The sequence below is a fragment of the Pseudomonas sp. PGPPP4 genome (assembly GCF_002256045.1).
Lineage (GTDB): Bacteria > Pseudomonadota > Gammaproteobacteria > Pseudomonadales > Pseudomonadaceae > Chryseomonas > Chryseomonas oryzihabitans.
On record NZ_NKID01000008.1, the window covers coordinates 113,457 to 168,818 of the forward strand.

The 55,362-nt window shown below is 65.0% G+C and carries 55 protein-coding genes, 1 tRNA gene and 1 pseudogene (1 of these 57 cut by a window edge); 48 read left to right on the forward strand and 9 right to left on the reverse strand.

Annotated features, from left to right (window positions below; translation table 11 throughout):
- The 4 genes from CFE50_RS15415 to CFE50_RS15430 form a co-directional block, all read left to right on the forward strand.
- A protein-coding gene (locus CFE50_RS15415; RefSeq protein WP_286734744.1) for a bifunctional transaldolase/phosoglucose isomerase crosses the window boundary here: on the forward strand, window positions 1–370 show its 3' end. Its footprint begins 2,450 nt before the window's first position; only the last 370 of its 2,820 coding nucleotides appear in the window; its start codon lies off the left edge, out of view; its stop codon occupies window positions 368–370.
- Between the two features lie 18 nt (window positions 371–388).
- Window positions 389–1,366, forward strand: a complete 978-nt coding sequence (gene gnd, locus CFE50_RS15420; protein ID WP_007160419.1) for a phosphogluconate dehydrogenase (NAD(+)-dependent, decarboxylating) — start codon at window positions 389–391, stop codon at window positions 1,364–1,366.
- 83 nt (window positions 1,367–1,449) lie between these two features.
- Window positions 1,450–3,006 carry a glucose-6-phosphate dehydrogenase gene (gene zwf / locus CFE50_RS15425; RefSeq protein ID WP_286734748.1) on the forward strand — a complete coding sequence of 519 codons (1,557 nt, stop codon included), beginning with the start codon at window positions 1,450–1,452 and terminating at the stop codon, window positions 3,004–3,006.
- Complete coding sequence (locus CFE50_RS15430) at window positions 2,988–3,806, forward strand: Cof-type HAD-IIB family hydrolase (protein WP_042132966.1); 819 nt, start codon at window positions 2,988–2,990, stop codon at window positions 3,804–3,806. The genes zwf and CFE50_RS15430 overlap by 19 nt, the downstream gene beginning before the upstream one ends.
- Window positions 3,807–4,157: 351 nt before the next feature.
- Here the strand turns inward: CFE50_RS15430 and CFE50_RS15435 are convergent, their stop codons facing one another.
- Window positions 4,158–5,060, reverse strand: coding sequence for a LysR family transcriptional regulator (locus CFE50_RS15435; protein WP_144948903.1), 903 nt, complete (start codon window positions 5,058–5,060; stop codon window positions 4,158–4,160).
- Window positions 5,061–5,222: 162 nt separating this feature from the next.
- On the opposite strand from CFE50_RS15435, the gene CFE50_RS15440 reads away from it, so the two are divergent.
- The gene (locus tag CFE50_RS15440; RefSeq protein WP_077172414.1) at window positions 5,223–5,951 is read left to right on the forward strand and encodes an SDR family oxidoreductase; all 729 of its coding nucleotides are present in this window, start codon (window positions 5,223–5,225) and stop codon (window positions 5,949–5,951) included.
- Here CFE50_RS15440 and CFE50_RS15445 read toward each other — a convergent pair.
- Together CFE50_RS15445 and CFE50_RS15450 are read right to left on the reverse strand one after the other, a co-directional pair.
- Entirely contained in the window at window positions 5,948–6,868 is a 921-nt protein-coding gene (locus CFE50_RS15445) for a LysR family transcriptional regulator (protein ID WP_027598001.1), read from the reverse strand. The two genes, CFE50_RS15440 and CFE50_RS15445, sit on opposite strands and share 4 nt — an antisense overlap.
- A 62-nt stretch (window positions 6,869–6,930) precedes the next feature.
- Window positions 6,931–7,929 (reverse strand): acyltransferase family protein, encoded by a 999-nt coding sequence (locus CFE50_RS15450; protein WP_044340917.1) that lies wholly within the window; start codon window positions 7,927–7,929, stop codon window positions 6,931–6,933.
- A 480-nt stretch (window positions 7,930–8,409) separates the two neighbouring features.
- Between CFE50_RS15450 and aptA the strand changes: the two genes are divergently transcribed.
- From aptA to CFE50_RS15465, 3 genes are all read left to right on the forward strand, one after another.
- The gene (aptA, locus tag CFE50_RS15455) at window positions 8,410–9,756 is read left to right on the forward strand and encodes an omega-aminotransferase AptA (RefSeq protein ID WP_144948908.1); all 1,347 of its coding nucleotides are present in this window, start codon (window positions 8,410–8,412) and stop codon (window positions 9,754–9,756) included.
- A gap of 58 nt (window positions 9,757–9,814) precedes the next feature.
- The gene (locus CFE50_RS15460) at window positions 9,815–11,308 is read left to right on the forward strand and encodes a CoA-acylating methylmalonate-semialdehyde dehydrogenase (protein ID WP_286734753.1); all 1,494 of its coding nucleotides are present in this window, start codon (window positions 9,815–9,817) and stop codon (window positions 11,306–11,308) included.
- 91 nt (window positions 11,309–11,399) lie between these two features.
- Window positions 11,400–12,137, forward strand: coding sequence for a hypothetical protein (locus CFE50_RS15465; RefSeq protein WP_108581171.1), 738 nt, complete (start codon window positions 11,400–11,402; stop codon window positions 12,135–12,137).
- A 90-nt stretch (window positions 12,138–12,227) separates the two neighbouring features.
- Here the strand turns inward: CFE50_RS15465 and CFE50_RS15470 are convergent, their stop codons facing one another.
- The 3 genes from CFE50_RS15470 to CFE50_RS15480 form a co-directional block, all read right to left on the reverse strand.
- Complete coding sequence (locus tag CFE50_RS15470) at window positions 12,228–12,770, reverse strand: invasion associated locus B family protein (protein WP_007160408.1); 543 nt, start codon at window positions 12,768–12,770, stop codon at window positions 12,228–12,230.
- Between the two features lie 75 nt (window positions 12,771–12,845).
- Window positions 12,846–13,184 (reverse strand): zinc ribbon domain-containing protein YjdM, encoded by a 339-nt coding sequence (locus CFE50_RS15475; RefSeq protein ID WP_286734756.1) that lies wholly within the window; start codon window positions 13,182–13,184, stop codon window positions 12,846–12,848.
- Window positions 13,185–13,262: 78 nt separating this feature from the next.
- On the reverse strand, window positions 13,263–14,276 hold the full coding sequence (locus CFE50_RS15480; protein ID WP_286734759.1) for a sensor histidine kinase: 1,014 nt from the start codon (window positions 14,274–14,276) through the stop codon (window positions 13,263–13,265).
- 265 nt (window positions 14,277–14,541) lie between these two features.
- On the opposite strand from CFE50_RS15480, the gene CFE50_RS15485 reads away from it, so the two are divergent.
- On the forward strand, window positions 14,542–14,916 hold the full coding sequence (locus CFE50_RS15485; RefSeq protein ID WP_286734762.1) for a response regulator: 375 nt from the start codon (window positions 14,542–14,544) through the stop codon (window positions 14,914–14,916).
- Window positions 14,917–15,000: 84 nt separating this feature from the next.
- Here CFE50_RS15485 and CFE50_RS15490 read toward each other — a convergent pair.
- Both CFE50_RS15490 and CFE50_RS15495 read right to left on the reverse strand, forming a co-directional pair.
- Window positions 15,001–15,076 (reverse strand) — tRNA-Asn (locus tag CFE50_RS15490).
- Between the two features lie 82 nt (window positions 15,077–15,158).
- Window positions 15,159–16,361, reverse strand: coding sequence for an amino acid aminotransferase (locus CFE50_RS15495; protein ID WP_286734764.1), 1,203 nt, complete (start codon window positions 16,359–16,361; stop codon window positions 15,159–15,161).
- 247 nt (window positions 16,362–16,608) lie between these two features.
- Here CFE50_RS15495 and uvrB point away from each other — a divergent pair, with 247 nt between their 5' ends.
- The 33 genes and pseudogenes from uvrB (at window position 16,609) to flhB (ending at window position 48,210) form a co-directional block, all read left to right on the forward strand.
- A complete protein-coding gene (gene uvrB, locus CFE50_RS15500) occupies window positions 16,609–18,618 on the forward strand; it encodes an excinuclease ABC subunit UvrB (RefSeq protein ID WP_027597992.1) in 2,010 nt (669 codons plus the stop codon).
- A 78-nt stretch (window positions 18,619–18,696) separates the two neighbouring features.
- Complete coding sequence (gene gltX / locus CFE50_RS15505; RefSeq protein WP_058791659.1) at window positions 18,697–20,178, forward strand: glutamate--tRNA ligase; 1,482 nt, start codon at window positions 18,697–18,699, stop codon at window positions 20,176–20,178.
- Between the two features lie 60 nt (window positions 20,179–20,238).
- Window positions 20,239–20,850 (forward strand): YitT family protein, encoded by a 612-nt coding sequence (locus tag CFE50_RS15510; protein WP_007160401.1) that lies wholly within the window; start codon window positions 20,239–20,241, stop codon window positions 20,848–20,850.
- 113 nt (window positions 20,851–20,963) lie between these two features.
- Entirely contained in the window at window positions 20,964–22,076 is a 1,113-nt protein-coding gene (gene hisC, locus CFE50_RS15515) for a histidinol-phosphate transaminase (protein ID WP_077172420.1), read from the forward strand.
- A pseudogene (locus CFE50_RS15520) lies at window positions 22,069–22,992 on the forward strand (prephenate dehydrogenase/arogenate dehydrogenase family protein); the annotation flags it as partial. The gene hisC and the pseudogene CFE50_RS15520, both read left to right, overlap by 8 nt.
- Window positions 22,993–23,012: 20 nt before the next feature.
- Window positions 23,013–23,699 carry a (d)CMP kinase gene (cmk, locus tag CFE50_RS15525; protein WP_007160398.1) on the forward strand — a complete coding sequence of 229 codons (687 nt, stop codon included), beginning with the start codon at window positions 23,013–23,015 and terminating at the stop codon, window positions 23,697–23,699.
- Between the two features lie 140 nt (window positions 23,700–23,839).
- Window positions 23,840–25,519 (forward strand): 30S ribosomal protein S1, encoded by a 1,680-nt coding sequence (rpsA, locus tag CFE50_RS15530; RefSeq protein WP_007160397.1) that lies wholly within the window; start codon window positions 23,840–23,842, stop codon window positions 25,517–25,519.
- A 186-nt stretch (window positions 25,520–25,705) separates the two neighbouring features.
- Window positions 25,706–25,993 carry an integration host factor subunit beta gene (ihfB, locus tag CFE50_RS15535; protein WP_007160396.1) on the forward strand — a complete coding sequence of 96 codons (288 nt, stop codon included), beginning with the start codon at window positions 25,706–25,708 and terminating at the stop codon, window positions 25,991–25,993.
- A 244-nt stretch (window positions 25,994–26,237) separates the two neighbouring features.
- On the forward strand, window positions 26,238–26,459 hold the full coding sequence (locus tag CFE50_RS15540; protein ID WP_007160395.1) for a hypothetical protein: 222 nt from the start codon (window positions 26,238–26,240) through the stop codon (window positions 26,457–26,459).
- 140 nt (window positions 26,460–26,599) lie between these two features.
- Window positions 26,600–27,574 (forward strand): NAD-dependent epimerase/dehydratase family protein, encoded by a 975-nt coding sequence (locus CFE50_RS15545; protein WP_108581166.1) that lies wholly within the window; start codon window positions 26,600–26,602, stop codon window positions 27,572–27,574.
- Window positions 27,574–28,620 carry an MraY family glycosyltransferase gene (locus CFE50_RS15550; RefSeq protein WP_286734919.1) on the forward strand — a complete coding sequence of 349 codons (1,047 nt, stop codon included), beginning with the start codon at window positions 27,574–27,576 and terminating at the stop codon, window positions 28,618–28,620. The genes CFE50_RS15545 and CFE50_RS15550 overlap by 1 nt, the downstream gene beginning before the upstream one ends.
- A gap of 10 nt (window positions 28,621–28,630) precedes the next feature.
- Window positions 28,631–30,613, forward strand: coding sequence for a polysaccharide biosynthesis protein (locus tag CFE50_RS15555; RefSeq protein WP_286734773.1), 1,983 nt, complete (start codon window positions 28,631–28,633; stop codon window positions 30,611–30,613).
- Between the two features lie 221 nt (window positions 30,614–30,834).
- Complete coding sequence (rfbB, locus tag CFE50_RS15560; protein ID WP_027597984.1) at window positions 30,835–31,899, forward strand: dTDP-glucose 4,6-dehydratase; 1,065 nt, start codon at window positions 30,835–30,837, stop codon at window positions 31,897–31,899.
- A gap of 72 nt (window positions 31,900–31,971) precedes the next feature.
- Window positions 31,972–32,853: a glucose-1-phosphate thymidylyltransferase RfbA gene (gene rfbA / locus CFE50_RS15565; protein ID WP_007160390.1), complete on the forward strand. Its 882-nt coding sequence runs from the start codon at window positions 31,972–31,974 to the stop codon at window positions 32,851–32,853.
- Window positions 32,853–33,389, forward strand: a complete 537-nt coding sequence (gene rfbC / locus CFE50_RS15570) for a dTDP-4-dehydrorhamnose 3,5-epimerase (protein ID WP_007160389.1) — start codon at window positions 32,853–32,855, stop codon at window positions 33,387–33,389. Before rfbA ends, rfbC begins: the two co-directional genes overlap by 1 nt.
- A complete protein-coding gene (gene rfbD / locus CFE50_RS15575) occupies window positions 33,386–34,300 on the forward strand; it encodes a dTDP-4-dehydrorhamnose reductase (RefSeq protein ID WP_042132995.1) in 915 nt (304 codons plus the stop codon). Before rfbC ends, rfbD begins: the two co-directional genes overlap by 4 nt.
- Window positions 34,301–34,359: 59 nt before the next feature.
- Window positions 34,360–34,662, forward strand: a complete 303-nt coding sequence (locus CFE50_RS15580) for a ComEA family DNA-binding protein (RefSeq protein ID WP_286734776.1) — start codon at window positions 34,360–34,362, stop codon at window positions 34,660–34,662.
- 144 nt (window positions 34,663–34,806) lie between these two features.
- Window positions 34,807–35,148: a flagellar hook-basal body complex protein FliE gene (fliE, locus tag CFE50_RS15585; RefSeq protein WP_007160386.1), complete on the forward strand. Its 342-nt coding sequence runs from the start codon at window positions 34,807–34,809 to the stop codon at window positions 35,146–35,148.
- 14 nt (window positions 35,149–35,162) lie between these two features.
- Window positions 35,163–36,971, forward strand: a complete 1,809-nt coding sequence (gene fliF / locus CFE50_RS15590; RefSeq protein ID WP_027601686.1) for a flagellar basal-body MS-ring/collar protein FliF — start codon at window positions 35,163–35,165, stop codon at window positions 36,969–36,971.
- Window positions 36,958–37,968, forward strand: a complete 1,011-nt coding sequence (fliG, locus tag CFE50_RS15595) for a flagellar motor switch protein FliG (protein ID WP_144959477.1) — start codon at window positions 36,958–36,960, stop codon at window positions 37,966–37,968. Before fliF ends, fliG begins: the two co-directional genes overlap by 14 nt.
- 67 nt (window positions 37,969–38,035) lie before the next feature.
- Window positions 38,036–38,815 carry a flagellar assembly protein FliH gene (fliH, locus tag CFE50_RS15600; RefSeq protein WP_027597980.1) on the forward strand — a complete coding sequence of 260 codons (780 nt, stop codon included), beginning with the start codon at window positions 38,036–38,038 and terminating at the stop codon, window positions 38,813–38,815.
- On the forward strand, window positions 38,805–40,151 hold the full coding sequence (fliI, locus tag CFE50_RS15605) for a flagellar protein export ATPase FliI (protein ID WP_027601688.1): 1,347 nt from the start codon (window positions 38,805–38,807) through the stop codon (window positions 40,149–40,151). The genes fliH and fliI overlap by 11 nt, the downstream gene beginning before the upstream one ends.
- Window positions 40,152–40,157: 6 nt before the next feature.
- The gene (gene fliJ / locus CFE50_RS15610; RefSeq protein WP_144959474.1) at window positions 40,158–40,601 is read left to right on the forward strand and encodes a flagellar export protein FliJ; all 444 of its coding nucleotides are present in this window, start codon (window positions 40,158–40,160) and stop codon (window positions 40,599–40,601) included.
- Window positions 40,602–40,647: 46 nt separating this feature from the next.
- Window positions 40,648–41,004 (forward strand): Hpt domain-containing protein, encoded by a 357-nt coding sequence (locus tag CFE50_RS15615; protein WP_007160380.1) that lies wholly within the window; start codon window positions 40,648–40,650, stop codon window positions 41,002–41,004.
- Window positions 41,005–41,081: 77 nt separating this feature from the next.
- Window positions 41,082–42,485 (forward strand): flagellar hook-length control protein FliK, encoded by a 1,404-nt coding sequence (locus CFE50_RS15620; protein WP_286734777.1) that lies wholly within the window; start codon window positions 41,082–41,084, stop codon window positions 42,483–42,485.
- Between the two features lie 119 nt (window positions 42,486–42,604).
- On the forward strand, window positions 42,605–43,126 hold the full coding sequence (gene fliL, locus CFE50_RS15625) for a flagellar basal body-associated protein FliL (protein ID WP_027597975.1): 522 nt from the start codon (window positions 42,605–42,607) through the stop codon (window positions 43,124–43,126).
- Between the two features lie 8 nt (window positions 43,127–43,134).
- Window positions 43,135–44,106: a flagellar motor switch protein FliM gene (gene fliM / locus CFE50_RS15630; protein ID WP_007160377.1), complete on the forward strand. Its 972-nt coding sequence runs from the start codon at window positions 43,135–43,137 to the stop codon at window positions 44,104–44,106.
- Window positions 44,107–44,162: 56 nt separating this feature from the next.
- On the forward strand, window positions 44,163–44,618 hold the full coding sequence (gene fliN, locus CFE50_RS15635; RefSeq protein WP_007160376.1) for a flagellar motor switch protein FliN: 456 nt from the start codon (window positions 44,163–44,165) through the stop codon (window positions 44,616–44,618).
- 3 nt (window positions 44,619–44,621) lie between these two features.
- Complete coding sequence (gene fliO, locus CFE50_RS15640) at window positions 44,622–45,035, forward strand: flagellar biosynthetic protein FliO (RefSeq protein WP_241809553.1); 414 nt, start codon at window positions 44,622–44,624, stop codon at window positions 45,033–45,035.
- A complete protein-coding gene (gene fliP, locus CFE50_RS15645) occupies window positions 45,032–45,829 on the forward strand; it encodes a flagellar type III secretion system pore protein FliP (protein ID WP_007160374.1) in 798 nt (265 codons plus the stop codon). Before fliO ends, fliP begins: the two co-directional genes overlap by 4 nt.
- A 28-nt stretch (window positions 45,830–45,857) precedes the next feature.
- Window positions 45,858–46,127 (forward strand): flagellar biosynthesis protein FliQ, encoded by a 270-nt coding sequence (gene fliQ, locus CFE50_RS15650; protein WP_027597972.1) that lies wholly within the window; start codon window positions 45,858–45,860, stop codon window positions 46,125–46,127.
- Between the two features lie 3 nt (window positions 46,128–46,130).
- Window positions 46,131–46,907 (forward strand): flagellar biosynthetic protein FliR, encoded by a 777-nt coding sequence (fliR, locus tag CFE50_RS15655; protein ID WP_241809555.1) that lies wholly within the window; start codon window positions 46,131–46,133, stop codon window positions 46,905–46,907.
- Between the two features lie 154 nt (window positions 46,908–47,061).
- Window positions 47,062–48,210, forward strand: coding sequence for a flagellar biosynthesis protein FlhB (gene flhB, locus CFE50_RS15660; protein WP_007160371.1), 1,149 nt, complete (start codon window positions 47,062–47,064; stop codon window positions 48,208–48,210).
- On the opposite strand, the gene sodC is transcribed toward flhB, so the two are convergent.
- Window positions 48,203–48,730: a superoxide dismutase [Cu-Zn] SodC gene (gene sodC, locus CFE50_RS15665; RefSeq protein ID WP_241809557.1), complete on the reverse strand. Its 528-nt coding sequence runs from the start codon at window positions 48,728–48,730 to the stop codon at window positions 48,203–48,205. The genes flhB and sodC overlap by 8 nt on opposite strands.
- A 225-nt stretch (window positions 48,731–48,955) precedes the next feature.
- Between sodC and flhA the strand changes: the two genes are divergently transcribed.
- The 6 genes from flhA to CFE50_RS15695 all read left to right on the forward strand — a co-directional run bounded on the left by flhA (window position 48,956) and on the right by CFE50_RS15695 (window position 55,348).
- Window positions 48,956–51,082, forward strand: coding sequence for a flagellar biosynthesis protein FlhA (gene flhA / locus CFE50_RS15670; RefSeq protein ID WP_027601690.1), 2,127 nt, complete (start codon window positions 48,956–48,958; stop codon window positions 51,080–51,082).
- Between the two features lie 10 nt (window positions 51,083–51,092).
- Window positions 51,093–52,418, forward strand: coding sequence for a flagellar biosynthesis GTPase FlhF (flhF, locus tag CFE50_RS15675; RefSeq protein ID WP_241809558.1), 1,326 nt, complete (start codon window positions 51,093–51,095; stop codon window positions 52,416–52,418).
- Between the two features lie 92 nt (window positions 52,419–52,510).
- Window positions 52,511–53,341 (forward strand): flagellar synthesis regulator FleN, encoded by an 831-nt coding sequence (gene fleN / locus CFE50_RS15680; RefSeq protein WP_017642087.1) that lies wholly within the window; start codon window positions 52,511–52,513, stop codon window positions 53,339–53,341.
- The gene (fliA, locus tag CFE50_RS15685; RefSeq protein ID WP_027597968.1) at window positions 53,338–54,078 is read left to right on the forward strand and encodes an RNA polymerase sigma factor FliA; all 741 of its coding nucleotides are present in this window, start codon (window positions 53,338–53,340) and stop codon (window positions 54,076–54,078) included. The genes fleN and fliA overlap by 4 nt, the downstream gene beginning before the upstream one ends.
- An 87-nt stretch (window positions 54,079–54,165) precedes the next feature.
- Window positions 54,166–54,540 carry a chemotaxis response regulator CheY gene (locus CFE50_RS15690; protein ID WP_169853335.1) on the forward strand — a complete coding sequence of 125 codons (375 nt, stop codon included), beginning with the start codon at window positions 54,166–54,168 and terminating at the stop codon, window positions 54,538–54,540.
- 19 nt (window positions 54,541–54,559) lie between these two features.
- Complete coding sequence (locus tag CFE50_RS15695; RefSeq protein WP_007160364.1) at window positions 54,560–55,348, forward strand: protein phosphatase CheZ; 789 nt, start codon at window positions 54,560–54,562, stop codon at window positions 55,346–55,348.
- The last annotated feature ends 14 nt before the right edge of the window (window positions 55,349–55,362 follow it).

Consider the following 55,362-nt stretch of genomic DNA (forward strand, 5'->3'; position numbering starts at 1 on the left):
GCTGGCCTATCTCGAGCGCAATGCCGTGCATGAGGAGGCCTTGAGCGCCATGCGTGATAGCATTCGCGACAGCAAGCGCGTAGCGACCGTCGGCGGCTTCGGCCCCCGCTTTCTGCACTCCACCGGACAGGCCTACAAGGGCGGTCCGAACTCGGGTGTGTTCATCCAGATTACCGCCGATGCCCAGAACGACCTGGAGATTCCAGGGCGGAGTCTGAGCTTTGGTGTCGTCGAGGCCGCCCAGGCCAAGGGTGACCTCGAGGTGCTGGCCGAACGGGGACGGCGCTACCTGCGCGTGCATATCAAGGGCGGCGACATCGACGCCGGCCTGCAACAAATCGTCGAACTGGTCGAGGCGGCGGTCGCCTGACCTCAAGGAGTCATCAGCATGCAATTGGGAATCATCGGACTGGGCCGCATGGGCGGCAACATCGCACGGCGTTTGATGAAGCATGGGCATGAAGTCGCGGTCTATGACCGCAGTGCCGAAACCGTGGCCGGCCTCGGCAAGGAAGGCGCCGTCACCGCCGACAGCCTGGACGGTGTCATCGCCGCCCTAGCTCAGCCGCGGGCCATCTGGGTCATGCTGCCGGCCGGCGAGCCGACCGAGCAGACCATCGCCGAGCTGGCCGACCGCCTGGCTCCCGGCGACGTCATCATCGATGGTGGCAACACCTACTACAAGGACGACATCCGTCGCGCCAAGACCCTGGCCGAGAAGGGCATCGACTACGTCGACGTCGGCACCTCCGGTGGCGTCTGGGGCCTGGAGCGCGGCTACTGCATGATGATCGGCGGCAAGTCCGAAGCCGTCGAGCGCCTGGAGCCCATCTTCGAAGCCCTGGCCCCCGGTTATGGCAGCATCGAGCGTACCCGTGGCCGCAACGCCCCGGACGAGCGTGCCGAGCGCGGCTTCATCTTTACCGGTCCGGCCGGTTCCGGTCACTTCGTCAAGATGGTGCACAACGGCATCGAGTACGGCCTGATGCAGGCCTATGCCGAGGGCTTCGACATCCTCAAGATGAAGAACAGCGACAAGCTGCCGGAAGACGAGCGTTTCGACCTGGACCTGGCCGACATCGCCGAGGTCTGGCGACGTGGCAGCGTGGTGTCCTCCTGGCTGCTGGACCTGACCGCCCAGGCCCTGGCCGGCGACGTCGCCCTGGAGAAATTCTCCGGCTCCGTGGCCGACAGCGGCGAAGGTCGCTGGACCATCGAGGCGGCCATCGAGGAAGCGGTACCGGTCAACGTCCTGTCCGCCGCCCTCTATGCGCGTTTCCGCTCCCGCCAGCAAGCCACCTACGCCGACAAGCTGCTGTCTGCCATGAGATTCGGCTTCGGCGGCCACGTCGAAATCCCGCAATAAAACCCCGGCCGTTCCCCTGCGGAGCGGCCACGGGCCGCGTCCCGGGGGACGGCATCAGCCGCCCTCGCGGATAAGGCCCTGTCATGACCGATTCTCCTGCCGTCACCCCCAGCACCGCCGCCCAGGAGCGCCGCTCCTGCACCAAGGCGCCCACCGCACCGCCGGCCACGCTCTTTCTGTTCGGCGCCAATGGCGACCTGGTCAAGCGACTGCTGATCCCTTCGCTGTACAACCTCCTGCGTGACGGTCTGCTCGACGACCGCACCCAGATCATCGGCGTCGATCACAACCCCAACACCGACGAAGGTTTCGCCGACCGGCTGGAAGCCTTCATCCGCGACCAGGCCGAAGCCAAGGGCAAGTCCCGGGACGAGGCGCTGGATGCCGATCTCTGGGGCCAGCTGCGCGGGCGCATCCGCTATCTGCAAGGCGACTTCTTCGAAGACGCCACCTACCAGGCGGTGGCCGAGCGCATCGCCCAGGCCGACACCTACAATGCCGTCTTCTACCTGGCCACCGCCGCGCGCTTCTTCGGCGACGTCGCCGAGCGCCTGGGCAAGGCCGGGCTGCTGGAAGAGCGTGAAGACGCCTACCGCCGGCTGGTGGTGGAAAAGCCCTTTGGCGCCGACCTGGCCAGTGCCCAGGCGCTCAACCAGCGCCTGCTGGCGAACATGGAGGAAAAGCAGATCTATAGAATCGACCACTACCTGGGCAAGGAGACGGTGCAGAACATCCTGGTCAGCCGTTTCTCCAACGCCCTGTTCGAGTCGTTCTGGAACAACCACTACATCGACCATGTGCAGATCACCGCGGCCGAGACCGTGGGCGTGGAGTCGCGGGGCGATTTCTACGAAAAGACCGGCACCCTCAGGGACATGGTGCCCAACCACCTGTTCCAGCTGCTGGCCATGGTCGCCATGGAGCCGCCGGCCTCCTTCAACGCCACCTCGGTGCGCGACGAGAAGGCCAAGGTGGTCGGCGCCATCCGTCCCCAGACCACCGAGGAGGCCCTGGCCAACTCGGTACGTGGCCAGTACGCCGCCGGGACGATGAACGACAAGCCCGTCAAAGGCTATCGCGAGGAAGAGCGGGTCGATCCCGAGAGCCAGACCGAGACCTATGTGGCGCTCAAGCTGTTCGTCGACAACTGGCGCTGGGCCGGGGTGCCTTTCTACCTGCGCACCGGCAAGCGCCTGACCGCGCGTGATACCGAGATCGCCATCTGCTTCAAGCATGCGCCCTATGCCCAGTTCCGCGACACCAAGATCGACCGGATGCGGCCCAACTACCTGATCATCCAGATCCAGCCCGACGAAGGCATGTGGTTCGACTTCCATGCCAAGCGCCCGGGACCCCTGGTGGAACTGGAGAACATCCGCATGGGCTTCGCCTATAGCGATTTCTTCGAGATGCAGCCCTCCACCGGCTACGAAACCCTGATCTACGACTCCCTGATCGGCGACCAGACCCTGTTCCAGCGCGCCGACAACATCGAGAACGGCTGGCGCGCCGTGCAACCCTTCCTCGACGCCTGGCAACAGGGCGGCGCAGTGGAAAGCTACGCCGCGGGCAGTGCCGGTCCCGCCGGTGCCGATGAACTCCTGCAGAAGGACGGCCGCTCATGGCATCCGCTGACCTGATCCCCATCGACCTGCTGGTGTCGGATATCGACGGCACCCTGGTGCGTGACGACAAGAGCCTGAGCGAGGCGGTGATCGCCGCGGTAAAGCGCCTGCAGGCGGCCGGCAAGGCCATCACCCTGGTCAGCAGCCGCCCGCCACGGGCGCTACTGCCGCTGGTGCGGCAACTGGGCATTGACCAGGCGGTGGCCGGTTTCAACGGCGGCAATCTGGTGGAAGCGGACGGCATCCTGATCCGCGCCCACCGCCTCGCCGAGCAGGTGACGCGTCAGGTGCTGGAGCGCCTGGATCGCGAGGCCTTCGAAGTCTGGTTGTTCGCCGACGACCTCTGGCTGACCCGCGACGGGGAGGGGCCCTACGTCCCCCGCGAGACCCGGGCACTGGGCTATGGACCGACCGTGGTGGACTCCTTCGAACCCTACCTGGATCGCGTCGACAAGATCGTCGCTGCCGGCAGCGATCACGCCGGCCTGGAAGCCCTGGAGGGCGAACTGGGTGAGCGATTGGGCGAGGGCGCCACGGTGCTGCGCTCCCAGCTCTATTACCTGGACATCACCCATCCCAAGGCCAACAAGGGCGACGCCCTGATCGAACTGGCCCAGGCCGCGGGCGTACCCGTGGCGCGCACCGCGGCCATTGGCGATGGCAGCAACGACGTGCCCATGTTCCGCCAAGCGGGCCTGGCCATCGCCATGGGCCAGGCCGGGGCGGCGGTGCGCGAAGCAGCCGACCGGGTGACGGCCAGCAACCAGGAAGATGGCCTGGCCCAGGCCATCGATCAGTGGATCCTGGGGGCCTGATGGCTGGTTGGTGAGGTTGGGCTTCGCTGTGCTCAACCCAACCTGCTTGTCCTGTAGGTTGGGTTGAGACAGCTCCACCGTCGAAGCCCAACAGGTCTGAATTAGCTTCAGGTGGAAAAGGCTACGCCGTTTTCCACACTACGGCCTGATGGGTGAGGTTGGGCTTCGCTTTGCTCAACCCAACCTAAAGGGTACGTAGGTCGGGTTGCGGCGGCTCCATCGCCGAGGCCCGACAGGTCTGAATTAGCTTCAGGTGGAAAAGGCTGCGACGTTTTCCACGCTACGCGGTATCAGGCGGGCGCCCCCTCTCCCTCCGGGAGAGGGCCGGGGTGAGGGCAGCCAAACCCCGCGCTACCCCGCCTTCTGCTCCCTGAACCCCCGCACATGCTCCACCAGTGCCCGCAGCTTGGGCGCCAGGTTGTGGCGGTTCGGATAGTAGAGGTAGAAGCCGGGAAAGGGCGGCAAATAGTCGTCCAGCACCCGCTCCAGTTCGCCACGCGCTAGATAGGGCCGGAAGGTGTCCTCCATGCCAAAGGTGATGCCGCCGCCGGCCAGGGCGGTGCGCACCATCAGCAGCATGTCGTTGGTGGTGATCCGCGGCGAAACGGCCACGTCGAAGGCTCTGCCGTCCTCGCTGAATTCCCACCGCCAGGGCGCCACCTCCGGAGCCGGACGCCAGCCGATGCAGCGGTGGTCCGCCAGGTCGCGCGGGTGTTGGGGGCGGCCATGGCGGGCGAAGTAGGTCGGGGTCGCCACGGCCACCTCGCGCTGCGCCCCGGTCACCGGGATGGCGATCATGTCCTGCTCGATCACCTCGCCCAGCCGCACGCCGGCATCGAAACCCCGCGCGACGATATCGAATTCCTCGTCGGTGACAGTGATGTCCAGGGTCACCTCCGGATAGGCCTCGACGAAGCTGGCCAGCAACGGCCCGTCGAGAAAGCGCTCGGCGATGGATGTGACCGCGACCCGCAACAATCCGCGCGGAGGGCCGGCGTGACTGGCGTCTTCCAGGGCACCCAGCAGCCCGGCCAGGGGCCCGGCGACCTGTCGCTGCAGGCGTTCGCCCGCTTCGGTAAGACGCACGCTGCGGGTGGTGCGCTGGACCAGTGAACTGCCCAATTCGTCTTCCAGACGGCGAATGGCCTGGCTGACCGCCGAGCGACTAACGCCCAGGCGATCGGCCGCCACACGAAAATTCTCGGCCGTGGCCACCACGGTGAAGACCTTGAGCAGATTCAGATCGGTAGGCATTGGTAAGTCCAGCTAACCATGGCAGTCAGGGAAGGGGGAGTTATCACGACAATGACCCCTCGCTAAGGTGGTGGCAAGCCTGTAAGGGCGCCGTGCCGACAGGGCAGGCAGCCGACGAGCAGATCGTCCGGGCAAACCATCCCATTTCGAGAGGAACACTCCATGGCTATCGACAAGGTCGTACTCATCACCGGCGCTTCCAGTGGCATAGGTGCGGGCATCGCGCGCGAACTGGGCGCGGCCGGCTGCAAGCTCCTGCTCGGTGCCCGCCGCAGTGAGCGGCTGGAAGCCCTGGCGGCCGAGATCAACGCTGCGGGCGGCGAGGCCGCCTGCCGCCGACTGGACGTCACCGACAGCGCCGACGTGGCCGCCTTCGCCCAGGCGGCGCGCGAACGCTGGGGCCGGGTGGACGTCATCGTCAACAACGCCGGCATCATGCCGCTGTCGCCCCTGGCCTCGCTCAAGACCGCAGAGTGGATGCAGATGGTCGACGTCAACATCAAGGGCGTGCTCAACGGCATCGCCGCGGTGCTGCCGGAATTCACCGCCCGCGGCGCCGGACACATCATCAACCTGGGCTCCATCGGCGCCCTGTCGGTGGTGCCCACGGCGGCGGTCTATTGCGCCACCAAGCATGCGGTGCGGGCGATCTCCGAAGGCCTGCGCCAGGAACGTGAAGATCTGCGGGTCACCTGCATCCATCCGGGCGTGGTGGAAAGCGAGCTGGCCTCCACCATCACCGATCCCGCCGCCCGGGCGATGATGGACAGCTACCGCGCCATCGCCCTGCAACCCGATGCCATCGGCCGCGCGGTGCGCTACGCCATCGAGCAGCCGGACGACGTGGACGTCAACGAGATCGTCGTCCGTCCGACCCGCAGCGCCAACTAGACCGTTTCGGCCAGGGCTTCGAGAAAGCGCTCCAGCACCAGATTCGGTCGCCGACCCTTGCGGGTGACGGCGGCCAGGGTGGTGTCGAAATGGAAGCGTTCGGGATTGAGGGCGCGCAGTTGTCCTTGCACCACCCAGGGCTGGGCCACGTGGTCGGGCAGGTAGCCGATGTAGCAGCCGGTGAGGATAAGGAAGGCCACGCCTTCGCGATCCGAGGCCCGCGCCGTGCAATTCAGCGCGGCATGGCGCTCGTGGCCGTCCTGGTTGAGCAGATGATTGGGGCCGACCGCGTCCTGGGCGGCCAGGACGCTCTCGTCCAGCGCCGCATCGGCCACCGCGAACAGTGGATGGGCCCGGCTGCAATAGAGCAGGGCGCGCTCTTCGTAGAGCGGCAGATAGTCCAGCCCGGCCAGGGCGTTGATCAGCGGCAGCACGCCTAGGTGCAGATGGCCGTCGAGCACGCCGGTCTCGATCTCGCCGGGCAGGGTCATGCCGATGTTGACCACCACCCCCGGCGCGGCGCGCTTGAGCGCGGCCAGGGCATGGGTGATGCGCATGCGCGGCTGGGTCACCAGGTTGTTGATGATGCCCAGGTTCAGCTCGCCGCGCAGGTGCTGGTGCAGCTGGTTGACCTCGCTGCGAAAGCCTTCCAGGGCGGCGAACAGCGACTGGCTCGCCTTGAGCACCTCGCGGCCTTCGTCGGTCAGGGAGAAACCGGCGCGCCCGCGCTGGCAGAGGCGCATGCCCAGGCGTTTTTCCAGATCGTTCATGTGCAGGCTGATGGCCGAGCGGGTAATGCCCAGCCGGCCTTCGGCGGCGGTGAAGCTGCCGCATTCCACCACGGTCTTGAACAGTCGCAGCAGGCGGATCTCGAAATCGCCGACCTGGGCGAGCAGGGCCTTGCGCGTCGTCTTCATGGCTGCCACCGCAAATGCGGGACAGCATAAGGCGCCGTCGGGAGCGGCGCCAGCGACCGGCTTCAGGCGCCGATCAGCACCCGGCTGCGCTGCTGGGTGACCTGCTTGACCACCCAGACCGCGGCGATGCAGCAGAGCAGGGTGATCAGCGTCAGGCACAGGCGGGTCCCCAGGTACTGGGCGAAATTCTGCTCACCCAGCAGGCGCCCCAACACCCGGTAGGCGCCAGCCAGGTAGCCGTGCAGGAAGTAGATGGCGAAGCTGTAGGCGCCGAGCAGGGCCATGCCCTTGGCCAGGCGGCTGTCGGCACGTTCCGGCGTCTTGACCCGCTGGCTGAAGACGGCGAACAGCAGCAGGCACAGCGCCAGTTTCTGCAGGCCGTAGAAGGCGCTGTCGAGCACCGCTGCGCCACTCAGCAGTACCAGGGCCGCCAGCAGCCAGTAGCGCGCCTGGGGTCGTTGCAGGCGCTCGCGCTGTTCGCAGGCCAGCATGCCGCAGAGGTAGATCGGCAGGAAATGCAGCGCCGCCAGCAGCGGATCGGCATCGTTGGCCGGACGGTCGGACACCAGGAAATACAGCAGGCCGATCATGGTCGCGGCCGGCAGCAGGCCGCGCTTGACGATCCACTCCAGGACCGGCGCGAGCAGGAAGATCAGCGTCAGCGCGGGAATGAACCACAACGGACCGAGGTGGGCGCCGGTGGCCAGCAGCAGGGCGGTCTGGGCGAAGGGTGGCCAGTCATGGAAGGCGTTCATGTCGATCCATTCGTGTTCCTGCTTGAGTCCGGAGACATAGAGCAGCACGGCGGGGATCGAGATCAGCAGGTAGGGCAGGATGACGTTCTGCAGCTTCTTGCTCAGGTAGACCTGGTAGCTGTATTTGCCGAGGTTGTAGCGAAAGAAGAAGCCGGACAGGGTGACGAAGATGCAGGTGGTTTCCAGCGACAGCAGATTCAGGGCGATCTGCTGGTGTTCGGTGGTCTGGTAGCTGCCCACGGTCATGTGGTGGAAAACGATGAGAACGGCCGCCAGGCCGCGGATCCAGTTGAGCTGAATCAGCATGGGAGAGGTTTCCTTGGGGAATAGGTAAACCACGCGCTCTGCCTCGGGAGAGGGGCACGGGTTAGCGAAAGCGGAAGATTGAATGCGCGGTAGAGACGGCGGACAGGCTACCGCGCCCGGCAGGACTACGCGCCGGGAAAAGAGGTGAGGCAAGGGGGCCTCTGCGCCACGGGACTACGGTGGCAGGCGGCCAGCTTAAATTGTTTCAGGCAAGTCACTGATTACTAATCAATTTTCTTGGTTTCAAGATGTTTCGGCGGTGCAGAGTTGGCACGGATGATCGCCTCTGGAAAGGGGGTTTCATCCATTCCAGTATCCGATCAATGAGAGACGTTTTCCCCTGCAAGAAAGTCTCGATTGGTTGAGCACTCTCGCCAATAGGGTGAGTTTCAAGATATCCAAGCGTGAGAAAAAAACCCTTTAACTCACGCAAAACCGGGCGCACTCTGCAGACTCGACTTCACCGCCCGAGACCCCGTCATGAACCAGCCGCTGACCGTTTCCCCTCCTGTCGCCGCCCAGCTCAATCTGCGCGCCCACTGGATGCCCTTCACCGCCAATCGCGCCTTCCAGAAGGATCCGCGCATCGTGGTGGCCGCCGAGGGCAGCTGGCTGACGGACGATCAGGGCCGACGCATCTATGACAGTCTCTCCGGCCTCTGGACCTGCGGCGCCGGTCACTCGCGCAAGGAGATCCAGGAGGCCGTGGCACGGCAGCTGGGCACCCTCGACTATTCGCCGGGCTTCCAGTACGGCCATCCGCTGTCCTTCCAACTGGCCGAGAAGATGGCCGAACTGACTCCGGCCGGTCTCGATCATGTCTTCTTCACCGGTTCGGGCTCCGAGAGCGCTGATACCTCGGTCAAGCTGGCCCGCGCCTACTGGCGCATCAAGGGCCAGCCGGCCAAGACCAAGCTGATCGGCCGGGCCCGCGGTTATCACGGCGTCAACATCGCCGGCACCAGCCTGGGTGGCATCGGCGGCAACCGGAAGCTGTACGGCTCCTTCATGGACGTCGACCACCTGCCGCACACCCTGCAACCGGGCCTGGCGTTTACCAGGGGCATGGCCGAGACCGGCGGCGTGGAGCTGGCCAACGAACTGCTCAAGCTGATCGAGCTGCACGACGCCTCCAACATCGCCGCCGTCATCGTCGAGCCCATGTCCGGTTCGGCCGGGGTGATCGTGCCGCCGGTGGGCTATCTGCAGCGCCTGCGCGAGATCTGCACCCAGCACGACATCCTGCTGATCTTCGACGAGGTCATCACCGCCTTTGGCCGCATGGGCCGCCACACCGGCGCCGAGTTCTTCGGCGTGACGCCGGACCTCATGAACGTGGCCAAGCAGGTCACCAACGGCGCCGTGCCCCTGGGCGCGGTGATCGCCAGCAGTGCCATCTACGACACCTTCATGAACCAGGCCACGCCCGAACACATGGTGGAATTCCCCCATGGCTACACCTACTCGGCCCATCCGGTGGCCTGCGCCGCCGGCCTGGCCGCGCTGGAGCTCTTGGAGCGGGAGAACCTGGTGCAACAGGCCGCCGAGCTGGCGCCCAAGTTCGAAGCCTCCCTACATGGCCTCAAGGGCGCCAAGCACGTGGTGGACATCCGCAACTGCGGCCTGGCTGGCGCCCTGCAACTCGCCCCGCGCGATGGCGATGCGGTGATCCGCCCGTTCGAGGCCGGCATCGCCCTGTGGAAGGCCGGTTTCTATGTCCGCTTCGGCGGCGACACCCTGCAATTTGGGCCCACCTTCAACGCCAAAATCGAAGACCTGGATCGCGTCTTCGCCGCCGTCGGCGACGTCCTCAATCGCCTCGACTGATCCCCTTTCCGGCGCTCCCGCCGCGGAGCGCCCGCCTCTTGTACAAGGAGTCCCCTTCATGAGCCTCAAGCATCTCATCGGCGGCCAACTGGTCGACGGCGGCAGCCGCCGCGCACCGGTCTACAACCCCTCCACCGGCGCGGTGATCCGCGAAGTGCCCCTGGCCGATGCCGCCACCCTGCAACAGGCCATCGATGCCGCCCAGGCCGCCTTTCCGGCCTGGCGCAACACCCCGCCGGCCAAGCGTGCCCAGGTGCTGTTCCGCTTCAAGCAACTGCTGGAAAGCAACGAAGAGCGCCTGGTGCAGCTGATCAGCGAAGAGCACGGCAAGACCCTGGAAGACGCCGCCGGCGAATTGCGCCGTGGCATCGAGAACGTCGAATACGCCACCGCCGCACCCGAATTGCTCAAGGGCGAATACAACCGCAATGCCGGTCCGAGCATCGACACCTGGTCCGACTTCCAGCCCCTGGGCGTGGTGGCCGGCATCACCCCCTTCAACTTCCCGGCCATGGTGCCGCTGTGGATGTATCCGCTGGCCATCGCCTGCGGCAACACCTTCATCCTGAAGCCCAGCGAGCGCGATCCCAGCTCCACCCTGGCCATTGCCCAGCTGTTCGAGGAAGCCGGTCTGCCCAAGGGCGTGCTCAACGTGATGCATGGCGACAAGGAAGCCGTGGACGGCCTGATCGACGCCCCCGAGGTCAAGGCGCTGAGCTTTGTCGGCTCCACCCCCATCGCCGAATACATCTATGCCCGCGGCACCGCCAAGGGCAAGCGCGTCCAGGCGCTGGGCGGCGCCAAGAACCATGCGGTGGTCATGCCGGACGCCGACCTCGGCAACACCGTCAATGCGCTGATGGGCGCCGCCTACGGCTCCTGCGGCGAACGCTGCATGGCCATCTCGGTGGCGGTCTGTGTCGGTGACCAGGTCGCCGATGCCCTGATCGCCCGGCTGGTGCCGGAGATCGAAAAGCTCAAGGTCGGCCCGGGCACCCAGTGCGGCCTGGACATGGGGCCGCTGGTCACCGGCGCGCACCTGGACAAGGTCACCGGCTATGTCGTCGACGGCGTCGCCGCGGGCGCCAAGCTGGTAGTGGACGGCCGCAGCCTCAAGGTCGCCGACCATGAAGACGGCTTCTTCCTCGGCGGCTGCCTGTTCGATCAGGTCACCCCGGAGATGCGCATCTACAAGGAAGAGATCTTTGGCCCGGTGCTCTGCGTGGTGCGGGTCAAGAGCCTTGCAGAGGGTATCGCCCTGATCAACGCCCACGAATACGGCAACGGCACCTGCATCTTCACCCGCGACGGCGAAGCGGCACGGCTGTTCGCCGATCAGATCGAAGTGGGCATGGTCGGCATCAACGTACCCCTGCCGGTACCGGTGGCCTATCACAGCTTCGGCGGCTGGAAACGCTCGCTGTTCGGCGACCTCCACGCCTACGGCCCCGACGGCGTGCGCTTCTACACCCGGCGCAAGACCATCACCCAGCGCTGGCCGCAGCGCGAGGCCCAGGAGGCTTCGCAATTCGCCTTTCCCAGCAACGGCTGACCGCTAGAAAAGCCCATTCCTTGGCCTGCCGCACAGCAGGCCGGCCAGGGAAGGCTTTACCCTTCGGCTGCCCCCAGCCGCCGAAGTCCCCATGTCTGCCACCCCCTTCACAGCCGTCGCCCGTCTCGGGTGTGTGATTGGCCTGCTGCTCGCGAGCCTGGCCGGTTGCACCAGTCAGTCCGCCCAGGACATCGCCCGGCAATTCGGCAAGACCCGCCCCAGCGAATTCCTGCAGACCAGCTCCGACCGCATGGCCACCCTCGCCATGCAGGCCAATCTGCAGAGCCTCTATCTGCTGATGAACAAGCTCTATCTGCGCAATCCGGCCGAATGGAAAAAGACCGGGCTGCCCGATGCGGCCAGTGCCGAGCGCGAAATCCGTATGGCCATCGAACAGCGGCGCAGCCTGCCGGCGCTGGACGGACGCAAGGACGTGGCGGCCCTGAGCTACGTGCTGGGTGATGACTACCGCGGGGATCGCGTCGGCGCCTTCATCTATGCCATCGGCAGCATGATCATCGCCGCCCACGGCAATCGCACCGAGTTCTATATCACCGACGTGGTGGATGCGCGCTTCGTCAACAACGCCGCGCGCAACATCGAGAAGGCCACCTGGCTGCTCGGCCAGCGCAAGAACGCCGCGGGCGAACCCCTGCTGTTCGCCAACGAGATCTCGGAGGAGGGCAGCAACCTCAGCTTCGCCACCGAATTCGGCAAGATCGTCGCCCGCCTGGACCTGCTCGCCCAGTTGCTGGACGAGCGCTATCGGCGCATCGGCGTCAACTACGCCCAGAGTCTGCTGTTCATCAATTTCCTGCCGGTGCAGTAGCGCCTTCGACCAGGCGTCCCCTAGAGTCGAGAGTGGAGCGCGCCGCCGCCAGCGGCACGGCGCAGCATCCGGCAGCGCCCTGAGCGGGCCTTACAGCGGCTTGGTCAGTTCCTTGGCGCGGTCGTAGGCCTTGGAGAAGCCCTTGAGCGACAGGCTTTCGCTGGCGGTCTCGCCATTGGCGACCGGGGTGGTCACGGTCAGGCGACCGCCGCGCTGCAGCTGCTTGAAGACGTCACCGACGAATTCCACCGGCACCACGCAGCCCTGGGGGATGCAGGTGTGGAAGGGCCGATTCTCCAGGCTGCGCTTGTCGATCTGCAGCGAGATCGGCTTGGTCACCGCCACGCCGAAGGGCAGCACGAGGATGCCGTCCACGCCTTCACGATTGGGACGCAGCTCGGTGACCAGCATGCGCTGACCCTTGGCGCTGTCCTTCTGCTGGGTGATGGCGCACAGCTGCACGGAACGGTCCGCGTTGCGGGCGATGCGGCAGATCACCTGCCAGTCGCCATACTTCTCCGTGACCGACGGCTGGGGTTCCTGGGCGTTGTTGGGCGCGGACTGGGCGAAGGCCTGGCCGGCGAGCAGCAGGGGCGCGAGGAACAGGGCCGGGCGGAGGAAGCGCTGAGACATGGAGAGTCCTTGGCAGGAAAAAAAGAGCCTCAAGGGTAGGGCATCGCTCCGCCAGGGAACACCCCGGCACGACGATCAGACCTTTTTGACGAACTCGGATTTGAGCTTCATCGCACCTATGCCATCGATCTTGCAGTCGATGTCGTGGTCGCCGTCGACCAGGCGGATGTTCTTGACCTTGGTGCCGACCTTGACCACCAGCGACGAGCCCTTGACCTTGAGGTCCTTGATCACGCTGACGGTATCGCCGTCCTGCAGGGTATTGCCGACCGCATCGCGGATCACCTTGGCCTCGTCCGCGGCGCCGGCGTCGCCGGGCGTCCATTCATGGGCGCATTCCGGGCAGATCAGCTGGTCGCCGTCGGCGTAGGTGTATTCGGAAACGCAGCGGGGGCAGGGCGGCAAAGCGGTCATGGTGTGAGCACCTGGCTGGAAAAGCCGCGCATTGTATAGGGTTTTAGGCGCGTCCGGGTGGACTCGATCCCCCTGGGCCTAGGCGGCCAGCTGTACCTCGACCACGGTGCCGTTGTCGTTGCGGTAGCGGGCCTCGCCGCCGAGCTGTTCGGCCAGGCTGTTGATGATCTTGAAGCCCAGGCGCTGGCTGGTGCGCGGATTGAACTGCTGCGGCATGCCGCGGCCGTTGTCGGCGATACGCAACAGCAGCTGCTGATCGTCGCCGCGCTGCAGGCTGATGCTGATGAGGCCGCGCTGGCTGGCGTCGAAGGCGTGCTTGAGGGAGTTGGTCACCACCTCGGCCACCAGCATCGACAGGGTGGTCAGGCGGGGCAGGTCGAAATTGAGCGGTTCGGCGGTGATGGCGCAGGAGACGTTGGCCTGTCCCGCGGCGGCCAGCAGATCGCTGGTCAGCAGCTGCAGGTGGTGGGCCACCGGCTGATCGGCATCGGCCGGATCGTGCAGGCGCCGGTGGATACGCGAAATGCTCTCCAGTCGCGAGCGGGCCTCCTCCAGGGCCTGGGACGCCTGGCTGTCGCCGGGCAACTTGAGTTGCTGCAGCATGAGCAGCGAGGCGATGAACTGGATGTTGTTGGCGACCCTGTGCTGCAACTCCTGGAACATCGTGGTCTGGACGTCGTAGAGGTCGCGGATCACCTGCTGCTCGGCGCGCAGCCGGGCGCTGGCCGTGTGCATGTAATGGATCAGCACGATGTCGACGCTGACGATGACCACATAGAAGGCCAGCGCCAGGGCGCCCTGGGGACCGACGACGAAGGTCCAGCCCGGCGGGATGAAGAAGTACCAGGCGGCCAGGCCGGACAGCACGGCGCACAGGGTACCGGCGCCGCTGCCGCAGAAGAAGGCGGTCAGGATGACTGCGGGAAAGAAGGTCAGGTAGGGAAAGCCCTGCAGCAGGACGTCCACCAGGGCGAAGCGTGCCGCCAGGGCCAGGCCGAACGCCAGCAGCGCGAGGCTGTAGGCCAATGCCGGGCGAGTGCGGATCCTGCTGCTGAGATCGCTGATCCAGTGACGACGAGACGACGGATCCAAAGCTCTGACCTGCGGAGTAGACGGCGGCGGCGCCAGCTTAACGCAAAGCCGTCTCGCTTGGGGGGTACGACAGGCCCAAAGGTGGCTCTGCCCAGCCCGACGGCGGCCTCCTGTACAAGACTTGCACCGGCATGGCTGGAATTGCCGAGACGAGGCTCCCCAAGGCGCATTTTCTTGTACAGGCTGTCCCTTGGTCGTACAGGGCAGGACGGCAACGAAACGCTATGGTCGAACGATTGCGTCTCAACCATCACAGGATCCGCTCATGAATCGCCAGCGCGTATTGGTCGCCGAAGATGAGCCTGTCCTGCTCGATCTGCTGCAGGAATTGTTCGAGGGCTGGGGTTATCAGGTGCATGCCTTCGGCAGCGCCGACGCCGCCTGTGCCTTTCTGCAAGACGAGCAGCCGCAGCTGGATCTGCTCTTCACCGATGTGCGCATGCCGGGAGTCCTGAGCGGCGTCGACCTGGCGCTGCAGGCGCGAGGGCGGCAGGCCAATCTGCCCATCGTCATCACCTCGGGCTATTGCGACGACAATCCCGCCCGCGCGGCGCGGGCGACCTTTTTGCCCAAGCCCTGGGACCTGGAGGCGTTGCACCGCAGTTGCCCCACGCCTGGAGCCCAGGTGCACCTCGTCTAGGCAGCCGTCAGCGCTGTGGCGTCGAGTGAATCGCGCCCATGAAAAAAGCCCGTAGCGGTTACCCGCTACGGGCTTTTCAGATTTTGGCTCCGCGACCTGGACTCGAACCAGGGACCCAATGATTAACAGTCATTTGCTCTACCGACTGAGCTATCGCGGAACAACGGAGCGTATCTTACTGATAGATAACGGGAAGTCAAGCCTCGGCGACACCGGAAAACGGCGCCGCCAAAGCGGCTGCCTTAGCCCTGGAGCACCGCGGCGATGGCCTGGATGGTCGGGGGCAGATTGCGCTCGTTCAGCGCTGCCACGCAGATGCGTCCGGTGCTGACCGCATAGATGCCGAATTCGCTCTTCAGCCGCTCGACCTGCTCGGCGGTGAGGCCGGAGTAGGAGAACATGCCGCGCTGGGCGTTCACGAAGGCAAAGTCGCGAGTAGCGCCAGCGGCGGCCAGGCCTTCCACCAGGGCGTTGCGCATGCTGCGTATGCGCTGGCGCATCTCGCCCAGCTCGGCTTCCCAGAGGGCGCGCAGCTCGGGATTGCTCAGCACCGTGGCGACGATGGTGGCGCCATGGGTCGGCGGGTTGGAATAGTTGGTGCGGATCACGCGCTTGACCTGGGACAGCACCCGGGCGCTTTCCTCGCGGCTCTCGCTGACCAGGGTCAGGGCGCCTACCCGCTCGCCGTACAGCGAGAAGGACTTGGAGAAGGAGCTGGAGACCAGGAAGGTCAGGCCGGAGTCGGCGAACAGGCGCACGGCCTGGGCGTCTTCCTCGATGCCGTCGCCAAAGCCCTGATAGGCGATGTCGAGGAAGGGCACCAGGTTGCGCGCCTTGACCACGTCCAGCACCGCCTGCCAGTCGGCCGGCTGCAGATCGACGCCGGTGGGGTTGTGGCAGCAGGCGTGCAGCACCACCACCGAGCGCTCCGGCAAGGCCTGGAGATCGGCCAGGAAGCCTTCGCGATTCAGGCCGTTGCTGGCCGCGTCGTAGTAACGATAGTTCTGCACGGGGAAGCCGGCGCTTTCGAACAGCGCACGGTGGTTTTCCCAGCTCGGGTCGCTGATGGCGACCATGGCATCCGGCAGCAGCCGCTTGAGGAAGTCGGCGCCGATCTTCAACGCGCCGGTGCCACCGACGGCCTGGACCGTGATGGCGCGGCCGTCGCGGACCAGGCTCGACTCGGCACCGAACAGCAGGTGCTGCACGGCCTGGTCATAGGCGGCGATGCCCTCGATGGGCAGGTAGCCACGCGGCGCCTGGGCGGCTACGCGCTGCTTCTCGGCCTCGGCCACGGCGCGCAGCAGCGGGATGCGGCCCTGCTCGTCGTAGTAGACCCCCACGCCCAGATTGACCTTGTGCGGACGGGCATCGGCGTTATAGGCCTCGTTCAGGCCAAGGATGGGGTCACGGGGTGCCATTTCGACGGCGGAGAACAAACTCATGGGGCAGCGGCTCGAATGAGGGGTGAAGGGAAGGGCGAAACGCTCGGGAAGCGGAAGTATAGCCCCCTGCAGTCGCCATCGCGACCCGACCTCCGTCGGAGTTTTCCTGACGTGCGGCGACGCGGGCAGATTGCAAAAGGGCGCTGGCGACCTCATCTGGGTGGTTCCAGTCCTTTCCTCGTCCGCATCGCTCCGGCCCCCGGTCGGCGCGCTGTCGTCCGTGCATTTTCGCGCTATTGAGGCAGCCATGTCCGCATTCCAGCTCTCCACCCGCTACACCCCGGCCGGCGACCAGCCCGAAGCCATTCGCCAGATGGTGGAAGGCCTGGAGGCGGGTCTGTCGCACCAGACCCTGCTCGGCGTGACCGGCTCCGGCAAGACCTTCAGCATCGCCAACGTCATCGCCCAGGTGCAGCGCCCGACCATGGTGCTGGCGCCTAACAAGACCCTGGCCGCCCAGCTCTATGGCGAATTCAAGGCCTTCTTCCCGAACAACTCGGTGGAGTACTTCGTCTCCTACTACGACTACTACCAGCCGGAAGCCTACGTGCCCTCGTCGGACACCTTCATCGAGAAGGATTCGTCCATCAACGACCACATCGAGCAGATGCGCCTGTCCGCCACCAAGGCGCTGCTGGAGCGCAAGGACGCCATCATCGTCGCCTCGGTGTCCTCCATCTATGGCCTGGGCAGTCCCGAGGCCTACCTGAAGATGGTGCTGCACCTGGACCGCGGTGATCGCATCGACCAGCGCACCATCCTGCGCCGGCTGGCCGAGCTGCAATACAGCCGCAACGACATGGAATTCGCCCGCGCCACCTTCCGGGTGCGCGGCGACGTCATCGACATCTTCCCAGCGGAATCCGACCTGGAAGCCGTGCGCGTCGAGTTGTTCGACGACGAGGTGGAGAGCCTGTCGGCCTTCGATCCCCTGACCGGCGAGGTGATCCGCAAGCTGCCGCGTTTCACCTTCTATCCCAAGACCCACTACGCCACGCCGCGCGAGACCCTGCTGGGCGCCATCGAGAACATCAAGCTGGAACTGGCCGATCGCCTGGAATGGCTGCGCGGCCAGAATCGTCTGCTCGAGGCCCAGCGCCTGGAGCAGCGCACCCGCTTCGACCTGGAGATGATCCTCGAACTGGGCTACTGCAACGGCATCGAGAACTACAGCCGCTACCTGTCCGGGCGCGGTCCGGGCGAGCCGCCACCCACCCTCTACGACTACCTGCCGAGCAACGCCCTGCTGGTGATCGACGAATCCCACGTCACCGTTCCGCAGATCGGCGCCATGTTCAAGGGCGACCGCTCGCGCAAGGAAACCCTGGTGGAATACGGCTTCCGCCTACCCTCGGCGCTGGACAACCGGCCACTGAAGTTCGAGGAATGGGAAGCCGGTGCGCCCCAGACCATCTTTGTTTCGGCGACCCCGGGGCCCTATGAGGAAGAACACGCCGGGCGCGTGGTCGAGCAGGTGGTACGACCCACCGGCCTGGTCGATCCGGTGATCGAGATCCGCCCGGCCACCACCCAGGTGGACGACCTGCTCTCCGAGATCCGCCTGCGGGTGGCCCAGGAGGAGCGGGTACTCTGCACCACCCTGACCAAGCGCATGGCCGAGGACCTCACCGACTACCTGGCCGACCACGACGTGCGGGTGCGCTATCTGCACTCGGACATCGATACCGTGGAGCGGGTGGAGATCATCCGCGACCTGCGCCTGGGCACCTTCGACGTCCTGGTGGGCATCAACCTCCTGCGCGAAGGTCTGGACATGCCCGAGGTCTCCCTGGTGGCGGTGCTCGACGCCGACAAGGAGGGCTTCCTGCGTTCCGAGCGCTCGCTGATCCAGACCATCGGCCGGGCGGCGCGCAACCTCAACGGCAAGGCCATCCTCTACGCCGACAGCATCACCGGCTCCATGCAGCGTGCCATCGACGAGACCGAGCGCCGCCGTAACAAGCAGCTGGCCTTCAACGAAGAACACGGCATCGTGCCCCAGGGCATCAAGAAGGACATCCGCGACATCATGGAAGGCGCCGCGGCTCCGGGTGCCAAGGGCAAGCGGCGGGTGGCCAAGGCGGCCGAGGACAAGGGCGAATACGCCGCCGAACTGCGTTCGCCCAGCGAGATCGGCAAGCGTATCCGCCAGCTCGAAGAGAAGATGCTGCAACTGGCGCGCGACCTGCAGTTCGAGTCCGCCGCCCAGCTGCGCGACGAGATCCAGGCCCTGCGCGAGCGCCTGGTCCAGGTCTGAACCCGCTTTAACTGGCAGCGCCAGGGCTGGCGCTGCTACCATTCCGCCTTTGTCCCTTCGCGTTTCTCGAGAAAGCCGATGACCACCGTTCGCACGCGCATCGCGCCGTCGCCCACTGGCGACCCGCATGTCGGTACCGCCTATATCGCCCTGTTCAACCTCTGCTTCGCCCGTCAGCACGGCGGTCAGTTCATCCTGCGCATTGAGGATACCGACCAGGTCCGCTCGACCCGCGAATCCGAACAGCAGATCTACGACGCCCTGCGCTGGCTGGGCATCGAGTGGGACGAGGGCCCGGACGTCGGTGGCCCCCATGGTCCCTATCGGCAGAGCGAACGCGGCGAGATCTACTGGAAATACGCCCGGGAGCTGGTGGAGAAGGGCCATGCCTTCTACTGCTTCGCCACGCCCGAAGAGCTCGACCAGATGCGTGCCGAACAGCAGGCGCGCGGCGAGACCCCGCGCTATGACGGTCGCGGTCTGCGCCTGACCCAAGAGGAGGTGCAGCAGCGCCTGGACGCCGGTCAGCCCTATGTGATCCGCATGAAGGTGCCGGAGGAGGGTGTCTGCGTCGTCCCCGACCTGCTGCGCGGCGATGTCGAGATCCCTTGGGATCGCATGGACATGCAGGTGCTGATGAAGGCCGACGGCCTGCCCACCTACTTCCTCGCCAACGTGGTCGACGACCACCTGATGGGCATCACCCACGTCCTGCGTGGCGAAGAGTGGCTGCCCTCGGCGCCCAAGCTGATCAAGCTCTACGAATACTTCGGCTGGGAGCAGCCGCAGCTGTGCTACATGCCGTTGCTGCGCAACCCGGACAAGAGCAAGCTCTCCAAGCGCAAGAATCCCACCTCGGTGACCTTCTATCAGCGCATGGGCTACCTGCCCGAAGCCATGCTCAACTACCTCGGCCGCATGGGCTGGTCCATGCCGGACGAGCGCGAGAAATTCACCCTGGACGAGATGGTCGAGCACTTCGACCTCCAGCGCGTCTCCCTGGGCGGCCCCATCTTCGACGTCGAGAAGCTCTCCTGGCTCAACGGCCAGTGGCTGCGCGAGCTGAGCCCCGAGCGCTTCGCCGCCGAGGTGCAGCAGTGGGCGCTCAATCCCGAGTACCTGCTCAAGATCGCCCCGCTGGTGCAACAGCGGGTCGAGACCTTCAGCCAGATCGCCCCGCTGGCCGGCTTCTTCTTCAGCGGCGCCCTGAATCTGGATCCGGCGCTGTTCCAGCACAAGAAGCTGTCCGCCGACCAGGTCCGCCTGGTCATGCAGCTGCTGCTGTGGAAGCTCGAAGCCCTGCGCCAGTGGGACAAGGAGCGCATCACCGCGGTGATTCAGGCGGTCGCCGAGCACCAGCAGCTCAAGCTGCGGGACGTCATGCCGCTGCTGTTCGCCGCCATCACTGGCCAGGCCAGTTCGGTCTCGGTGCTCGACGCCATGGAGATCCTCGGGCCGGACCTCACCCGCTTCCGCCTGCGCCAGGCGGTCGAGTTGCTGGGCGCGCCCTCCAAGAAGGAAACCAAGGAGTGGGAGAAGCTGCTGGCCGAACTCGGCTGACAGTCGCCCGACCGACCCCGACGTCGGGGTCGGCTTCCTCCTCGCGCCAGGATGGCCCCGATGACTTCCGTGACTCCCCAGCGGCACAATCTGCTCGAAGACGTGCTGGCCTTGCTCAGCGCGACCCTGATGATCGCCCTGGCGGTCAATCTCTATCGCCACGCGGGCCTGCTCACCGGCGGTACCGCGGGCCTGGCCTTTCTCGCCCAGTACGGCACGCGCCTCTCCTTCGGGCAGGCGTTCTTTCTCATCAACCTGCCGTTCTACTGGCTGGCCGTGCGGCGCATGGGCTGGGCCTTTACCCTGCGGACCCTGGCGGCTGTGACCCTGGTGTCGCTGCTCACCGAGCTGACCCCGCACTTCGTCGCCTTCAGTGCCCTGCAACCCCTCTATGCCGCCGTGATGGGCGGCGTACTGATGGGCGTGGGGCTGCTGATCCTCTTCCGCCACCAGGCCAGCCTCGGCGGCATCAACATCGCCGTGCTCTATCTGCAACAGCGCTATGGCTGGCGGGCGGGCAAGGTGCAGATGGGCATCGATTGCCTGATCGTCCTGCTGGCGCTGTGGGTCGTCGAGCCAGGTGCCATCCTCGTCTCCATCCTGGGCGCCGTGATCCTCAATCTGACCCTGGCGATCAACCATCGGCCGGGGCGTTACAGCGCCATCAGCTAGGGGCTTTCCGTCGCGCAGGCGCAACTTCGATTGGTCCGCGACCCGCCTTGGCTTTAAGATGGCGCCCATTTTCGGCGGCCCAGCCGTCGTCATCGCAAGTTGAAGAGGTCTCCATGAGCTGCGATTTCCTGGCACTAGCCCTTCCCGGCGTACAGAAACTCTCGCCCTACGTGCCCGGCAAGCCCGTCGATGAACTGGCCCGCGAACTGGGCCTGGCGCCCGCCAGCATCGTCAAGCTCGCCAGCAACGAGAATCCCCTCGGCCCCAGTGCCAAGGCGCTCGAGGCCATCCGCGCCGAACTGGCCGAGCTGACCCGCTATCCCGATGGCGGCGGCTTCGACCTCAAGCAGGCCCTGAGCCAGAGGTTCGGTGTGGCCGCCAACGGCATCACCCTGGGCAACGGCTCCAACGACATCCTCGAACTGGTCGCCCGTGCTTACCTGGCGCCCGGCTACAACGCCGTGTTCAGCGAGCATGCCTTCGCCGTCTATCCACTGGTGACCCTGGCGATCGGTGCCGAAGGCCGTAGCGTCCCGGCCAAGGACTACGGGCATGACCTCGAGGCCATGCTCGCTGCCATCGATGCCGACACCCGGGTGGTCTTTGTCGCCAATCCCAACAACCCCACGGGTACCTGGTTCGACAGCGAGGCCCTGGCACGCTTCCTCGCCCGCGTCCCCGAGCATGTCCTGGTGGTGCTGGACGAGGCCTACATCGAATACGCCGAAGGCGACGAGTTGCCGGACGGCCTGGCGTTCCTGGCCCAGTACCCCAACCTCATCGTCTCGCGGACCTTTTCCAAGGCCTATGGCCTGGCCGCCCTGCGCGTCGGCTATGCCTTCTCCTCGCCGACCGTGGCCGATGTCCTCAACCGGGTGCGCCAGCCGTTCAATGTCAACAGCCTGGCCCAGGCCGCGGCCTGTGCGGCCCTGGCCGACAGCGACTACCTGGCCCGCAGCCGGGCGCTCAACGATGCCGGCATGGCCCAGCTGGAAGCCGGTTTCCGCGATCTCGACCTCAAGTGGATTCCCTCCCGTGGCAATTTCATCGCCGTGGACCTGGGGCGCGACGCTGCGCCGATCAATCAGGGGCTGCTGCAGGAGGGCGTCATCGTGCGGCCCGTCGCCGGCTATGGCATGCCCACCTTCCTGCGCGTCTCCATCGGCACCGAAGCGGAAAATGCCCGTTTCCTGGCGGCGCTGAGCAAGGTCCTGGGTCGTGGCTGAAGTGGCCACCCCCCTGATCGAACGTCTCGTCGTTGTCGGCCTGGGCCTGATCGGCGGCTCCTTCGCCAAGGGCGCCCGCGCCAGCGGCCTCTGCCGTGAGGTGGTCGGGATCGATCGCGATCCGGAGACCCGCCGGTTGGCGGTCGAGCTGGGCGTCGTCGACCGCTGCGTCGCCGAGCTGGCCGAGGCCTGCCCGGGTGCCGACGTCATCCAGCTCGCCGTGCCCATCCTGGCTATGGAGCGGGTGCTGGCCGAGCTTGCGGCCCTGCCGCTGCAGGGCGCCATCCTCACCGACGTCGGCAGCGCCAAGGGCAACGTGGTGCGCGCCGCGCGTCAGGCCTTCGCCGGCCAGTCGCTGCGCTTCGTGCCGGGTCATCCCATCGCCGGCTCCGAACGCAGCGGCGTGACGGCGGCCAACGCGGCGCTGTTCAATCGTCACAAGGTCATCCTCACACCGCTGGAAGAGACCCTGCCGGCCGATCTGGACAAGGTCGATCGGCTCTGGCGCGCCATAGGGGCCGATGTCGAGCACATGACCGTCGAGCACCACGACCAGGTCCTCGCCGCGACCAGCCATTTGCCGCATCTGCTGGCCTTCAATCTGGTGGACTCCCTGGCCAAGCGCAGCGAGAACCGCGAGATCTTCCACTATGCCGCCGGCGGCTTCCGCGACTTCACCCGCATCGCCGGCAGCGATCCGACCATGTGGCACGACATCTTCATCGCCAATCGCGAAGCCGTGCTGCAGGCCCTGGACACCTATCGCGCCGATCTCGACGAACTGCGTGGCGCCATCCAGGCCGGCGATGGTCAGTTCCTCATGGAGGTGCTGACCCATGCGCGCGGCGCACGCGAATATTTCGGGCGCATCCTCGCCAGTCGTACCCAGGCCGGCGCCCAGGTCGCCGCCCATCATTCTCTTACGGAGGGGCACTCATGAGCAGTACCGCACCCGTCATCACCCTCGATGGTCCCGGCGGTTCGGGGAAGGGCACCCTTGCGGCGCTGGTCGCCCGTCAGTTGGGCTGGAATCTGCTGGATTCCGGCGCGCTCTATCGCCTGCTGGCCTTCGCTGCGCGCAACCATGGCGTGGACTACACCAACGAGGAGTCGCTCAAGCTGCTGGCGGCCCATCTGGACGTCCAGTTCCTTGCCGGGCATGAGCACGGCCAGCGCATCATTCTCGAAGGCGAGGACGTCACCGACGTCATCCGGACCGAGGAAGTCGGCGCCGGTGCCTCCCAGGTCGCCACCCTGCCGGCCGTGCGCGATGCCCTGCTGCAGCGCCAGCAGGCCTTCCGTGAGGCGCCCGGTCTGGTCGCCGACGGTCGCGACATGGGCACCGTGGTGTTCCCGGACGCCGAGCTGAAGATCTTTCTGACCGCCGGTGCCGAGGAACGGGCACAGAGGCGTTATCTTCAGTTGAAGCAGAAGGGCGAAAATGTTAGCTTGCCTGCCCTCCTGGAAGAGATCCGTGAGCGGGACGCCCGCGATAGTCAGCGTAGCGTTGCTCCGCTCAAGCCGGCCGACGATGCCGTCGAGCTGGATTCCACGCATCTCTCCATACAACAGGTATTGGAACGCATCCTGACCCTGGCCGCCGAGCGCGACCTGGCGGGATGAAGGCCGAGACTCATCCGAGTCGTCGGTGAAAGCTGCCGGGAACCAGTCGCATCCCGGCAGCCGGATGGTAACCACTCACCCCGCATGGGCTGGTCATGCGGTAGCCGGATACATCGGGTATCCATACAACAGGTATGAACATGAGCGAAAGCTTCGCAGAACTCTTTGAAGAAAGTCTGAAATCCCTCGACATGCAGCCGGGCGCCATCATCGTCGGCACCGTGGTGTCGATCGATGGCGACTGGGTTGTGGTCGATACCGGCCTGAAATCCGAAGGCCTGGTTCCGCTCGAGCAGTTCTACAACGAACAAGGCGAGCTGACCATCAACGTGGGTGACGAAGTCCACGTAGCCCTGGATGCCGTCGAAGACGGTTTCGGCGAAACCAAAGTGTCTCGCGAAAAGGCCAAGCGCGCCGAGTCCTGGCTGGTCCTGGAAGCCGCGTTCAGCGCCGACGAAGTGGTCAAGGGTGTCATCAACGGCAAGGTCAAGGGCGGTTTCACCGTCGACGTCAGCGGCATCCGCGCGTTCCTGCCGGGCTCCCTGGTCGATGTCCGTCCGGTGCGTGACACCACCCACCTGGAAGGCAAGGAACTCGAGTTCAAGGTCATCAAGCTGGACCAGAAGCGCAACAACGTTGTCGTTTCCCGTCGTAGCGTCCTGGAAGCCGAGAACAGCGCCGAGCGTGAAGCTCTGCTGGAATCCCTGCAGGAAGGCCAGCAAGTCAAGGGTATCGTCAAGAACCTCACCGACTACGGTGCGTTCGTCGACCTGGGCGGCGTAGACGGCCTGCTGCACATCACCGACATGGCTTGGAAGCGCATCAAGCATCCGTCGGAAATCGTCAACGTCGGCGACGAGATCGACGTCAAGGTGCTGAAGTTCGACCGCGAGCGCAACCGCGTCTCCCTGGGTCTGAAGCAGCTGGGCGAAGATCCGTGGGTCGCCATCAAGGCCCGTTACCCGGAAGGCACCCGCGTTCAGGCGCGCGTCACCAACCTCACCGACTACGGCTGCTTCGCCGAGCTGGAAGAGGGCGTGGAAGGCCTGGTGCACGTGTCCGAAATGGACTGGACCAACAAGAACATCCACCCGTCCAAGGTCGTTCAGGTCGGCGACGAAGTGGAAGTCATGGTCCTGGATATCGACGAAGAGCGTCGTCGTATCTCCCTGGGCATCAAGCAGTGCCGCGCTAACCCGTGGGAAGAGTTCTCGGGTCAGTTCAACAAGGGCGACCGCATCTCCGGCACCATCAAGTCGATCACCGATTTCGGTATCTTCATTGGTCTGGAAGGCGGTATCGACGGCCTGGTACACCTGTCCGACATCTCCTGGAACGAAACCGGCGAAGAAGCCGTGCGTCGCTTCAAGAAGGGTGACGAGCTGGACACCGTGATCCTGTCGGTCGACCCGGAGCGCGAGCGCATCTCCCTGGGCATCAAGCAGCTGGAAGACGATCCGTTCTCCAACTACGCCTCCCTGAACGAGAAAGGCACAATCGTGCGCGGTACCGTCAAGGAAGTCGATGCCAAGGGCGCTGTCATCACCCTGGCCAACGAGATCGAAGGCGTCCTGAAGGCGTCCGAAATCAGCCGTGACCGCGTCGAAGACGCCCGTAACGTGCTGAAGGAAGGCGACGAAGTCGAAGCCAAGATCATCAGCATCGATCGCAAGAGCCGCGTGATCAGCCTCTCCGTCAAGTCCAAGGACGTCGACGACGAGAAGGAAGCCATGAGCTCCCTGCGTAGCAAGCAAGAGCCTGCTGCTGGCCCCACCACCATCGGCGACCTGATCAAGGCGCAGATGGAAAGCCAGAACTAAGTTCGAGCTTGAATAAAAGGCGACCCTTCGGGGTCGCTTTTTTTTGTCCGGAAGAAAGCGGGCAGGGTGGTCACGGCCCGTAAAAAGTTGTGGAGGTGAAGCCGCCGGCTTGACTTTTCAAAAATAGGCCAGCGTGCTAAAAGTCCTTGAAGGTGATCTAGCCGCTTGATAACGAAGGAAAAATCCATGACCAAGTCGGAGTTGATCGAGCGCATCGTTTCCTATCAGGGGCAGCTGTCGTCCAGGGATGTCGAGCTGGCGATCAAGACCATGCTGGAGCAGATGGCCCAGGCGCTTTCCACCGGGGACCGTATCGAGATTCGGGGCTTTGGCAGCTTCTCGCTGCACTATCGGGCTCCCCGTACCGGACGCAATCCCAAGACCGGCGAGTCGGTGCTGCTGGACGGCAAGTTCGTCCCGCACTTCAAGCCTGGCAAGGAGTTGAGAGACAGGGTCAATGAGCTGGAGCCATAAAGCCGTCGCCCCTTTTTCCTTTGTCCGCTGCTTTCTGGCAAACCACTGATTTCTCTGTATTTTTAGTTTCTGTTGCGGTCGTCAAAAAAGCGTTATCGAGCAAGCCACTAGCGGATTTTTGACGTTTACAAAAAAAGTCAAGTCTTTTTGATTTTTTTGTAGACGAGTTCCGATTTTTGTATGAGACTTCCTTCACATAAGGTCTTGGGTGACCTCGTAGTCCACGCCGAGTGAGGAAGTTGTCATGCGCCACTATCTTTTCATCTGGATCGGTATCGCCGCCTGCTTCACCAGCATGCAACTCGGTCACCCTTTCCTGGCTGTAGCCGCTCTGGCCGGTAGCTGGATGGTTGCCCTGTTCCTGCAGCCCGCTCAGCGCGTCGAGAGCTTCTCGCGCCACTACGTCGCCCAGCCGGCCGCGCGCTTCCAGGCCGTTGAAGTCCAGACTTCCGCCAAGACCTTCTAAGGTTCTCACGTTTTTTCGGCCCGCCGCGCTCAGGTTCGGCGGGCTTTTTTATGCCTGCGTTTTGCGTCGCTAGGCCCCTGCGGGGCAATGTCTTACCATAAGCGCCCTTTCCTGGCTGACTGGCACGGCGCAACGCATTGATGGAACGCAAGATTCTGGTGACAGGGGCGGGGGGCTTCGTCGGCGCGGCCCTGGTTCGGCAGCTGCAGACCCGGGGTTATCCGGTGGTCGCCGCGCAACGCCGGCCGACAGCCGCCGCGGTTGATGGTGGGGTCATTCCGGTGCTCCGCGATCTCTCCGCCGCTACCGACTGGTCCGCGCCTCTGGCAGGGGTGGACACCGTCATCCACCTCGCGGCCCACGTCCACCAGCTGGGCGAGCAGCCAGGGGCCGCCAGCGAGGCGCGCTACGACGAGGTGAATCGGGCCGCGACCCTCAAGCTGGCCCGGGACGCCCAGGCTGCCGGCGTCCGTCGCCTCATCTTTGTCAGCAGCATCAAGGTCAATGGCGACTGGACCCTCCCCGGCAAGCCTTTTCGCGCCGACGACCAGCCTGCGCCCACCGATGCCTACGCACGTTCCAAGGCGGCGGCCGAGCGGCAACTGCTGGCGCTGATGGCCGAGACCGGACTGGAGGTGGTCATCGTGCGCCCCCCACTGATCTACGGACCCGGGGTAAAGGCCAATGTGGCGCGCCTGCTGGACACCCTGGCGCGGGGCGTGCCGCTGCCCCTGGGGGGCGTTCGGCACAACAGGCGTAGCCTGCTGGCGCTGGAGAACCTGCTCGATCTGTTGATCCTGTGCATCACCGCGCCTGAGGCCGCTGGCGCCATCCTGCTGGTCAGCGACGATGAAGATATTTCCACCGCCGAGCTGCTCGAATTGCTCGGTGAAGGCTTGGGTCGCAAGCCCAGGCTGATCGCCGTTCCGCCCGCCTGGCTCGAACGGGGTGCCCGACTGCTGGGCCGAGGCGAGGTGGCGCAACGCCTCTGTGGTTCACTGCAGGTCGACATCCGACCCACCAAGACCCTGCTGGGCTGGCAGCCCCCCGTGTCGGCGCGAGCCGGCTTGCGTGCGCTGGGGGCGCAGTGGGCCGCTGCGGAGGGGCGCAGATGATGCTACTGCTCTTGCTCCTGACCGGTGGCTGCAGCTGGCTGGGCACGGCGGCGCTCCGTCGCTACGCCCTGTCCGGCGGCCTGCTCGACGAGCCCAACGCCCGCAGTTCGCACCAGGTGGCGACGCCCCGCGGCGGTGGTCTGGCGATCGTCGTAACGTTCGTGCTCGGTTGTGTCGTGCTGCGCCTGCTGGGACAGCTTGATCCGGTTTCCTGCGGCGTCCTGATAGGGGCGGGGCTGCTGGTGGCCGTGCTCGGGTTCATCGACGATCATCGGCACGTGGGCGCCGGCTGGCGTCTGCTCGGCCATTTCCTGGCCGCGATCGCTGCGCTGGTGTGGCTGGGCGGCTATGGCGCCTTGCCGGCGCAGCTCTCCGCGGTGCTGGGATTGCCCGACTGGCTGGTGATGACCCTGGGCGTCCTCTATCTGGTCTGGCTGCTGAATCTCTACAACTTCATGGATGGCATCGACGGCATCGCCGGCGGCGAAGCGCTCGTCGTCTGTCTGGGCATGGCGCTGATCTATGCCATGACCGGCCATGGGACCTTGCTGGGTGCGCCTCTGCTGCTGGCCGCGGCCGTAGGGGGGTTCCTGTGCTGGAACTTCCCGCCGGCGCGCATCTTCATGGGCGATGTGGGCAGTGGCTTTCTCGGCCTGATCCTCGGCATGCTGTCCTTGCAGGCGGCGCTGATCGAGCTGTCGCTGTTCTGGGCCTGGCTGATCCTGCTCGGCGTCTTCGTGGTCGATGCGACCTGGACCCTGTTGCGGCGTCTGAGTCGGGGCAAGAAACCCTACGAGGCCCATCGCACCCACGCCTACCAGTGGGCCTCGCGGCGGCATGGCGCCCATCGGCCGGTGACCCTGGCGGTGCAGGCCATCAACCTGTTCTGGTTGCTGCCTATCGCTTTGCTGGTGGGGCTGGGGCTTTTAAGTGCCATACTGGGGCTCTTGCTTGCCTATGGGCCCTTGCTTTGCCTGGCCCTCCGATACCATGCTGGGACCGATGAGGTAGCCATGGCTGCGCAGTCCACGGGATTCAGGGATTAGGGACACTGACATGTTGCGTGACCATCTGGTCAAGCTGAACCGGCGTACCAAGAGAGTCATCCAGGTCGCGGTCGACCTCCTGCTGATCTGGCTTTCGCTCTGGTTGGCCTTCTATCTGCGCCTGGGCTCCGTGCAGATGATCGAGCCTTTCAGCGGGCATGCCTGGCTGTTCATCACCGCGCCGGCCATCGCCATTCCCCTGTTCATCCGCTTCGGCATGTACCGCGCGGTCATGCGCTACCTGGGCAACGATGCCCTGATCGCCATCGCCAAGGCGGTGACGCTGTCGACACTGCTGCTGTCGGTGGTCATCTACTGGTATCGCGATCTACCGGAGATCGTCCCGCGCTCGATGATCTTCAACTACTGGATCGTCAGCCTGATCCTGATCGGCGGCCTGCGTCTCGCGCTGCGCCAGTACTTTCTGGGCGACTGGTATCGCGCCATCACGGTGCCCTTCATCAAGCAGCCGGACGAGCTGCCGCGGGTCGCCATCTATGGCGCCGGCTCGGCGGGCAACCAGCTGGTCGCGGCGCTGCGCATGGGTCGCGCCATGCGTCCGGTGGCCTTCATCGACGACGACAAGAGCATCGCCAATCGCATCATCGCCGGGCTCAAGGTCTACACCCCCAAGCACATCCAGCAGATGATCGACGAGACGGGTGCCGAAGAGATCCTCCTGGCGATTCCCTCTGCCACCCGGGCACGGCGGCGCGAGGTGCTCGGCCTGCTGGAACCCTATCCGCTGCACGTCAGAACCGTGCCGCGGATCAGCGACCTGGCCTGCGGCAAGGTACAGGTGGACGACCTCCAGGAGGTCGATATCGCCGACCTGCTGGGACGGGATCCGGTCACGCCCCGGCCCGAGCTGTTCGCGCGCTGCATCACCGGTCAGGTGGTGATGGTGACCGGGGCAGGGGGGTCCATCGGTTCCGAACTGTGCCGGCAGATCATCGGCCAGAAACCGCGCACCCTGATCCTGCTCGACCACGCCGAATTCAATCTCTACAGCATCCATCGCGAGCTGGACGCCCATCTCCAGCGCGAAGCCCTGCCGGTTACCCTGGTGCCGGTGCTGGGCTCCATCCGCAACGCTCCGCTGCTCCTGCAGGTGATGCGGCACTGGAAGGTGGCCACCCTCTACCATGCGGCGGCCTACAAGCACGTGCCCATGGTCGAGCACAACATCGCCGAAGGGTTCGGCAACAACGTCCTGGGGACCCTGAATGCCGCCCAGGCGGCCATCCAGGCCGGCGTCACCAGCTTCGTGCTGATCTCCACCGACAAGGCGGTACGGCCCACCAACATCATGGGCAGCACCAAGCGCCTGGCCGAGATGATCCTGCAGGCGCTCAGTCGCGAAGCGGCGCCCGTGCTGTACGGCCAGGCCGACGGTATCCACCAGGTCAATCGCACCCGCTTCACCATGGTGAGATTCGGCAACGTGCTGGGTTCGTCCGGTTCGGTCATCCCGCTGTTCCGCACGCAGATCCGCAAGGGCGGGCCGGTCACCGTCACCCATCCCAAGATCACCCGCTTCTTCATGACCATCACCGAGGCCGCTCAGCTGGTCATCCAGGCCGGCGCCATGGGCGAGGGCGGCGACGTCTTCGTGCTGGACATGGGCGAGCCGGTGCGCATCGTCGAGCTGGCCGAGCAGATGATCAAGCTGTCGGGTCTGAGCGTGCGTTCGCCGGCCAACCCTCATGGCGATGTCGCCATCGAGTTCACCGGCCTGCGCCCCGGCGAAAAGCTCTATGAAGAGTTGCTCATCGGTGACGACGTGAGTCCGACGTCCCATCCCAAGATCATGCGTGCGAGCGAAGACTTCCTGGCCTGGGAGGCCTTCCGAGCCGCCCTCGTCGAGCTCAGTCGCGCGATCGATGCGGGTGATTACCTCCGCGTCCGGCAACTGCTGCGGGACGTCGTCGCCGGCTATTCCCCCGAAGGCGATATCGTCGACTGGCTGCACGGCAAGCGATCCATCGAGTGATCCCGTCCACGCTTTCTTTCGGCCTGGATTTGAAGCCGAGCACAGAAGCGGCAGCCTCCCCCCGCTAGGCTGAACTTTCTTTTCCTGCCACTGTTTAACTCAGGTCTTTGGGTGCATAGCTGTAGCTGTGACCCGAGCCAGGGATGGCTGCGCCGTCCTCCGATGTCTCGCCCGCAGCGCCGGGCGCGATGATGTACAAATCGATATAGGCAGGATTCAGGATGAAGGTACTGGTAACAGGTGGCGCGGGTTTCATTGGTTCCGCCGTAGTACGTTTTCTTATCAACGAAACCCAATGCAAGGTTGCCAACGTCGACAAGCTGACGTACGCCGGTAACGTGGATTCCCTGGCCGAAGTCGCCGACTCCGACCGCTACGAATTCCACCAGGTGGACATTTGCGATTTCGCCGCGCTGCAGCAGGTCTTCACGTCCTTCCAGCCCGACGTGGTCATGCACCTGGCTGCCGAGTCCCACGTGGACCGCTCCATCGAGGGCCCTGCCGCCTTCATCCAGACCAACGTGGTCGGTACCGGCGTCATCCTGGAAGTGACCCGTGCCTACTGGAACGAGCTGGCGCCAGAAGCCAAGGCGGCCTTCCGGTTCCACCACATCTCCACCGACGAGGTATACGGCGACCTGCACGGCACCGACGACCTCTTCACCGAGACCACCCCCTATTCTCCGAGCTCGCCCTATTCGGCCAGCAAGGCCGGCAGCGACCATCTGGTGCGCGCCTGGGGCCGGACCTACGGCCTGCCGGTTCTGGTGACCAACTGCTCGAACAACTACGGCCCCTATCACTTCCCCGAGAAGCTGATCCCCCACGTCATTCTCAATGCCATCCATGGCAAGCCGCTGCCGATCTATGGCGACGGCTCCCAGGTGCGTGACTGGCTGTTCGTCGAAGACCATGCCCGCGCCCTCTACACCGTGGTGACCCAGGGCGAGGTCGGTGAGACCTACAACATCGGCGGTCACAACGAGAAGCGCAACCTGCAGGTCGTCGAGACCATCTGCGACCTGCTCGAAGAGCTGGCGCCGCAGAAGCCCGAGGGCGTCGAGCGCTATCGCGACCTGATCACCTTCGTCAAGGATCGTCCCGGTCACGACATGAGATACGCCATCGATGCCAGCAAGATCGGCCGCGAGCTGGGCTGGACGCCGGCAGAGACCTTCGAGACCGGCATGCGCAAGACCGTCACCTGGTACCTGAACAATCGCGAGTGGTGGCAGCGGGTGCTGTCCGGCGCCTACCGCCTCGAGCGTCTCGGCGAAGCCGTTTAACGATCCTATCGCGGACACGCCCGTGGGCGTGTCCGACCGACAGCAACAGTCAATTTTCAGAGGACGATTGCCATGAGCAAATACAAGGGAATTCTGCTGGCCGGTGGCTCCGGTACCCGTTTGCACCCCATTACCCTGGGCGTGTCCAAGCAGTCGCTGCCGATCTACGACAAACCCATGATCTACTATCCGCTGTCCGTGCTGATGCTGGCCGGTATCCAGGAAGTGCTGATCATCTCGACGCCTGCCGACCTGCCCGGCTTCCAGCGCATGCTCGGCGACGGCAGCCACTTCGGCATGCAGCTGAGCTATGCCGAGCAGCCCAGCCCGGACGGCCTGGCCCAGGCCTTCATCATCGGTCGCGAATTCGTCGGCGATGACAACGTCTGCCTGGTCCTCGGCGACAACATCTTCTACGGCCAGCGCTTCAGCGAGACGCTGCTCAAGGCCGCGAGCGTGGAGAAAGGCGCCACCGTGTTCGGCTACTACGTCGCCGACCCCGAGCGTTTCGGTGTGGTCGAGTTCGACGAGCAGGGCAAGGCCCTGAGCATCGAAGAGAAGCCCAAGAAGCCGAAGTCCAACTACGCCGTCACCGGTCTGTATTTCTACGACAACGACGTGCTGGATATCGCCGCCAACATCAAGCCGTCGCCCCGCGGCGAGCTGGAAATCACCGACGTCAACAACGAGTACCTGCGCCGCGGCTCGCTGAACGTCTCCCTGCTTGGCCGTGGTTTCGCCTGGCTGGATACCGGTACCCACGACGCCCTGCTGGAAGCCGGCCACTTCGTCCAGACCATCGAGAAGCGTCAGGGGCTGAAGGTCGCCTGCCTCGAGGAAATCGCCTTCCAGAAAGGCTGGATCACCTGCGAGCAGATGGCGCTGCAGGCCGAAGCCCTGAGCAAGACCGGTTATGGCCAGTACCTGGCGCGTCTGTGCAAGGAGCAGGACTGATGCAGGTCTTCGAAACCGCGATCCCGGACGTCAAGCTGATCGAACCCAAGGTCTTCGGTGACGACCGCGGCTTCTTCCTGGAATCCTTCCAGGCGGAGCGCTATGCCGAGCAGGCGGGGATCACCCTGGCGTTCGTGCAGGACAACCACTCGCGTTCCGCCCGCAACGTGCTGCGTGGCCTGCACTTCCAGCGCAGCAAGCCGCAAGGCAAGCTGGTGCGTGTCGTGCGTGGCGAAGTGCTGGACGTGGCCGTCGACATCCGTCGCGGTTCGCCCACCTTCGGCAACGTGGTCGCCGAGATCCTCTCGGAAGACAACAAGCGTCAGCTCTGGATACCGCCGGGTCTGGCCCACGGCTTCGTGGTGCTGTCGGAAACCGCTGATTTTGAATACAAGTGCACAGATTATTACGATCCCTCTGATGAAGGGTCTTTGATCTGGAATGATCCGGATCTGAATATCGACTGGCGGGTTACGGATCCCATCCTGTCCGCCAAAGATGCACAAGGCCTTCGATTGGCGGAGCTGTATAGATGAAGATACTGGTTACCGGAGCGAACGGTCAGGTCGGACGTTGTCTGACCGATCGTCTTCAGCGTTCAGAACTGGCATGGGAGGCCCATGGACGTGCCACTCTGGATATCGCTGACGAAGGCTCGGTAACCAGCCATCTCGAGCGATTCGCTCCCGACGTCGTGATCAACGCGGCCGCCTACACGGCGGTCGACAAGGCCGAGCAGGAGCCGGAGATCGCTGCCCGCGGCAATATCGAAGGCCCTGCGGTGCTTGCCCAGGCCTGCGGCGCCGCCGGCATCGCGCTGCTGCACCTGTCCACCGACTACGTGTTCGACGGCACCGCCACCGAACCCTATCAGGTCGAGGATCCGGTCAGCCCGTCCGGGGTCTACGGCATGACCAAGCTGGAAGGGGAGAATCGCGTGCTCTCCGCCTGCCCGCGCTCGGTGGTGCTGAGAACCGCCTGGGTGTTCAGCGAACACTGCAACAACTTCCTCAAGACCATGCTGCGGCTCGCTGCCGATCGCGACGAACTGCGGGTGGTGAGTGATCAGGTGGGTTGCCCGACCTACGCTGGCCATATCGCCGACGCCCTGCTGCAGATCGCCGCCCAGGCTCATGCTCAGCCTGAGCAGACCGCCTACGGCCTCTATCACTTCGGCGGTGACAGCGGCCTGAGCTGGTGCGACTTCGCGCGCTACATCATCGACGCCGGCCAGGAGCTGGGCATGCTGGAGCGGGCGCCGCTCATCACCGGCATCGCCACCTCCGAATTTCCGACCCTGGCCAAGCGTCCGGCCTATTCCATGCTGGATTCCAGCGCGCTGGAGCAGCGCTTCGGCATCCCGCCCAGCGACTGGCGCCAGGGCGTTCGCCAGACCCTGCTGGCGCTGCGGACCGAGCGTGCCCAGGCGGGCTCGCTGGTGAGTTGACCGCCTGACCCGTTGCGTTAAGCTCTGCGAATCAAACAGCGGAACACGGAGGTTCCTCTATGAGATTCGTCTGGATAGTCACCTTGCTCGCTCTGTTCGGCTCCTGGGCCAATGCCTGCGAGTCCGGCCCGGGGGCTGCAACCAAGCCAGCCTCGACGGCCAGCCTGGCGCCTCTGAACATCAATGTCGCCGACGCCACCGCGCTGCAAGGGCTGCGGGGGATAGGGGCCGTCAAGGCCCAGGCGATCGTCGACCATCGCCAAGCCCATGGCGCCTTTGCCTCGGTGGACGAGCTGCTCGAGGTCAAGGGGATCGGCAAGGCCCTGCTGCAGCGCAACCGCGACCGCCTCAGCGTCGAGTGATTTTCGGCAAACTTTAGTCAGTTCTCGGCACCTTTTTACCAAGCCATTGTTTTCGCTGGATTTTTAGGATCTGGCACAGGCATTGCTCTATCTCTGACACGAGTGGGTACGGCGTCAATTTCCCGTGCCAGAGGAGCAGAGCAAATGGTTCAAGGTGTCGAGTTCAATCGGTTGATGCTGGAAATGCGTTCCATGCAGACCGAAGCCATGGCCCGGTCGAAAGCCGTCGTAGCTCCGGCTGCCGGCGCGGAACAGGTCCAGGGTCCGAGCTTCGCCGACATGCTCAGCAAGGCCGTGGGCTCCGTCAACGAAACCCAGCAGACCGCCGGCGAGCTGGCCAAGGCCTTCGAGCTGGGTCAGGGCGGCGTCGACCTCACTCAAGTCATGATCGCTTCGCAGAAGGCTAGCGTCTCCGTGCAGGCCTTGACCCAGGTACGCAACAAGTTCGTGCAGGCGTACCAAGACATCATGCAAATGTCGATTTGAGGACGGTCTAGAAAATGGCTGACGCTCTTACCAACGCACCCGTCCCGACGACCCAACCTGCGGCTGAAGACAAGCCCAAGAAGTCGCTGCTGGGTCTCAGCTTTCTCGACAACCTGTCCGACATGCCGCTGCTGCGGCAGATGGGGCTGCTGATCGGCCTGGCCGCCAGCGTCGCCCTGGGTTTCGCCGTGGTGCTCTGGACCCAGCAGCCGGACTATCGGCCGCTGTACACCAGCATGAACGGTCTCGACGCCAACCAGGTGCTGCAGGCCCTGGGCGCGGCCGACATCGGCTACAAGGTCGATCCGAATTCCGGTGCCCTGCTGGTCAAGTCCGATGACCTCGGCCGGGCGCGCATGAAGATGGCCGCGGCCGGCATCACCGCCTCCGATGGCAACGTCGGCTTCGAGCTGCTGGACAAGGAGCAGCCGCTGGGCACCAGCCAGTTCATGGAAGCGGCCAACTACCGTCGCAGCCTGGAAGGCGAACTGGCCCGGACCATTTCCAGCCTCAACAACATCAAGGGCGCCCGGGTGCACCTGGCGATCCCGAAGAGTTCGGTGTTCGTTCGTGACGAGCGCAAGCCGAGCGCCTCGGTACTGGTAGAGATGTACCCTGGCCGTACCCTGGATGCCGGTCAGGTCATGGCCATCATCAACCTGGTCGCCACCAGCGTGCCGGAACTGGACAAGTCCCAGGTCACCATCGTCGACCAGAAGGGTCAGCTGCTGTCCGACCAGCAGAATCTTTCCGAGCTGTCGATCGCCGGCAAGCAACTGGACTACACCCGCAAGATGGAAGGCTCCCTGACCCAGCGCGTGCAGAACATCATGCAACCGGTGGTGGGCAATGGCCGCTTCAAGGCCGAGGTGGCCGCCGACGTGGACTTCAATGCCGTGGAGTCGACCTCCGAGCAGTTCAACCCGGATCAGCCGGCGCTGCGCAGCGAGCAACAGAACAGCGAGCAGCGTCAGACTTCCGGCGGCGGCGCCCAGGGCGTGCCGGGGGCCCTGTCCAACCAGCCGCCCGGTCCGTCCTCGACCCCGGAAAAGGCCGGTGCCCAGGGTGGCGGTGCGAACTACATCGCTCCCGGCCAGCCGCTGCGCGACGCCAATGACCAGTTCATCTACGACAGCAAGACCAGCCTGCCGGCGACCCTGCCGTACCCGACCGACAAGCGTGAGCAGAACACCCGCAACTACGAACTGGACCGCAGCATCAGCTACACCCGTCAGCAGCAGGGTCGTCTGCGTCGGCTTTCCGTCGCCGTGGTACTGGACGACCAGGTCAAGGTCGATGCTGCCGGCAAGGTCAGCCACCAGCCCTGGACCACCGAAGACCTGGCTCGCTTCACCCGTCTGGTGCAGGATGCTGTGGGCTTCGACGCCAGCCGTGGCGACAGCGTGAGCGTGATCAATGCGCCCTTCGCCCCGGTGCAGCAGGAAGAGATCGAGAGCATCCCCTTCTACCAGCAGCCCTGGTTCTGGGGTGTGGTCAAGCAGGCCCTCGGCGTCCTCTTCATCCTGGTGCTAGTCTTTGGGGTGCTGCGTCCGGTGCTGAAGAACCTGTCCGGCGGCAACACCAAGGACGCCGCTGCCCTGGCCGCTGCCGGTGGTGCCGGTGCCCTGGGTGCCGGTGGTCTGGATGGGCTGTCGGACGATCTGGCCGACGACAAGGTGAGCCTGGCCGGTCCTGCGCCGCTGTTGCTGCCCAGCCCCAGCGAGGGTTATGACGCTCAACTGACCGCCATCAAGCAGCTGGTCAACGATGATCCGGGCCGTGTCGCCCAGGTAGTGAAGGATTGGATCAATGGCGACGAATGACGCGCAACTTTCCAAGGTCGAGAAGGCCGCGATCTTCCTCCTGTCGCTGGGTGAGGCCGATGCCGCGCAGATCCTGCGCCACATGGGACCCAAGGAGGTACAGAAGGTCGGTACCGCCATGGCGCAGATGCGCAACGTCAACCGCGAGCAGGTCGAGCGGGTACTGGGCGACTTCATCGAGGTGGTGGGCGACCAGACCAGCCTGGGCGTGGGCGCCGACGGCTACATCCGCAAGATGCTCACCCAGGCCCTGGGCGAGGACAAGGCCAGCGGCCTGATCGACCGCATCCTGCTGGGCGGCAACACCAGCGGCCTGGACAGCCTGAAGTGGATGGAGCCGCGGGCGGTGGCGGACGTGATCCGCTACGAACACCCGCAGATCCAGGCCATCGTGGTGGCCTATCTGGACCCGGACCAGGCGGCCGAGGTGCTCGGTCACTTCGATCACAAGGTGCGCCTGGACATCGTCCTGCGCGTTTCCTCGCTGAACACCGTGCAACCGGCGGCGCTCAAGGAGCTGAACCTGATCCTGGAGAAGCAGTTCTCCGGCAGCGCCAGCACCACCCGTACCGCCCTGGGCGGCGTGAAGCGCGCCGCCGACATCATGAACTACCTGGACAGCTCGGTCGAAGGCCCGCTGATGGATGCGATCCGCGATGCGGACCAGGATCTGTCGGGGCAGATCGAGGACCTGATGTTCGTCTTCGACAACCTGTCCGATGTCGACGACCGCGGCATCCAGGCGCTCCTGCGCGAGGTGTCTTCCGATGTGCTGGTGCTGGCGCTCAAGGGCGCCGACGACGGCATCAAGGAGAAGTTCTTCCGCAACATGTCCAAGCGCGCGGCCGAGCTGCTGCGCGACGACCTGGAAGCCAAGGGGCCGGTGCGACTGTCCGAGGTAGAGGGCGCGCAGAAGGAGGTCCTCGCCGTCGCTCGTCGCATGGCCGATGCCGGCGAGATCGTTCTGGGCGGCAAGGGTGGCGAGGAAATGGTCTGACGGCTTGCCGGGGTTGGCCTGTGCTTTGCTAATGTCTGCTCAGTAGCGGTTTTCTGACGGACAGGTAATGAGCAAAGAAGCGGCGAGCGAACTGATCAGGGCGCGGGATCTGGAAGCCTTCGATGTCTGGCGACTGCCGGCCTTCGACAGTTTCGACGAGCCCGAGGAGATCCCTGCGCCCGCGGCGGCAGAGCCCGAGCCCCAGCCGGAGCCGCAGATCGAAGAGGTGCCGGTCGAAGAGGTCCAGCCGATCACCCTCGAAGAGCTGGAGGCGATCCGCCAGGAGGCCTACAACGAAGGCTTCGTCACCGGCGAGCGCGACGGCTACCACGCCGGTCAGCTCAAGGCGCGCCAGGAAGCCGAGGCGGCGCTGACCGCCCGGCTGGCCAGCCTGGAAACCCTGATGAGCCATCTGCTCGATCCCATCGGCGAACAGGACCAGGCCCTGGAAGCCGGGATGGTGCAGCTGGTCCGGCACATCACCCGGGAAGTCATCCAGCGCGAACTCACGCTAGACTCCAGTCAACTGGGTCAGGTGGTGCGCACGGCGTTGAAGCTGCTGCCCATGGGGGCCGAGAACATCCGCATCCAGGTCAGCCCCCAGGACTTCGAGCTGATGAAGGCCCTGCGTGATCGCCACGAGGAGAAATGGCGCATCCTCGAGGACGAGACCCTGATGCCTGGCGGCTGCCGGATCGAGACCGAGAGCAGTGTCATCGATGCCAGCATCGAGACCCGTCTGACCCAGGCTCTGACGCAGCTGGCCGAACAGCAGCGTCACCAGGCGACCCAGCCCCAGGAAGCCGATCTGCACATCGACATCGAGGATGCCCCTCATGCGTCTTGAGCGTCTGAGTTTCGAACGCCGCCTCGGCGGTTACGATGAAGCCATCCGAGTCGAACAGCAGCCGGTGATCGAAGGCCGCCTGTTGCGCATGGTCGGCCTGACCCTGGAAGCCGAGGGCCTGCGCGCCGCCGTCGGCAGCCGCTGCCGGCTGATCAATGGCGGTGGCTACCAGCCGGTGGAAGTTGAGGCCGAGGTGATGGGCTTCAACGGCAACAAGACCTTTCTCATGCCGGTGGGCAGCCTCGCCGGTATCGCGCCCGGCGCCCGGGTGGTGCCGGTGCCAGATACCGGCCGTCTGCCCATGGGTATGTCCATGCTCGGTCGCGTGCTGGATGGCTTGGGCAATGCCTTGGACGGCAAGGGCCGCATGCGTGCCGAAGACTGGGTGCCGATGGACGGCCCCACCATCAACCCGCTCAAGCGCGAGCCCATCAGCGAGCCCCTGGACGTCGGCATCCGCAGCATCAACGGTTTGTTGACGGTGGGTCGCGGCCAGCGTCTCGGCCTGTTCGCCGGCACCGGCGTGGGCAAGAGCGTGCTGCTCGGCATGATGACGCGGCTGACCAAGGCCGAAATCATCGTGGTCGGGCTGATCGGCGAACGGGGCCGCGAGGTGAAGGAATTCATCGAGCACATCCTGGGCGAGGAGGGCATCAAGCGGGCGGTGGTCGTGGCCTCGCCGGCGGACGATGCGCCCCTGCTGCGCCTGCGCGCGGCCATGTACTGCACCCGCATCGCCGAATACTTTCGCGACAAGGGCAAGAACGTGCTCCTGCTGATGGATTCCCTGACCCGCTATGCCCAGGCGCAGCGGGAGATCGCCCTGGCCATCGGCGAGCCGCCGGCGACCAAGGGCTATCCGCCGTCGGTGTTCGCCAAGCTGCCGCGGCTGGTGGAGCGGGCCGGCAATGCAGAAAAAGGTGGGGGTTCGATCACGGCGTTTTATACTGTGCTCTCGGAAGGCGACGATCAGCAGGATCCCATCGCCGACTCGGCGCGGGGCGTGCTGGATGGCCACTTCGTGCTGTCGCGGCGCCTGGCCGAGGAAGGCCACTATCCGGCGATCGACATCGAGGCCTCCATCAGCCGGGTCATGCCCCAGGTGGTCAGCCCGGAGCACCTGCGCAACGCTCAGCGCGTCAAGCAGCTCTGGTCGCTCTATCAGCAGGCCAAGGACCTGCTCAGCGTCGGTGCCTATGTGCCCGGCGGAAATGCCGAAACCGATCTGGCGATCGCCCGCTACGCCCCCATGCAGCATTTCCTGCGCCAGGGGCTGCGCGAGAGCGAATCGCTGGAGCAGAGCGCCGCCAATCTCCAAGCCGTGTTGGGAGGCTGATAGATCATGAAAGGCAGAGCCGAACGTCTGGGCCCGGTGGTGGAGATGAGCGAGCGCGACGAGCGTGACGCGGCCCAGCGCCTGGGGCAGTGCCAGCAGCAGCTGGCCCAGGCGGAGTTCAAGCTGGGCGAATTGCAGCGCTATCGCGAGGATTACCAGCAGCGCCTGGTGGCCAATGGCAGCCGCGGCGTCACCGGCCAGTGGCTGATCGGCTATCAGCGCTTTCTCAGCCAGCTGGAAGAGGCGATCGGCCAGCAGGAGCGCAACGCCCAGTGGCACCGCGACGTGGTGGCCAAGGCCCGCACCCAGTGGCAGGAGCGCTATGCTCGCCTCGAAGGCCTGCGCAAGCTGGTCGAGCGCTATCGCCAGGAGCAGCGCCTGGTCGAGGACAAGCGCGAACAGAAACAGATGGACGAATACGCCCAGCGGGCGCGCTCGACCTATATCTAGGCCGGGCCTTGCCCCTCGTCCCCCGTCTTAGCCAGTGAGAATGCCGATGTTTTCCTCCCACCTCGATCCGGAAACGCTCGCCGCCCTGCGCGACTGCATGGAGGAGGAGTACGTCGACCTCATCGAAACCTTTCTGGTCGATTGCGAAGAACGTATCGCCGAACTCAAGCGCAGCGTGATCGGTGGCGATGCCGAGCAGGTCCGCCAGCTGGCGCACAGCTTCAAGGGCAGTGCCGGCAACATGGGGGCCGCACCGCTGGCGGAGCTGTGTCGGGCCGTGGAAGAGGGCGCGCGGCGTCGGGCGACCACCGCCGAGCTGGCCATGGGGGTGTCCGCCATGGAGCGCGAATTCGCCATCGTTCGCATCCTGTTCAAGGTCGAGCGGCAACGCTACGCCGGCTGAGCTCGTCAAAGCGCTGACGTTTAGGGCTGGCGCGCAACTTGCTAGTGATCCGAAAACCCCGTCCTTCGGAGTCCTCCATGGCCGTCGTACCCGATTTCCTTCTGAACACCGCCACCTCGCCAGCCAGCACCGGCCGGGCGGCGGCCAAGACCCCTTCCCAGGATCGCCCGGCCGCGCAGGAGCGCTTCGCCGATGTCTTTGCCCAGGAGCAGCCGCGTAAGCCGGAGCGCAGCGAAAAGCCGCGTGACACCAGCGACAGCAAGGCCCCCAGCCAGGCGCGCAAGAGCGAATCCGGGCGTGCCCGTGATGGGGATGACCGGTTGAAACGCGCGGGCGATGATGACCGCACCGCGGACGCCAAGCCCGAGGCCGACAGCACCGCCAAGAGCGACGCGCCGTCGGCAACCACCGCCGACGACAGCGGCAAGACCTTGCCGGTGGCCCAGGGCGAAGACGCCAAGGCGCCGGTGGACGCAGTCCTGGATCCGCTGTTCATGTTCGGCATGACCGGCCAGTTCCCGCAGCCGGTAGCCACGCCTGTAACAACGCCTCAGTTGCCGACCGGGACGGCCGCGGACGCCGCAGCCACCGCCACTGCCCAGGCCCTGGATCCGGCGGCGCTGCTGGGCGCTGCCGTGGCAACCGTAGCCCAGACGACCACCCCGGGTATCGGCACGGGCGCCACGGCCACCCCGGCCAAGCCCGGCGAGCAGCAGACGGCAGACGATGGTCTGGCACAGCTGCTGGGCCAGGTGCCCCAGGTCCAGGGTGACGCCGCCAAGGCGGCCACTAACGCCAACAACCTGGCGGCCACCCAGCTGCAACGGCTGTTGCCGGCGGATGGTACACCCGCTCAGGCAGCGGATCAGGCAGCCAGTGCGGCCCTGGCCGCGACCCTGGACAAGGGCGATGGTCAGGACGCGGCGGCCCCGAGCAAGACCGATGCCTTCGCCGACAAGCTCACCGCCCTGTCGCAGGCGCTCAGCAGTCCGGCGCAGACCGCTCGTCCGGTCACCGCTACCGTGCCGGGCCAGCCGCTCAGTCCCCAGGCCGGCAACTTCAGCGAGGCGGTGGTCGACAAGGTCATGTGGATGTCCAGCCAGAATCTCAAGACCGCCGACATCCAGATGGAGCCAGCGCAACTGGGCAAGCTGGAGGTGCGCATCGACATGACCCAGGACCAGACCCAGGTCACCTTCGCCAGTCCCCACGCCGACGTGCGCGAGGCGCTGGACAACGGCAGTCAGCGTCTGCGGGAGCTCTTCGCCCAGCAGGGCATGAACCTGGCCAACGTCAACGTCTCCGACCAGTCGTCCGGCCAGGCCTGGCAGCAGTCCCAGCAGGGCGCTCAGCACGAGGGCTCGCGTCGGGGTCGCGGGGGTGTCGCAGGGGATGGCGCGGACGAAGCGGTGGCGAACGTCGCCGAAACCCGCGGCTCGGCGACCCTCGCCGCGCGCAGTCTGGTCGATTACTACGCCTGACAGGCCAACGGCTCCCAGGTGACAGCCTGGGCCGCACCTGCTATATCCCCTTCGTATCAATAGGTTAGCTGCGTCACCCAACAGGGGTGACGAGCCGCACAGGATTCGGTCGAACACTTATGGCGAAGAAGCAGGCGCCCGCGGCAGAGGGCGCAGCCGCGGAAGGCAAGGGCAAGGGCAAGCTCAAACTCATCATCATCATCGTCGTGGCCCTGCTGCTGGTCATCGGCGCCTCGGTGGGGGCGACCTGGTTCCTGCTCGGCAAGAAGAGCGCCGAGCCCGAGCACGCCGCGCCGGCCGCTCCGGCGGCACCGGTGCATCTGGCCGCGGTCTACCAGGCGCTGGTGCCGGCCTTCGTGGTCAACTACAACGCCGACGGTCGCCAGCGCTACATGCAGGTCACGGTGACCCTGATGGGGCGCGACCAGGCGCAGATGGATGCGCTCAAGGCGCAACTGCCGCAGGTCCGCAACCAACTGGTGATGCTGTTTTCCGGGCAGGACTTCAATAGCCTGCTGACGCCGGTGGGCAAGGAGATGCTGCGCCAGCAGGCCACCAGCAAGGTTCAGGAGCTGGCGAAGAAACTGACCGGCCAGACCGCCATCGAACAGGTATTGTTCACCAATCTCGTCCTGCAATAGGTAACGCCATGGCCGTGCAAGATCTGCTCTCTCAGGATGAAATCGATGCCCTGCTGCACGGGGTCGACGATGGCATCGTCGAGACCGAGACCGATGCCGAGCCGGGCACCATCAAGGGCTATGACCTCACCAGCCAGGATCGCATCGTCCGCGGACGCATGCCGACCCTGGAGATGATCAACGAACGCTTCGCCCGCTATACCCGGGTCAGCATGTTCAACCTGCTGCGGCGCTCGGCGGACGTTTCCGTGGGTGGGGTGCAGGTCACCAAGTTCGGCGAGTACATCCACTCGCTGTACGTGCCCACCAGCCTCAACATGGTCAAGATGAAACCCCTGCGCGGTACCGCGCTGTTCATCCTCGACGCTCGCCTGGTATTCAAGCTGGTGGACAACTTCTTTGGCGGCGACGGGCGTCACGCCAAGATCGAAGGCCGCGAATTCACCCCCACCGAGTTGCGCGTGGTGCGCATGGTGCTCGACCAGTGCTTCATCGATCTCAAGGAAGCCTGGGGCGCCATGCTCGACTGCCAGTTCGAGTACATGAACTCCGAGGTCAACCCGGCGCTGGCCAACATCGTCAGCCCCAGCGAAGTGGTGGTGGTGAGCACCTTCAACATCGAACTGGATGGTGGGGGCGGCGAATTGCACGTGACCATGCCCTATTCGATGATCGAGCCGATCCGCGAGATGCTCGACGCCGGCTTCCAGTCGGACGTGGACGACCAGGATGAACGCTGGGTCAAGGCCCTGCGCGAGGACCTGCTCGATGTGCGCGTGCCCCTGGAGGCGACGGTTGTCCGGCGCCAACTCAAACTCCGCGATATCCTCAACATGCAGCCCGGCGATGTTATTCCGGTGGAAATGCCCGAGGAGATGCTCATGCGCGCCAATGGCATGCCCACCTTCAAGGTCAAGATGGGCGCGCGCAAGGGCAATCTGGCCCTGCAGATTCTCGAACCGGTCAGCCGCGGCCGCTGAGCGACAACCGTTTTTTCCGTCCGGGCCCGGGCCCGGCGTAGCACGAGACCCAGACGATGGCAGACAACCCCGAAGAACAAGCCCTGGCGGACGAGTGGGCCGCGGCCCTGGCCGAAGCCGGAGACGCCAGTCAGGACGACATCGACGCCCTGATGGCCCAGGGTACCCAGGTCGAAGCCCCCAAGCCGCCCAAGGCGCCGGTGGAAGAATTTGGTCAGAGCAGTGGGGGTTTGGCAGTGAGCGGCATGGAAGGGCCCAACCTGGATGTGATCCTGGACATCCCGGTGACCATCTCCATGGAGGTCGGCCATACCGACATCTCCATCCGCAACCTGCTGCAACTCAACCAGGGCTCGGTCATCGAGCTCGACCGTCTGGCTGGCGAGCCGCTGGACGTGCTGGTGAATGGTACGCTGATCGCCCATGGTGAAGTGGTGGTGGTGAACGAGAAGTTCGGGATCCGCCTGACCGACGTCATCAGCCCCACGGAACGTATCAAGAAGCTGCGGTGATCCATGAAGAGTCTGCTCCTGCCGCTGGGTCTCCTGCCCCTGACCGCGCGTGCCGCCGAAGCCACCTCGCCGGGGCTGGATGTGGGGGCGCAGGTCGGCCAGTTGCTGCTCGGTCTGCTGCTGGTGATCGCGCTGATTCTCGGCCTGGCCTGGCTGGTGCGCCGGGTGCAGCAGCAGGGTCCACGCGGCCAGCAGGTGATCAAGGTCATCTCCACCCAGCACCTGGGCCCGCGCGAGCGGCTGGTGCTGGTTCAGGTTGGCCAGGAGCAGTTGCTGATCGGCGTCGCCGGCGGACGGATCACGCCGCTGCACAGCCTGCGCGAGCCGGTGCGAGCGGGCGAGACGGAAGCGCCGGCGCCGGAATTCGCCCAGCGCCTGCTGGAACTCATCAGCCGCGATCCCAAGGCGAAACCATGATCTCTTCGCGTCTCCCGGCCAACCTCGGGCGCACCCTGGGCTGGCTGCTGGGCCTGGCCGTGCTGCTGTTCGCGCCCCTGGCGCTGGCGCAGCAGGCCGGTCAGGCCAATCCGCTGTCGATCCCGGCCATCACCCTGAGCACCAATGGCCAGGGGCAGCAGGAGTATTCGGTCAGCCTGCAGATCCTGCTGATCATGACGGCGCTGAGCTTCATCCCGGCGTTCGTCATGCTGATGACCAGCTTCACCCGCATCGTCATCGTCTTCGCCATCCTGCGCCAGGCGCTGGGCCTGCAGACCACGCCGTCCAACCAGGTGCTGGTGGGCATGGCACTGTTTCTCTCGCTGTTCATCATGGCGCCGGTGTTCGATCGCATCAACACCACCGCCGTGCAGCCCTATCTGAACGAACAACTCAGTGCCCAGGACGCCATCGCCCGGGCGCAGGTGCCGATGAAGGACTTCATGCTGGGGCAGACCCGGCAATCGGACCTGGACCTGTTCATGCGGCTGTCCAAGCGCACCGACATTCCCAGCGCCGACCAGGCGCCCCTGTCGATCCTGGTGCCGGCCTTTGTCACCTCCGAACTCAAGACCGCCTTCCAGATTGGCTTCATGATCTTCATTCCCTTCCTGGTCATCGACCTGGTGATCGCCAGCGTGCTCATGGCCATGGGCATGATGATGCTGTCGCCGATGATCATCTCCCTGCCGTTCAAGCTGATGCTGTTCGTGCTGGTGGATGGCTGGGCGCTGATCATGGGTACCCTGGCCAGCAGCTTCGGCACCGTCTAGCGGTGCCCCCTTCGCGTGGAGAAGCGAAATGACCCCTGAAGTCGCCGTCGATCTGTTCCGCCAGGGTCTCTGGCTTACCGCGCTGCTGGTGGCGGTGCTGGTGGTGCCGAGTCTGATCGTCGGTCTGATCGTGGCGGTCTTCCAGGCGGCGACCCAGATCAACGAGCAGACCCTGAGCTTTCTGCCGCGGCTGATCGTCACCCTGTTGACGCTGATCGTGCTGGGGCCCTGGATGGTCCGGCAGCTGATGGAGTTCATCCAGACCTCGGTCGCCAACATCCCGCGGCTGATCGGCTAACCCATGCTCGCCCTCAGCGACGCCCAGATCGGCGGCTGGGTCGGCAGCTTCCTGTTTCCGCTGTTTCGCATCGCCGCGCTGCTGATGACCATGCCGATCATCGGCACCACCCTGGTCCCGGTGCGGGTGCGCCTGTACCTGGCCCTGGCCCTGAGCCTGGTGCTGGTGCCGACCCTGCCGCCGATGCCGCAGGTGGACGCCATCAGTCCCCAGGCGCTGCCGCTGATCGTCGAGCAGATCCTCATCGGCGCGGTGATGGGGTTCAGCCTGCAGCTGTTCTTCCATGTCTTCGTGGTGGCGGGGCAGATCATCTCGACCCAGGCGGGCCTGAGCTTCGCGTCCATGATCGACCCGGTCAACGGCGCCTCGGCCCCGGTCATGGGCCAGTTCTTCACCATGCTGGTGACGCTGCTGTTCCTGGCCATGAACGGCCATCTGGTGGTGTTCGAGATCCTCGCGGAAAGCTTCGTCACCCTGCCGGTGGGCGATACCCTGAGCGTCGAACACTTCTGGCAGGTCGCCGGGCGACTGGGCTGGGTCATGGGCGCCGGCATCCTGCTGGTGCTGCCGGCCATCACCGCGCTGCTGGTGGTCAACATCGCCTTTGGCATCATGACCCGCGCCGCGCCGCAGCTGAACATCTTTTCCGTCGGCATGCCGCTGATCGTGGTGCTGGGCATGGTCATCGTCTGGCTGGGCACCGCCGACATCCTCTCCCACTATGAAAGTCTCGCCAGCGAGGCGCTGCAGTGGCTGCGCGAACTCGCCCGAGCCCGCTAGGTTCTGTACGAAAATGCCTGCGCTCGGTGATGCTTCGTTGGAAAAGGCTTCGGAATGCTCATTTACCGGTCGTAAACTCCGCTTCCTCAGCCTTTTTCGCCTCGCCTGACCTTCGCTCGGCGACTTTTCGTACAGAACCTAGGAGGGCTATCGCATGGCTGAATCCGATGGCGAAGACCGTACAGAAGACCCCACAGAGAAACGCAAGCGTGATTCCCGGGAGGAGGGGCAGCTCCCGCGATCACGCGAACTCGGCACGGTGGCGGTCATGCTTTCGGGGGTCGGCGGCCTGCTGATGTATGGCGCCTTCCTGGGCGGCAAGCTGCTGGAGGTGATGCGCAGCAACTTCTCCCTGCGGCGCGAGGAGGTCATGGACGAACGCTTCATGGGCACCTTCCTGCTGGCCTCGGGCAAGGCGGCGATGATCGGGATGCTGCCGATGATCGCCTTGGTGGTGATCGCTGCCATCGTTGGCCATATCGCCCTGGGCGGCTTCCTGTTTTCCGGCAAGATGCTGGCGCCCAAGCCGAGCCGGATGAATCCCATGTCCGGCATCGCCCGGATGTTTTCCAAGAATTCCCTGGTGGAATTGCTCAAGGCCCTGGGCAAGTTCTTCATCATCCTCGGCGTGTCGGTGCTGGTGCTGATGAGCGAGCGCACGGCGCTGCTGCAGATCGCCAAGCTGCCGACCGAGCAGGCGCTGCTGCACAGCATGCAGGTGGTGGGGCATGCCACCCTGCTGCTGGCCCTGGGGCTGCTGATCATCGCCGCGGTGGACGTGCCCTTCCAGATCTTCAGTAATCGCAAGAAGCTGATGATGACCAAGCAGGAGATCAAGGACGAATACAAGGACGCCGAGGGCAAGCCCGAGGTCAAGGGCAAGATCCGCCAGATGCAGCGGCAGATGGCCCAGCGTCGGATGATGGCCGAGGTGCCCAATGCCGATGTGGTCATCACCAACCCGACCCACTTCGCCGTGGCGCTCAAGTACGACGCGGCCAAGGGCGGGGCGCCGGTGCTGGTGGCCAAGGGCAGCGATTTCACCGCGCTGAAGATCCGCGAGATCGCCCAGGAGCACCAGGTCTCGCTGCTGGAATCGCCAGGGCTGGCGCGGGCGGTGTATTTCTCCACCGAGGTGGATCAGGAGATTCCGGCCGGACTCTATGTGGCCGTGGCCCAGGTCCTGGCCTATGTCTATCAGCTCAGGCAATTCCGGGCCGGACGCGGGCGCAAGCCCAAGTTGTCCGATCTGCCCATCCCGCCGGATCTGCGGCGGGATGAGGAGGGGAAGGCGCCTACTTGATGACGCCGCAAGCGACGCGTGCGCCGCCACCGCCCAGCGGCTTGGGCTGGTCGGAGTAATTGTCGCCACCGGCATGCACCATCAGCGCATGGCCCTTGAGCTCTTCCAGGCGCTTCAGGCGGGGCGCCAGCACCGGCTGGGTGGCCTGACCGTCGGCGGTCACATAGAGCGCCGGCAATTCGCCCAAATGGCCGTCGTCCGACCAGGGCGCGCTGTGCTTGCCGGTGTTGCGCGGATCCAGATGGCCGCCCGCCGCGCCGCCGGCGGTCAGGGTGCCATTCACCTCGGCCGCGCCGCAGTTGGGCTTGGTGTGGACGTGGAAGCCATGGATGCCGGGCTCCAGGCCCTTGAGATCCGGCGTGAAGACCAGGCCGTACTTGGAGCGGGTCACCTGCACGTTGCCGACGCTTTCGCCCACCCCATCGGTCGTGACCTTGTTCAGCGGGATCGTCAGGGATTCGGCTGCCTGGGCGGTACCGACCAGGCAGGTGGCCAACAGCGTCGCGGTCCAGATTTTCATGGCGATGTTCCTCGGATAGGCGCGCTAGCGCGGGTCCCTAGACAGACTCATGGCTTCCGCCCACGGTTCAGCCGACGCGTCCGGCGATCCGTAACCAGTCCTGTATCACCCCTCGGAAAACCTCGCTGATTCAAGGTCTTGAGCAGTTGGCCCGGAGCTTGCTCAAGCCCCTGCGAACAGTGCGCTGCGTCAACTTTCCGTGACGACGGCACCGGCAAGCGAGGAATGGGTGTGAAAGTCGACAAATCCATGATGATGGGCAACATGCGCGGTCTGGCTCGCGGCAACCTGGGCGTGCCGCTGGCCGTCCTGGCGATGCTCGCCATGATGACGCTGCCCATGCCGCCGTTCCTGCTGGACGTGCTGTTCACCTTCAACATCGCCCTGTCGATCGTGGTCCTGCTGGTCAGCGTCTACGCCCTGCGGCCCCTGGATTTCGCGGTCTTCCCGACCATCCTGCTGGTGTCGACCCTGCTGCGCCTGGCGCTCAACGTGGCCTCGAGCCGCGTGGTGCTGCTGCATGGCCAGGACGGTCACGACGCCGCGGGCAAGGTCATCCAGGCCTTCGGCGAGGTGGTGGTCGGCGGCAACTACGTGGTCGGTGCGGTGGTGTTCGCCATCCTCATGATCATCAACTTCGTGGTGGTGACCAAGGGTGCCGGCCGCATCTCCGAGGTGTCGGCGCGTTTCACCCTGGACGCCATGCCCGGCAAGCAGATGGCCATCGACGCCGACCTGAACGCCGGCATCATCGACCAGGCCGAAGCCAAGAAGCGCCGGACCGAAGTGGGCCAGGAAGCCGACTTCTACGGTTCCATGGACGGTGCCAGCAAATTCGTCCGCGGTGACGCCGTCGCCGGTCTGCTGATCCTCTTCATCAACCTCATCGGCGGCATGGCCATCGGCATGGCCCAGCACGGTCTGCCGTTCGGCGAAGCGGCGCGCATCTACGCCCTGCTGACCATCGGTGACGGCCTGGTCGCCCAGGTTCCCTCGCTGCTGCTGTCGGTCGCCGCGGCCATCATGGTCACCCGGGTGTCCTCCGCCGAAGACATGGGCCAGCAGGTCAATCGTCAGATGTTCGCCTCGCCCAAGGCGCTGGCGGTCTCGGCCTTCATCATCATTGCCATGGGCCTGGTCCCGGGCATGCCGCACCTGCCGTTCCTCGGCCTGGGCGGCGCCGCCGCCGCCGGTGCCTGGCTGATCTACAAGCGTCAGCGCCAGGCCAAGCAGACCGCCGAGGTCGAAGCCAAGAAGCAGCAGGACCTGGCTCCCGTGCAGCGTCCGGCCGAGGCCAAGGAGCTGGGCTGGGACGACGTCACCCCGGTGGACATGGTCGGTTTGGAAGTCGGCTACCGGCTGATCCCCATGGTCGATCGCAACCAGGGTGGCCAGTTGCTGGCGCGGATCAAGGGCGTGCGCAAGAAGCTGTCCCAGGACCTCGGTTTCCTCATGCCGTCGGTCCACATCCGCGACAACCTGGACCTGCTGCCCAATGCCTATCGTCTGACTTTGATGGGCGTCAGCGTGGCCGAGGCCGAGATCTATCCCGACCGCGAACTGGCCATCAACCCCGGTCAGGTCTATGGCTCCCTCAACGGCGTTGCCGCCAAGGATCCGGCATTCGGTCTGGAGGCGGTCTGGATCGATGTCACCCAGCGCGACCAGGCCCAGTCCCTCGGCTACACCGTGGTCGACGCCAGCACCGTGGTCGCCACCCACCTCAACCAGGTGCTCTTCAAGCACGCCCACGAGCTGATCGGCCACGAGGAAGTCCAGCAATTGCTCCAGGTGCTGGCCAAGAGTTCGCCCAAGCTGGCCGAGGAGCTGGTGCCCGGCATCGTCTCCCTGTCGACCCTGCTCAAGATCCTCCAGCAGCTGCTGCAGGAGCAGGTCCCGGTCCGCGACATCCGTACCATCGCCGAAGCCATCGCCAACGTCGGTCCACGGAGTCAAGATCCCGCCGCCATCGCCGGTGCCGTGCGGGTCGCCTTGTCCCGCGCAATCGTCCAGAACATCGTTGGAATGGAGCCTGAGCTGCCTGTTATCACCCTTGAGCCAAGGTTGGAACAGATGTTGCTAAGTAGTATGCAGAAGGCCGGTCAAGGCGCCGAGGACGGCATGTTCCTCGAGCCTGGCATGGCTGAAAAACTGCAGCGTTCCCTCATCGAGGCAGCGCAGCGTCAGGAAATGATGGGTAAGCCAGTGGTGCTGCTGGTAGCCGGTGCGATCCGCGGGATGATGTCCCGCTTCGCACGGATGGCGGCACCGAACATGAGTGTACTGGCCTACCAGGAAATTCCGGACAACAAGCAGGTCACCATCGTCGCTACCGTTGGCCAGAATGGCTGAGGTCTAGATCATGCAAGTCAAACGTTTCTTCGCCGCCGATATGCGTCAAGCCATGAAGCTGGTACGCGACGAGCTGGGCCCGGATGCCGCCATCCTCAGCAACCGCCGGGTCGCCGGTGGTGTCGAGCTGACCGCGGCGCTGGACTACCAGGCTCCGGCACCGGCCGCGCCCAACGCGGAGCTGCAGGCGGAGTTGCGCAAGACCCATGCGAAGATCGCCCAGGCCCATGCCGACCTCAGCATCCGCGCGCCGGGCGTGCCCTCGGCTGCACCCAAGGACAAGCAGCTGCTCGGCGCCATCAGCGCCGCCGACAGCCGTCGCGAGCCGGTGATCGCCCCGCCGCGTGCCTCCCAGCCGGCCGCCGCCCCTGCCGCCAGCGCCGCACCGGAAGACCGTCGCGCCCTGGACGCCATGCGCAGCGAACTCAGCGGCCTGCGTGAACTGCTGGAAGTCCAGCTCGGCTCCATGGCCTGGACCCAGGTGCAGTCCACCCGTCCGCAGCAGGCCGGCCTCTGGCGTCGTCTGCAGCGCATGGGCCTGCCGGCCGATCTGGCCCGCCACCTGCTCGACAGCGTCGCCAAGATTCAGGACCCGCGCCATGCCTGGCGCATGCTGCTGGCCAACTTCGCCCAGCTGGCCAAGACCACCGACGCCAAGATTCTGGAGGAGGGCGGTGTCGTCGCCTTCGTCGGTCCGGCCGGCATGGGCAAGACCACCACCCTGGCCAAGCTCGCCGCCAGCTACGTGCTCAAGTACGGTCCCCAGAGTCTGGCGCTGGTCAGCATGGACAGCTTCCGCATCGGTGCCCAGGAGCAGATCAAGACCCTCGGCCGCATCCTCGACGTGCCGGTGACCCTGGTCGACCCGGGCCAGTCCCTGGCCCAGGCGCTGGCACCCCTGGCACGCAAGCGCCTGGTGCTGATCGACACCGCGGGCATGCCCGCCAATGATCCGGCGCTCAAGGTGCAGCTCGAAGCCCTGGCCAACCGCCAGCTGAAAATTCGCAATTATCTGGTATTGGGCGTCACCAGCCAGAGCCAGGTGCTCAAGGCGGCCTACCACAGCTATCGGCGCTGCGGCCTGAGCGGCTGCGTGCTGACCAAGCTGGACGAAGCCGCCAGTCTCGGCGAAGCCCTGGGCCTGGCCATCAGCCAGCGCCTGCCGGTGGCCTACATCGCCGACGGCCCGCGCATCCCGGACGACCTGCATCCGGCCCGCAGCCACCAGCTCGTGAGCCGCGCGGTGAGCCTGCAGGCACCCGAGGAGCCGAGCGAAGAAACCATGGCGGGCATGCTTGCCGGCCTGTATCAGAGCAATGCCCGCCGCGCCGGTTAGCGCAGACGAACGGTCGTGGTGCATCGCATGCCTGGGCACGCCAAATGCACTTGGTCTAAAGTGTGACGGATTTCAATCAAAGGTATCAGGCAATGGGTAGCATGCATCCCGTCCAAGTCATAGCGGTCACGGGCGGTAAAGGCGGTGTCGGCAAGACCAACGTGTCGGTCAACCTGGCCTTGGCCCTGGCCGATATCGGGCGGCGCGTCATGCTGCTCGACGCCGACCTGGGCCTTGCCAACATCGACGTTCTGCTCGGCCTGTCGCCCAAGCGCACCCTGGCCGACGTCATCTCCGGCGAGTGCGAGCTGCGCGACGTGCTGCTGCACGGCCCGGGTGGCATCCGCATCGTCCCGGCGGCCTCGGGCACCCAGGCGATGGTCAATCTGACCCCGGCCCAGCACGCCGGTCTGATCCAGGCCTTCAGCGACATCAGCGAAAACCTCGACGTGCTCATCGTCGATACCGCGGCCGGCATCGGCGACCAGGTGGTTAGCTTCGTTCGCGCGGCCCAGGAAGTCCTGGTGGTGGTGTGCGACGAGCCCACCTCCATCACCGATGCCTACGCCCTGATCAAGCTGCTCAATCGCGACCATGGCGTCACCCGTTTCCGGGTCCTGGCGAACATGGCGCTGACGCCCCAGGAAGGTCGCAATCTCTTTGCTAAGCTGACCAAGGTGACCGACAGATTCCTGGATGTCGCCCTGCAGTATGTGGGCGCCATTCCGTTCGACGAGGCGGTGCGCAAAGCCGTGCAGAAACAGCGCCCCGTGTTCGAAGCCTTTCCGCGTGCCAAGGCCTCGCTGGCCTTTCGTGCGGTAGCTCAGAAAGTCGATGGCTGGCCGTTGCCCGCCAATCCGCGCGGCCATCTCGAGTTCTTTGTCGAGCGCCTTGTGCAACCAGCCATCGGTACCCACGCATGACAGCATCCAGCGGGCTTCGCATGTACAGCAAAACCTCGGAACGTACCCAGCAGGAGCAACTCATCAACCGCTATGCGCCGTTGGTGAAACGCATCGCCTACCACCTCCTGGCGCGACTGCCGGCCAGCGTGCAGGTCGAGGACCTGATGCAGGCCGGCATGATCGGCCTGCTGGAGGCCTCGCGCAAATATGACGCCGGCAAGGGCGCCAGCTTCGAGACCTACGCCGGCATCCGCATCCGCGGCGCCATGCTCGACGAGGTCCGCAAGGGCGACTGGGCACCGCGCTCGGTGCACCGCAACACGCGCATGGTCACCGACGCCATTCGCGCGGTGGAAGCGCGCACCGGTCGCGATGCTAAAGATTCCGAAGTCGCGGCCGAACTTAAATTGAGTCTGGATGAGTACTACGGCATCCTTGGCGACACCATGGGGAGTCGCCTGTTCAGTTTCGACGACCTCATGGAGGGTGGTGAGCATGGGCTCGAGGAGAGCGGTTCGCATGAACTCGAACCCGGTCGCGGTCTGGAGGACGAGCGCTTCCGCAAGGCCCTGGCCGACGCCATCGCCAATCTCCCGGAGCGTGAACGTCTGGTGCTCTCGCTGTATTACGACGAGGAACTCAACCTCAAGGAAATCGGCGAGGTGCTGGGCGTGAGCGAGTCACGCGTCTGCCAACTTCACAGTCAATGCGCGGCACGCCTGCGGGCGCGGCTGGCGGAATGGCGTTCGCGTTAACCGGCTGGTACTCAGGCTACTACGATTGCTTAGACGCGCCTCATGGCGTGTGTGCGGATTAGGACGGAGGTCGACTTGGACAAGAACATGAAAATCCTCATCGTGGACGATTTTTCCACGATGAGACGCATCATCAAGAATTTGCTGCGCGATCTGGGATTCACCAATACCGCCGAAGCGGACGACGGCAACACCGCGCTGCCGATGTTGCAGAGCGGCAACTTCGATTTTCTCGTCACCGACTGGAACATGCCCGGCATGACCGGCATCGACCTGCTGCGCCAGGTGCGCGCCGATGCGCGCCTGAAGACCCTGCCAGTGCTGATGGTGACCGCCGAAGCCAAGCGCGAGCAGATCATCGAAGCCGCTCAGGCCGGCGTGAACGGCTATGTGGTCAAGCCTTTCACCGCCCAGGTGCTGAAAGAAAAGATCGACAAGATCTTCGAGCGGGTGAACGGCTGAAGAAAGCCGCGGGGACGTTATGGATCAGCTTGGCTCCAACAGCTTCAGCGACTTCGAGTCGAATCTCAAACAGCACGCCCAAGAGCTGGTGAAATGCCTGGAAAGTGGCGATTTCACCCAGGCCGTGCACGTCATCAATGAACTCAACCAGTTGCGCGACCGGGGTCTCTACCAGGAAGTCGGCAAACTGACCCGCGAATTGCACAACGCCATCGTCAACTTCGAGATCGATCCACGCGGCATGGCCGGTGAAGAGGTCTCCCAGATCAGCGATGCCACCGATCGTCTCTCCTACGTGGTGAAGATGACCGAGAACGCCGCCAACCGGACCATGGATCTGGTGGAGGAGAGCGCCCCGCTGGTAGGCAACTTCGGCGACGAAGCCCGGGCCGTGCATGCCGACTGGAAGAAGTTCATGCGCCGGGAAATGGGCGCGGACGAATTCCGCGAGCTGGCCAAGCGCGTCGACGCCTTCCTCAGTCACAGCGAGAGCAGCGCCGAGCAACTGTCGGCCAAGCTCAACGACATCCTCTTGGCGCAGGACTACCAGGACCTTACCGGTCAGGTGATCAAGCGCGTGGTCAATCTCGTCGGGCAGATCGAGAAAGACCTCGTCAAGCTGGTGATGATGGCCAGCCAGGTCGATCGCTATACCGGCTTCAGTCACGATCACACCGCGCTGATCGAACAGAATCGAAAAGAAAAGACGATGAAGGGTGAAGGTCCGCAGATTCATGCCGATAAGCGTGAAGACGTCGTGGCCGCTCAGGTCGACGTCGACGATCTTCTATCCAGTCTGGGCTTCTGACCCAGACCCTCTTG

Coding starts and splice junctions, on each gene's coding strand:
- fliA (WP_027597968.1), top strand. CDS start 53,338: ATGACAGCATCCAGCGGGCTTCGCATGTACAGCAAAACCTCGGAACGT.
- fliE (WP_007160386.1), top strand. CDS start 34,807: ATGGTTCAAGGTGTCGAGTTCAATCGGTTGATGCTGGAAATGCGTTCC.
- CFE50_RS15460 (WP_286734753.1), top strand. CDS start 9,815: ATGAGCCTCAAGCATCTCATCGGCGGCCAACTGGTCGACGGCGGCAGC.
- CFE50_RS15510 (WP_007160401.1), top strand. CDS start 20,239: ATGACTTCCGTGACTCCCCAGCGGCACAATCTGCTCGAAGACGTGCTG.
- fliP (WP_007160374.1), top strand. CDS start 45,032: ATGATCTCTTCGCGTCTCCCGGCCAACCTCGGGCGCACCCTGGGCTGG.
- cmk (WP_007160398.1), top strand. CDS start 23,013: ATGAGCAGTACCGCACCCGTCATCACCCTCGATGGTCCCGGCGGTTCG.
- CFE50_RS15495 (WP_286734764.1), bottom strand. CDS start 16,361: ATGAGTTTGTTCTCCGCCGTCGAAATGGCACCCCGTGACCCCATCCTT.
- CFE50_RS15470 (WP_007160408.1), bottom strand. CDS start 12,770: ATGTCTCAGCGCTTCCTCCGCCCGGCCCTGTTCCTCGCGCCCCTGCTG.
- fliQ (WP_027597972.1), top strand. CDS start 45,858: ATGACCCCTGAAGTCGCCGTCGATCTGTTCCGCCAGGGTCTCTGGCTT.
- CFE50_RS15620 (WP_286734777.1), top strand. CDS start 41,082: ATGGCCGTCGTACCCGATTTCCTTCTGAACACCGCCACCTCGCCAGCC.
- CFE50_RS15540 (WP_007160395.1), top strand. CDS start 26,238: ATGCGCCACTATCTTTTCATCTGGATCGGTATCGCCGCCTGCTTCACC.
- rfbA (WP_007160390.1), top strand. CDS start 31,972: ATGAGCAAATACAAGGGAATTCTGCTGGCCGGTGGCTCCGGTACCCGT.
- fliJ (WP_144959474.1), top strand. CDS start 40,158: ATGAAAGGCAGAGCCGAACGTCTGGGCCCGGTGGTGGAGATGAGCGAG.
- fliR (WP_241809555.1), top strand. CDS start 46,131: ATGCTCGCCCTCAGCGACGCCCAGATCGGCGGCTGGGTCGGCAGCTTC.
- fleN (WP_017642087.1), top strand. CDS start 52,511: ATGGGTAGCATGCATCCCGTCCAAGTCATAGCGGTCACGGGCGGTAAA.
- flhF (WP_241809558.1), top strand. CDS start 51,093: ATGCAAGTCAAACGTTTCTTCGCCGCCGATATGCGTCAAGCCATGAAG.
- rfbD (WP_042132995.1), top strand. CDS start 33,386: ATGAAGATACTGGTTACCGGAGCGAACGGTCAGGTCGGACGTTGTCTG.
- fliO (WP_241809553.1), top strand. CDS start 44,622: ATGAAGAGTCTGCTCCTGCCGCTGGGTCTCCTGCCCCTGACCGCGCGT.
- gltX (WP_058791659.1), top strand. CDS start 18,697: ATGACCACCGTTCGCACGCGCATCGCGCCGTCGCCCACTGGCGACCCG.
- rfbB (WP_027597984.1), top strand. CDS start 30,835: ATGAAGGTACTGGTAACAGGTGGCGCGGGTTTCATTGGTTCCGCCGTA.
- fliM (WP_007160377.1), top strand. CDS start 43,135: ATGGCCGTGCAAGATCTGCTCTCTCAGGATGAAATCGATGCCCTGCTG.
- zwf (WP_286734748.1), top strand. CDS start 1,450: ATGACCGATTCTCCTGCCGTCACCCCCAGCACCGCCGCCCAGGAGCGC.
- CFE50_RS15475 (WP_286734756.1), bottom strand. CDS start 13,184: ATGACCGCTTTGCCGCCCTGCCCCCGCTGCGTTTCCGAATACACCTAC.
- CFE50_RS15580 (WP_286734776.1), top strand. CDS start 34,360: ATGAGATTCGTCTGGATAGTCACCTTGCTCGCTCTGTTCGGCTCCTGG.
- fliG (WP_144959477.1), top strand. CDS start 36,958: ATGGCGACGAATGACGCGCAACTTTCCAAGGTCGAGAAGGCCGCGATC.
- CFE50_RS15435 (WP_144948903.1), bottom strand. CDS start 5,060: ATGCCTACCGATCTGAATCTGCTCAAGGTCTTCACCGTGGTGGCCACG.
- CFE50_RS15615 (WP_007160380.1), top strand. CDS start 40,648: ATGTTTTCCTCCCACCTCGATCCGGAAACGCTCGCCGCCCTGCGCGAC.
- ihfB (WP_007160396.1), top strand. CDS start 25,706: ATGACCAAGTCGGAGTTGATCGAGCGCATCGTTTCCTATCAGGGGCAG.
- CFE50_RS15445 (WP_027598001.1), bottom strand. CDS start 6,868: ATGAAGACGACGCGCAAGGCCCTGCTCGCCCAGGTCGGCGATTTCGAG.
- flhB (WP_007160371.1), top strand. CDS start 47,062: ATGGCTGAATCCGATGGCGAAGACCGTACAGAAGACCCCACAGAGAAA.
- rpsA (WP_007160397.1), top strand. CDS start 23,840: ATGAGCGAAAGCTTCGCAGAACTCTTTGAAGAAAGTCTGAAATCCCTC.
- CFE50_RS15450 (WP_044340917.1), bottom strand. CDS start 7,929: ATGCTGATTCAGCTCAACTGGATCCGCGGCCTGGCGGCCGTTCTCATC.
- fliF (WP_027601686.1), top strand. CDS start 35,163: ATGGCTGACGCTCTTACCAACGCACCCGTCCCGACGACCCAACCTGCG.
- CFE50_RS15545 (WP_108581166.1), top strand. CDS start 26,600: ATGGAACGCAAGATTCTGGTGACAGGGGCGGGGGGCTTCGTCGGCGCG.
- CFE50_RS15550 (WP_286734919.1), top strand. CDS start 27,574: ATGCTACTGCTCTTGCTCCTGACCGGTGGCTGCAGCTGGCTGGGCACG.
- CFE50_RS15690 (WP_169853335.1), top strand. CDS start 54,166: ATGAAAATCCTCATCGTGGACGATTTTTCCACGATGAGACGCATCATC.
- fliN (WP_007160376.1), top strand. CDS start 44,163: ATGGCAGACAACCCCGAAGAACAAGCCCTGGCGGACGAGTGGGCCGCG.
- CFE50_RS15695 (WP_007160364.1), top strand. CDS start 54,560: ATGGATCAGCTTGGCTCCAACAGCTTCAGCGACTTCGAGTCGAATCTC.
- CFE50_RS15555 (WP_286734773.1), top strand. CDS start 28,631: ATGTTGCGTGACCATCTGGTCAAGCTGAACCGGCGTACCAAGAGAGTC.
- fliL (WP_027597975.1), top strand. CDS start 42,605: ATGGCGAAGAAGCAGGCGCCCGCGGCAGAGGGCGCAGCCGCGGAAGGC.
- fliH (WP_027597980.1), top strand. CDS start 38,036: ATGAGCAAAGAAGCGGCGAGCGAACTGATCAGGGCGCGGGATCTGGAA.
- gnd (WP_007160419.1), top strand. CDS start 389: ATGCAATTGGGAATCATCGGACTGGGCCGCATGGGCGGCAACATCGCA.
- sodC (WP_241809557.1), bottom strand. CDS start 48,730: ATGAAAATCTGGACCGCGACGCTGTTGGCCACCTGCCTGGTCGGTACC.
- CFE50_RS15485 (WP_286734762.1), top strand. CDS start 14,542: ATGAATCGCCAGCGCGTATTGGTCGCCGAAGATGAGCCTGTCCTGCTC.
- CFE50_RS15440 (WP_077172414.1), top strand. CDS start 5,223: ATGGCTATCGACAAGGTCGTACTCATCACCGGCGCTTCCAGTGGCATA.
- aptA (WP_144948908.1), top strand. CDS start 8,410: ATGAACCAGCCGCTGACCGTTTCCCCTCCTGTCGCCGCCCAGCTCAAT.
- CFE50_RS15430 (WP_042132966.1), top strand. CDS start 2,988: ATGGCATCCGCTGACCTGATCCCCATCGACCTGCTGGTGTCGGATATC.
- flhA (WP_027601690.1), top strand. CDS start 48,956: ATGGGTGTGAAAGTCGACAAATCCATGATGATGGGCAACATGCGCGGT.
- uvrB (WP_027597992.1), top strand. CDS start 16,609: ATGTCCGCATTCCAGCTCTCCACCCGCTACACCCCGGCCGGCGACCAG.
- fliI (WP_027601688.1), top strand. CDS start 38,805: ATGCGTCTTGAGCGTCTGAGTTTCGAACGCCGCCTCGGCGGTTACGAT.
- hisC (WP_077172420.1), top strand. CDS start 20,964: ATGAGCTGCGATTTCCTGGCACTAGCCCTTCCCGGCGTACAGAAACTC.
- CFE50_RS15465 (WP_108581171.1), top strand. CDS start 11,400: ATGTCTGCCACCCCCTTCACAGCCGTCGCCCGTCTCGGGTGTGTGATT.
- rfbC (WP_007160389.1), top strand. CDS start 32,853: ATGCAGGTCTTCGAAACCGCGATCCCGGACGTCAAGCTGATCGAACCC.